The 57,671-nt window shown below is 59.8% G+C and carries 46 protein-coding genes and 3 pseudogenes (2 of these 49 only partly in view); 38 read left to right on the top strand and 11 right to left on the bottom strand.

The window, feature by feature from the left end:
• The 4 genes and pseudogenes from RQ479_RS03930 to RQ479_RS03945 form a co-directional block, all read right to left on the bottom strand.
• On the bottom strand, nt 1–2,005 hold the 5' portion of the coding sequence (locus tag RQ479_RS03930; protein WP_376704176.1) for a xanthine dehydrogenase family protein molybdopterin-binding subunit. It extends 215 nt beyond the left edge of the window; 2,005 of the gene's 2,220 nt are visible here — the first part of the coding sequence; its start codon is at nt 2,003–2,005; its stop codon lies off the left edge, out of view.
• A complete protein-coding gene (locus RQ479_RS03935) occupies nt 2,002–2,991 on the bottom strand; it encodes an FAD binding domain-containing protein (protein ID WP_376704177.1) in 990 nt (329 codons plus the stop codon). Before RQ479_RS03935 ends, RQ479_RS03930 begins: the two co-directional genes overlap by 4 nt.
• Complete coding sequence (locus tag RQ479_RS03940) at nt 2,988–3,473, bottom strand: (2Fe-2S)-binding protein (protein WP_352468744.1); 486 nt, start codon at nt 3,471–3,473, stop codon at nt 2,988–2,990. Before RQ479_RS03940 ends, RQ479_RS03935 begins: the two co-directional genes overlap by 4 nt.
• A 233-nt stretch (nt 3,474–3,706) precedes the next feature.
• Nucleotides 3,707–4,113, bottom strand: a pseudogene (locus tag RQ479_RS03945) (LysR substrate-binding domain-containing protein); the annotation flags it as partial.
• Between the two features lie 184 nt (nt 4,114–4,297).
• Here RQ479_RS03945 and RQ479_RS03950 point away from each other — a divergent pair.
• Nucleotides 4,298–4,723 (top strand): hypothetical protein, encoded by a 426-nt coding sequence (locus RQ479_RS03950; RefSeq protein ID WP_352468745.1) that lies wholly within the window; start codon nt 4,298–4,300, stop codon nt 4,721–4,723.
• Between the two features lie 653 nt (nt 4,724–5,376).
• Here RQ479_RS03950 and RQ479_RS03955 read toward each other — a convergent pair.
• Nucleotides 5,377–6,267: a LysR substrate-binding domain-containing protein gene (locus tag RQ479_RS03955; RefSeq protein WP_352468746.1), complete on the bottom strand. Its 891-nt coding sequence runs from the start codon at nt 6,265–6,267 to the stop codon at nt 5,377–5,379.
• A 104-nt stretch (nt 6,268–6,371) separates the two neighbouring features.
• On the opposite strand from RQ479_RS03955, the gene RQ479_RS03960 reads away from it, so the two are divergent.
• From RQ479_RS03960 to RQ479_RS03990, 7 genes and pseudogenes are all read left to right on the top strand, one after another.
• On the top strand, nt 6,372–7,235 hold the full coding sequence (locus tag RQ479_RS03960; protein WP_376704178.1) for an SDR family oxidoreductase: 864 nt from the start codon (nt 6,372–6,374) through the stop codon (nt 7,233–7,235).
• Nucleotides 7,236–7,273: 38 nt separating this feature from the next.
• Nucleotides 7,274–7,429, top strand: a pseudogene (locus RQ479_RS03965) (AtaL-like protein); the annotation flags it as partial.
• A gap of 434 nt (nt 7,430–7,863) precedes the next feature.
• A complete protein-coding gene (locus tag RQ479_RS03970; RefSeq protein ID WP_352468748.1) occupies nt 7,864–8,313 on the top strand; it encodes a hypothetical protein in 450 nt (149 codons plus the stop codon).
• A gap of 173 nt (nt 8,314–8,486) precedes the next feature.
• The gene (locus RQ479_RS03975; protein ID WP_352468749.1) at nt 8,487–8,663 is read left to right on the top strand and encodes a hypothetical protein; all 177 of its coding nucleotides are present in this window, start codon (nt 8,487–8,489) and stop codon (nt 8,661–8,663) included.
• Nucleotides 8,664–8,667: 4 nt separating this feature from the next.
• Nucleotides 8,668–8,910, top strand: a complete 243-nt coding sequence (locus RQ479_RS03980; protein ID WP_352468750.1) for a DUF982 domain-containing protein — start codon at nt 8,668–8,670, stop codon at nt 8,908–8,910.
• Nucleotides 8,911–9,075: 165 nt separating this feature from the next.
• A complete protein-coding gene (locus RQ479_RS03985; RefSeq protein WP_352468751.1) occupies nt 9,076–9,321 on the top strand; it encodes a DUF982 domain-containing protein in 246 nt (81 codons plus the stop codon).
• Between the two features lie 486 nt (nt 9,322–9,807).
• Nucleotides 9,808–10,353: a hypothetical protein gene (locus tag RQ479_RS03990; protein WP_376704179.1), complete on the top strand. Its 546-nt coding sequence runs from the start codon at nt 9,808–9,810 to the stop codon at nt 10,351–10,353.
• Between the two features lie 447 nt (nt 10,354–10,800).
• Here the strand turns inward: RQ479_RS03990 and RQ479_RS03995 are convergent, their stop codons facing one another.
• A complete protein-coding gene (locus RQ479_RS03995) occupies nt 10,801–11,895 on the bottom strand; it encodes an alkene reductase (RefSeq protein WP_376704180.1) in 1,095 nt (364 codons plus the stop codon).
• 60 nt (nt 11,896–11,955) lie between these two features.
• On the bottom strand, nt 11,956–12,744 hold the full coding sequence (locus RQ479_RS04000) for an SDR family oxidoreductase (RefSeq protein WP_352913370.1): 789 nt from the start codon (nt 12,742–12,744) through the stop codon (nt 11,956–11,958).
• A gap of 108 nt (nt 12,745–12,852) precedes the next feature.
• Here RQ479_RS04000 and RQ479_RS04005 point away from each other — a divergent pair, with 108 nt between their 5' ends.
• The 8 genes from RQ479_RS04005 (at nt 12,853) to RQ479_RS04040 (ending at nt 22,222) form a co-directional block, all read left to right on the top strand.
• Nucleotides 12,853–13,416, top strand: coding sequence for a TetR/AcrR family transcriptional regulator (locus tag RQ479_RS04005; RefSeq protein WP_376704181.1), 564 nt, complete (start codon nt 12,853–12,855; stop codon nt 13,414–13,416).
• Between the two features lie 982 nt (nt 13,417–14,398).
• Nucleotides 14,399–15,412 (top strand): ABC transporter substrate-binding protein, encoded by a 1,014-nt coding sequence (locus RQ479_RS04010; protein ID WP_376704182.1) that lies wholly within the window; start codon nt 14,399–14,401, stop codon nt 15,410–15,412.
• 29 nt (nt 15,413–15,441) lie between these two features.
• Nucleotides 15,442–16,452 carry an ABC transporter substrate-binding protein gene (locus tag RQ479_RS04015; protein WP_376705864.1) on the top strand — a complete coding sequence of 337 codons (1,011 nt, stop codon included), beginning with the start codon at nt 15,442–15,444 and terminating at the stop codon, nt 16,450–16,452.
• Between the two features lie 43 nt (nt 16,453–16,495).
• Nucleotides 16,496–17,503 carry an ABC transporter substrate-binding protein gene (locus tag RQ479_RS04020; protein WP_352469278.1) on the top strand — a complete coding sequence of 336 codons (1,008 nt, stop codon included), beginning with the start codon at nt 16,496–16,498 and terminating at the stop codon, nt 17,501–17,503.
• 20 nt (nt 17,504–17,523) lie between these two features.
• Nucleotides 17,524–18,072: an SCO family protein gene (locus RQ479_RS04025; protein ID WP_352469279.1), complete on the top strand. Its 549-nt coding sequence runs from the start codon at nt 17,524–17,526 to the stop codon at nt 18,070–18,072.
• A complete protein-coding gene (locus RQ479_RS04030) occupies nt 18,038–20,692 on the top strand; it encodes a GAF domain-containing protein (RefSeq protein ID WP_352517246.1) in 2,655 nt (884 codons plus the stop codon). The genes RQ479_RS04025 and RQ479_RS04030 overlap by 35 nt, the downstream gene beginning before the upstream one ends.
• Complete coding sequence (locus tag RQ479_RS04035; protein ID WP_352469281.1) at nt 20,689–21,054, top strand: response regulator; 366 nt, start codon at nt 20,689–20,691, stop codon at nt 21,052–21,054. Before RQ479_RS04030 ends, RQ479_RS04035 begins: the two co-directional genes overlap by 4 nt.
• A 13-nt stretch (nt 21,055–21,067) precedes the next feature.
• A complete protein-coding gene (locus RQ479_RS04040) occupies nt 21,068–22,222 on the top strand; it encodes an adenylate/guanylate cyclase domain-containing protein (protein ID WP_376704183.1) in 1,155 nt (384 codons plus the stop codon).
• A gap of 261 nt (nt 22,223–22,483) precedes the next feature.
• Here RQ479_RS04040 and RQ479_RS04045 read toward each other — a convergent pair.
• Nucleotides 22,484–22,635, bottom strand: a pseudogene (locus tag RQ479_RS04045) (integrase); the annotation flags it as partial.
• A gap of 157 nt (nt 22,636–22,792) precedes the next feature.
• Between RQ479_RS04045 and RQ479_RS04050 the strand changes: the two are divergent.
• The 3 genes from RQ479_RS04050 to RQ479_RS04060 are packed head-to-tail and all read left to right on the top strand — an operon-like array spanning nt 22,793 to nt 24,971.
• Nucleotides 22,793–24,148, top strand: coding sequence for a selenium-binding family protein (locus tag RQ479_RS04050; RefSeq protein ID WP_376704184.1), 1,356 nt, complete (start codon nt 22,793–22,795; stop codon nt 24,146–24,148).
• Entirely contained in the window at nt 24,145–24,516 is a 372-nt protein-coding gene (locus tag RQ479_RS04055; protein ID WP_352469284.1) for a 2Fe-2S iron-sulfur cluster-binding protein, read from the top strand. The genes RQ479_RS04050 and RQ479_RS04055 overlap by 4 nt, the downstream gene beginning before the upstream one ends.
• Before the next feature lie 5 nt (nt 24,517–24,521).
• Complete coding sequence (locus RQ479_RS04060) at nt 24,522–24,971, top strand: CoA-binding protein (RefSeq protein ID WP_376705865.1); 450 nt, start codon at nt 24,522–24,524, stop codon at nt 24,969–24,971.
• Nucleotides 24,972–25,025: 54 nt separating this feature from the next.
• Here RQ479_RS04060 and RQ479_RS04065 read toward each other — a convergent pair whose 3' ends face one another.
• The 3 genes from RQ479_RS04065 to RQ479_RS04075 all read right to left on the bottom strand — a co-directional run bounded on the left by RQ479_RS04065 (nt 25,026) and on the right by RQ479_RS04075 (nt 27,701).
• Nucleotides 25,026–26,225 carry an NAD(P)-binding domain-containing protein gene (locus RQ479_RS04065; RefSeq protein WP_376704185.1) on the bottom strand — a complete coding sequence of 400 codons (1,200 nt, stop codon included), beginning with the start codon at nt 26,223–26,225 and terminating at the stop codon, nt 25,026–25,028.
• A gap of 92 nt (nt 26,226–26,317) precedes the next feature.
• Nucleotides 26,318–26,875 (bottom strand): OsmC family protein, encoded by a 558-nt coding sequence (locus RQ479_RS04070; protein ID WP_292664767.1) that lies wholly within the window; start codon nt 26,873–26,875, stop codon nt 26,318–26,320.
• A 373-nt stretch (nt 26,876–27,248) separates the two neighbouring features.
• Complete coding sequence (locus RQ479_RS04075; RefSeq protein WP_292664768.1) at nt 27,249–27,701, bottom strand: copper resistance protein; 453 nt, start codon at nt 27,699–27,701, stop codon at nt 27,249–27,251.
• A 521-nt stretch (nt 27,702–28,222) separates the two neighbouring features.
• Between RQ479_RS04075 and RQ479_RS04080 the strand changes: the two genes are divergently transcribed.
• The 19 genes from RQ479_RS04080 to RQ479_RS04170 all read left to right on the top strand — a co-directional run.
• Nucleotides 28,223–28,765, top strand: a complete 543-nt coding sequence (locus RQ479_RS04080; RefSeq protein WP_352517248.1) for a recombinase family protein — start codon at nt 28,223–28,225, stop codon at nt 28,763–28,765.
• Nucleotides 28,762–29,913, top strand: a complete 1,152-nt coding sequence (locus RQ479_RS04085; RefSeq protein ID WP_376704186.1) for a recombinase family protein — start codon at nt 28,762–28,764, stop codon at nt 29,911–29,913. The genes RQ479_RS04080 and RQ479_RS04085 overlap by 4 nt, the downstream gene beginning before the upstream one ends.
• A 183-nt stretch (nt 29,914–30,096) precedes the next feature.
• Nucleotides 30,097–31,410: a tyrosine-type recombinase/integrase gene (locus tag RQ479_RS04090; protein WP_376704187.1), complete on the top strand. Its 1,314-nt coding sequence runs from the start codon at nt 30,097–30,099 to the stop codon at nt 31,408–31,410.
• A gap of 152 nt (nt 31,411–31,562) precedes the next feature.
• On the top strand, nt 31,563–31,802 hold the full coding sequence (locus RQ479_RS04095; protein WP_376704188.1) for a helix-turn-helix transcriptional regulator: 240 nt from the start codon (nt 31,563–31,565) through the stop codon (nt 31,800–31,802).
• 175 nt (nt 31,803–31,977) lie between these two features.
• Entirely contained in the window at nt 31,978–32,799 is an 822-nt protein-coding gene (locus RQ479_RS04100; protein WP_376704189.1) for a hypothetical protein, read from the top strand.
• Nucleotides 32,796–33,110, top strand: a complete 315-nt coding sequence (locus RQ479_RS04105) for a DUF6074 family protein (protein WP_376704190.1) — start codon at nt 32,796–32,798, stop codon at nt 33,108–33,110. Before RQ479_RS04100 ends, RQ479_RS04105 begins: the two co-directional genes overlap by 4 nt.
• 209 nt (nt 33,111–33,319) lie before the next feature.
• The gene (locus RQ479_RS04110; protein ID WP_376704191.1) at nt 33,320–33,472 is read left to right on the top strand and encodes a hypothetical protein; all 153 of its coding nucleotides are present in this window, start codon (nt 33,320–33,322) and stop codon (nt 33,470–33,472) included.
• Nucleotides 33,473–34,002: 530 nt separating this feature from the next.
• Nucleotides 34,003–34,371: a recombinase family protein gene (locus tag RQ479_RS04115; protein WP_376704192.1), complete on the top strand. Its 369-nt coding sequence runs from the start codon at nt 34,003–34,005 to the stop codon at nt 34,369–34,371.
• Nucleotides 34,372–34,700: 329 nt separating this feature from the next.
• Complete coding sequence (locus tag RQ479_RS04120; protein WP_376704193.1) at nt 34,701–34,973, top strand: hypothetical protein; 273 nt, start codon at nt 34,701–34,703, stop codon at nt 34,971–34,973.
• A 245-nt stretch (nt 34,974–35,218) separates the two neighbouring features.
• The gene (locus tag RQ479_RS04125) at nt 35,219–36,043 is read left to right on the top strand and encodes a 23S rRNA (adenine(2030)-N(6))-methyltransferase RlmJ (RefSeq protein ID WP_376704194.1); all 825 of its coding nucleotides are present in this window, start codon (nt 35,219–35,221) and stop codon (nt 36,041–36,043) included.
• A gap of 542 nt (nt 36,044–36,585) precedes the next feature.
• Nucleotides 36,586–38,463, top strand: a complete 1,878-nt coding sequence (locus tag RQ479_RS04130; RefSeq protein ID WP_376704195.1) for a ribonuclease H-like domain-containing protein — start codon at nt 36,586–36,588, stop codon at nt 38,461–38,463.
• On the top strand, nt 38,445–39,488 hold the full coding sequence (locus RQ479_RS04135) for an adenylosuccinate synthetase (protein ID WP_376704196.1): 1,044 nt from the start codon (nt 38,445–38,447) through the stop codon (nt 39,486–39,488). The genes RQ479_RS04130 and RQ479_RS04135 overlap by 19 nt, the downstream gene beginning before the upstream one ends.
• Nucleotides 39,485–40,612 (top strand): hypothetical protein, encoded by a 1,128-nt coding sequence (locus RQ479_RS04140; RefSeq protein ID WP_376704197.1) that lies wholly within the window; start codon nt 39,485–39,487, stop codon nt 40,610–40,612. Before RQ479_RS04135 ends, RQ479_RS04140 begins: the two co-directional genes overlap by 4 nt.
• The gene (locus RQ479_RS04145; protein ID WP_376704198.1) at nt 40,560–41,315 is read left to right on the top strand and encodes a hypothetical protein; all 756 of its coding nucleotides are present in this window, start codon (nt 40,560–40,562) and stop codon (nt 41,313–41,315) included. The genes RQ479_RS04140 and RQ479_RS04145 overlap by 53 nt, the downstream gene beginning before the upstream one ends.
• A gap of 676 nt (nt 41,316–41,991) precedes the next feature.
• Entirely contained in the window at nt 41,992–44,850 is a 2,859-nt protein-coding gene (locus RQ479_RS04150) for an AAA family ATPase (RefSeq protein ID WP_376704199.1), read from the top strand.
• A complete protein-coding gene (locus tag RQ479_RS04155; protein ID WP_376704200.1) occupies nt 44,847–46,133 on the top strand; it encodes an McrC family protein in 1,287 nt (428 codons plus the stop codon). The genes RQ479_RS04150 and RQ479_RS04155 overlap by 4 nt, the downstream gene beginning before the upstream one ends.
• Nucleotides 46,134–46,335: 202 nt before the next feature.
• Nucleotides 46,336–51,483 (top strand): DEAD/DEAH box helicase, encoded by a 5,148-nt coding sequence (locus RQ479_RS04160; RefSeq protein ID WP_376704201.1) that lies wholly within the window; start codon nt 46,336–46,338, stop codon nt 51,481–51,483.
• Complete coding sequence (locus tag RQ479_RS04165) at nt 51,483–54,263, top strand: DEAD/DEAH box helicase (RefSeq protein WP_376704202.1); 2,781 nt, start codon at nt 51,483–51,485, stop codon at nt 54,261–54,263. Before RQ479_RS04160 ends, RQ479_RS04165 begins: the two co-directional genes overlap by 1 nt.
• Nucleotides 54,263–57,671 carry the 5' portion of an Eco57I restriction-modification methylase domain-containing protein gene (locus tag RQ479_RS04170; RefSeq protein WP_376704203.1) on the top strand. The gene runs 1,073 nt beyond the window's last position, so only the first 3,409 of its 4,482 coding nucleotides appear in the window; the start codon lies at nt 54,263–54,265; its stop codon lies off the right edge, out of view. Before RQ479_RS04165 ends, RQ479_RS04170 begins: the two co-directional genes overlap by 1 nt.

A 57,671-nucleotide genomic window follows, 5' to 3' on the forward strand; every position in this document is an offset into this window, starting at 1 on the left:
GGTTCTTCGACAGGAACCGCCCAAGCACCGGTTCGTGCCTGCTCTGCTCCATCGCCGCCATGCCCCAGCCCCAGATGATGCCGCCCGTCATCTGGCTGCGTGCGGTGCGGGGATTGACAATGCGGCCGGCGCTGTAGCTGCCGACGGCGCGACGAAGCCTGAGCAGGCCGAGCCCCGGATCGACACCGACCTCCATGAAGATCGCGCCGAAAGTGCGCATGGCGAGGCCTTTGCCATGCTGCGCCGGATCGAACGAGCCGGAGCCGATGATCTCGCCGATGTCGGTATGACTCATCACATCGGCGATCGTCTGACCGCCGGCAGCGCCTTTGCGGCGAATCTTGCCGTCTTGCATCTCGACCTCGTCCGGCAGCAGATTGGCAAGACGGGCAAGCTGCGAACGTGCATCTTCGGCGGCTGCGAGCACCGCCGCGCCCACCCCCATGGTCGATGATGAGCCATAGGTCGGACCCGCCTCCGGCAGCTGTGTATCGCCCATTTCCAACTCGATCTTCTCCATCGGCAGGCCCAGCACGTCGGCTGCGATCTGCGGAAAGATGGTGAGTGTTCCGGTTCCTATGTCCTGGGTGCCGGTGCGGATGAGCACCGTGCCGTCCCTGTGCAGCCTGACCTCGGCTGCAGGCGTCGGGTGGCGGAAACAGCCCATGCTGCAGGTCGCCATGCCGTAGCCGATCAGCCAATCGCCGTCGCGTTGCGGCTTGCGCGGGCGCTCGCGCCAGCCGAACAGGCGGGCGCCTTCCTCATAAGCCTCGCGCAGCTTCTTCGATGACCAGGGCAGGCCGGTGGCCGGATCCGTGTCCGCATGGTTGATCAGACGCAGGTCGAGCGGATCGACGCCCAGGCGGTGGGCGAGTTCGTCCATCGCGCTTTCGAGGGCCCAGGTACCCGGACCCTCGACCGGCGCGCGCAGCGCCGTCGGCATGGCGACGTTTGCGCGCTCGACGCGCTGGCTGAGACGCATGGCCGGCGTGGCGTAGAGACCCTTCGAGGCCTCGGTGGCGAACTCGACGAAATCGTCGGTCACGGTTGTCAGGTTGACCACGTCCTGTTGCACGGCGGTCAGCTTGCCCGACCTGTCCGCCGCCAGCACGATCTTCTGTGCCATGCGCGGCTGGTAGCCGAGGCAGGAATAGGCATTGGCCCGGCTGAGCGCCAGCCGGACCGGGCGCTGCATGATGCGCGCCGCGGCGGCGGCCAGCACCTGATGCGGCCAGATCCAACCCTTGCCGCCGAAGCCGCCGCCGGTATGGCGGGAAATCACGCGGACCTTCTCGGCCGGGATCAAACGGGCGGCAAGCACCTGGCGGACACCATAGACGTGCTGCGTGGCGTCGTGCAGCGTCAGCTCTCCGTCGTTCCACTCAGCGAGCGTCGCCGAGGGCTCCATGGCGTTGTGATGGCGCGACGGCTGCAGGTAGACGGCTTCGACCATGGCGGCTGCGTTGCTAAGCCCGCGGTCGACCTCGCCCTTCGTAAATGTTGGCTCCAGGAACAGAAAGCCGCTCTCCCTCGGCACGACCGCAGCCTTGTCGATGGCGGTCCACTCCGGCGGTGCCGGCAATGCCGGCTCGGCGAACTCGTAGCGCAATGCGACGCGGCGGGCGCCGGCTTCCGCCGCCTCCAGCGTCTCGCCCAGCACAATGGCAAGCGGCTGGCCCTCGTGACGTATCTCGTTGCCCTGCATGGGCATGAAGCTCTGCGCCGCCGGCGGGCCTTCGGCCTGCTGCATCTGCGTATCGGGCTCGGCCCTCGGCGATGCGAACCGGCCGAATTTGGGCATGTCCTCATGCGTGAGCACACGCACGACGCCTTCCTCGGCGAGCGCATCGTCGACGACGATCGACGTCACGCGGCCGGCGGGAACGGGCGCGGTCACCAGCACTGCATGGAGCAGATCGGGAGCAAAATAGTCGGCCGCATAGCGGGCGCGGCCGGTAACCTTGACGCGGCCGTCAGGGCGGGCAACAGGCTGGCTGATCATCATGACGGCGTCCTCGCTGCTCTTTCGATCGCCCGCAAAGCGGCGGTCTTGGCCAGTTCGATCTTGTAGGCGTTCTGCGACAAGGGACGCGCTTCGGCGAAGGATTGCTCGATAGCGGTGCTCAACGCCCCGCGATCGCCGATTTCGGCACCGGCGAGCTGCTCCTCGGCGGCGCTCAGCCGCCACGGCCGCAGCGCGACGGACCCCAGCGCCAGGGCCGCCCGACGGATGGTTTGGCCGTCCATCTCCAGCACAGCAGCGGCGGAGACGATGGCATATTCGTAGGATTCGCGCTCGCGCACCTTGAGGTAAGCCGATCGCGGCGCCGGTGCCGGCAGCTCGATTGCAGTGATCAGTTCACCTTGCTGCAACACATTGTCTGCCTCGGGCCGCGTGTCGGGAAGCAGGTGGAATTCGGCTGCCGGAATGCGCCGGCCGCCACTGCGGTGCGCGGTGACGATGACCGCATCGAGTGCTGCCAGCGCCACCGCCGGGTCGGATGGCTGGGTGGCGACGCAATCCTTGGTCCAGCCGAATATTGCGTGATTGTCGTTGATGCCATGCAATGCCGAGCAGCCGGAGCCGAGCTGACGCTTGTTGCATGGCAACTGCTCTTCGGCACGGAAATAGGCACAGCGCGTCTTCTGCAGCAGATTGCCGCCTATCGTTGCGAGATTTCTCAGTTGCGGCGACGCCGCGTTGAGGATCGCCTGGCTCAACACCGGATAGTCGCGCATGACCAGCGCATGCTGCGCGACGTCGTTGAGATGAGTCAGCGCGCCGATCGTCAAGCCGCCGCCGGGCAGTGCCTCGATCTGATCCAGCCCGTCGAGGCGGGAGATATCGATGATCCGCGTCGGCTCGGCAACTCCAAGGCGCAGCCAGTTGAGCAATTCGGTGCCGCCGGCGAGAAAGGCGCTATCCGGCGCGGCACCTGCCGCGATCGTGTCGCCCAGGCTGTCGGCGCGCGCATAGACGAATGGGGTCATTGGCTCACCCTCCCGGCCGCCGCGCGCACCGCCTCGACGATTTGCGGATAGGCCGAGCAGCGGCACAGATTGCCGCTCATCCATTCGCGGATCTCGGCATCGGAGCCGGTATGTCCCTCCTCGATCAGCGCCGCCGCCGACATCACCTGGCCGGGCGTGCAGAATCCGCACTGGAAACCATCATGATCGATGAACGCCTGCTGCACGGGATGAAGCGCATCGCCGTTTGCCAGACCTTCGATCGTCGTGACCTCGCGTCCCTCGGCGGACACGGCAAGTATCATGCAGGCATTCACACGCCGCCCGTCGAGATGCACCGTGCAGGCGCCGCACTCGCCGAAATTGCAGCCCTTTTTCGTTCCGGTCAGATGAAGCCGCTCGCGCAGCAGGTCGAGCAGCGTGACGCGGGGATCGAGATCGGAAAGGCTGTGATCCTCTCCGTTCACCCGCAACCTCAATAGGTGCCGATCGTGGAAGTTCATGTGGGGTACCTCGAAGCACATGCCGTACTCGCCGCAAGGACTCGTCCAGCAAGCAGCCGCCCACCTGTCGAGACGAAATAGGGCGGGCGATTCCGGGGGAAAGACGCTGTCATGCCCCGAAAGCAAAAAACGCGCGTTTGAGATTTGCGGCGGAAAGGCTTGCACGACCTACGACCGCTCGATCCCCCAACTCTGGAGTAAGATCTCAGCTGGGTTAACCAGCTTCCTGGGCGTCATTTGCCGATATAGGCGGCCAGCTCGTCAGGCGTTCCCATGGGAAAGGCCTGTTTCAGATGGTCGAGGAATGCGGAGACGCGGGCGCTCTGCAGCCGCCGAGAGGGATACAGCGTCCACAGGGCGATGTCGGGCCGATCGAGATCCCCCCAATGTACCAGCGTTCCGTCCGCCAGATCATGGCTCACCAGCGACACCGGCAGGCGCCGCGCCGACGCCCGCTCGCACCGCATCCCGGACCATGATGAGTGACGACAGCGCAAGGACCGGCTCGATCGCGATTGTTGACCGGCCAGCGGGCGTCTTCACGTCCCAAGCCCTTCGATCGGCTGTCGAACGCATGACGGCCGAGGTCGCCAGACCCTCAGCCGGCCGGGCGAGATGAGGGACTCGCCACGACCACGAGGCACACTGGAATGATTGCGCCTTGGCTCGCGTTCATCGTTTCCGCTGGTGTCGCGCTTGCGCTGGCGTGGTGACCATACTGAGCATGGGCCTGCTCAATTGTGTTTTGACTATTTGGCTGCACGGGCGCGTAAAATATCAGGTTCGCCCAGTTGTGGGCGGACTAACTCAGGGAGGATAATGTTATGAAGATGACTCGACGTAATGCTCTCGCCCTTGGTGCCACCTCCTTGTCGACCCCGCTATTGGTTGCATTGCCGACTCCGGCAGCGGCCAAGACCTACGGTCCGACTGATGGCAAAGAGATTTTTCCCGGCGTTCGGCTCGTCGAACTGGGAACACGAGACTCCCATATCAAGGGGTACAAGAAAATCGCGATGGAAGACGTCGTGTATCAGCCAAAGGGATCTAGCCCGCTGGGGGATGTCATGGCCGACGACATGGTCTGCACGGTCACTGAAGGCGAGCTGCAGGTCACGGCCGGGGATATGCAGTTCACAGCCAAGGAAGGCGATGTATGGAGCTGCGGCAAGGGTAGCACGAAGGAGGCTGCTACGAACAACGGGACAGTGGTCGCCGTGATGCGGGTGATTAACCTCAAGGCTGAATAAAGCCAAGTTGGCGATCGTGGGCGCAATCCGCGCACGGGTGGAATCTTGCGGGTTAGCGATCTAACCGGCCAGCGCCATTCCAGTGCCAACGCCGATCTTGTAGGAGGGGATTGAGACGCTGATACGGTCGTCGGCGACCCGCCTACCTACCGTGGCCGTGATCGCAACCACGTCACCGATGCCAATGCCCCGCGCCATACACTTGAGTGTGGAGCGGACGGTGCCCCTAGTCAAGATGTTGCTAATATACACGCGGCCTGCAAGCTTCGCCCTTGGCGAGGCGACCCAGCGGCTTGGTTGCGGGGGAGACTGGCAGCTAGAGGCCGCTGGGCCTTGACGGCCAGCGAGCTTAAGAGGAGGCCCTGTGCTGGCTGACCAAAACCTTGCGCTTATGGCAACGGAAAAGCATCATTCGAACGAACACTTTTCGTCCACGAGGAGGGAAGGGAATGCGGTCGGTGGCGCTCTCAATACCTACACATAGCCGGCCGTCAGCAGTGGTGACGATGGCACCGTTCGCGGAGCCGGTTGCCGTTAAAAAATGTCGCGTTCGCGGAAGATATTTCGAATAACGCACCCACCAAGAAAGCACGGCAACTGCTTTCCTTGTGCCTCGTATAAGGCCTCAGCTAGGTTAACCAGCTTCCTGGGCGTCATTTGCCGATATAGGCGGCCAGCTCGTCAGGTGTTCCCATCGGAAAGGCCTGCTTCAGATGGTCGATGAATGCGGAGACGCGGGCGCTCAGCAGCCGCCGAGAGGGATACAGCGTCCACAGGGCGATGTCGGGTCGATCGAGATCCCCCCAATGTACCAGCGTTCCGTCCGCCAGATCATGGCTCACCAGCGACACCGGCAGGCGTGCCGCGCCGACGCCCGCTCGCACCGCATCCCGGACCATGATGAGTGACGACAGCGCAAGGACCGGCTCGATCGCGATTGTTGACCGGCCAGTGGGCGTCTTCACGTCCCAAGCCCTTCGATCGGCTGTCGAACGCATGACGGCCGGGGTCGCCAGACCCTCAGCCGGCCGGGCGAGGTGAGGACTTGCCACGACCACCAGTCGATCACGCAGAAAGGCTCGCCCAACGAGGCTCTCATCCGGATCCGGATTGACCCGGATCACCAGGTCAAATCCCTCTTCGATCATGTCGACGGCGCGGTCTTCCGTCGTGACCTCGAGCCTTACCTCCGGGTATTTTAGGGCGAAGCCGGCAGCGATCTTCCCCATCGCGGTCTGTGAGAACAGCACTGGGGCGCTGATCCGCAACCTGCCTCGCGGCCTTTCGCCGCCTGAGGCGATCGCCGCCGCCGTCTCTTCGAGCTCGGACAGCAACCGGCCGGCGCGCTCGAAAAGCGCACGTCCTTCTTCCGTCAGCTTCAGCGCGCGCGCGCCACGCTCGAACAGCCGTAGATCAAGACTCGCCTCCAGCTCCGCCACGCGTCGGGACAAGGTGGCCTTCGGGCGCCCGGCAGCGCGCGCGGCCTTACCGAAGCCCCCGTGGCGGGCGACTAGATTGAAATCAGCAAGAGCAAGTAGATCCATGTGTTCCACCAATGAGACGGAGTGTCCAGATATAACGCCTACCGACACAAATGTGGATCACTAATTTTCTGGGATGCCATCCGGCTCAACTCAGGAGTAACCCCATGACCATTCTCGTTACCGGCGCGACCGGCAATGTCGGCCGCAACGTAGTCGAACAACTCGTGAAACGTGGCGCCAATGTGCGCGCTTTGGTTCGCGATCCCTCGAAAGCCAATTTCCCCGCTGACGTAGATGTCGTGCAGGGCGACCTGCTCGATGTCGATTCCCTGCGCAAGGCCTTCTCGGGCGTCTCCACCCTTTTCCTGCTGAACGCGGTGGTGGCCGACGAATTTACCCAGGCGCTGGTAGCGCTGGCCGCTGCCCGCGAGGCCGGCATCGAGCGGATCGTCTACCTGTCGGTGATCCACAGCGACCTCTACGTCAACGTGCCGCATTTTGCGGGCAAGTTCGGCGTCGAGCGGATGATCGAGCAGATGGGGCTCAACGCCACCATCCTGCGGCCCGCCTACTTCATGAACAACGACATCACGATCAAGGACGTGGTGACCGGCTACGGCATCTATCCGATGCCGATCGGAGCCAAGGGCGTCGCCATGATCGACGCGCGCGACATCGGCGAGATCGCCGCGATCGAACTCATCCGCCGCGAGCAGGCCGCCGCGCCGCTCCCGTTCGACCGCATCAACCTGGTCGGCCCCGACACGCTGACCGGCGCGGATGTCGCGGCCATCTGGACGGACGTCCTCGGACGCCAGATCGCGTATCCGGGCGACGACACCGCCGGCTTCGAGCAGAACCTGCGGCAGTTCATGCCGAGCTGGATGGCGCTCGACATGCGCCTGATGGCGGAGCGCTTCCTCACGCACGGCATGGTCCCCGATGCCGGCGATGTCGATCGGCTGACCGCGCTGCTGGGCCGGCCGCTGCGCTCCTATCGCGACTATGCGGCCGCAATTGCCGGCTGAGCCCCATCACCGATGACCTTTTGTCCAGGAGACACATCGTGATTTACACGACCGCTACCGTTCCGGTGAATTCCGGAGGCGAGACCAAGCTGACCCGTGCGCAGATATGGCAGGGCCTCGAACTCAAGGCGCGCGATGCCCGCCTGTTCCTGCCCGCAGGCCTCTGCACCCGTTGCGACCCGATTTCCGCTTCGCGCGGACCGGTCGCCTGGAAGAAGGTGACCTTGCTTTCCGGCTCAAGCGTGACGATCTCGCGCAGATCAGCACCGGCGATCGTAGCTTCGCGCACGAAGTGCGCTGCGCTCTCCTCCACGACGCCTTCATAGCTAGTGGTCGGGTTATTCACATCAGAAAGTTGCGCCAACGGCAATTGCAACCAGCTGGTGAGCGAGCTGCTTCATAGGCACGGACGACAACGCAAAGCCAGTCCGTCAACCAATCAGCCCGATACCCTCTCCAGCACCCTCGAAACCTGCTTCGCTGTCCATCGGCCGCCGCGTGTGCTGAATAGCGGCGAACCCAAAGGCTCCCCAACGCAACGTACCCCGACTACGCGCGTTCTAGTGAATGGGAGGGCGCCATAGCCGATCTGACGGGGGTGGCCTGATGACAAATCGGAGCAACAGGGATGGCAAAGTTTAAAGAAGCCCTTGAGCGCGGGAAAGAAGCTCGCCGTCAGCAGGAGGAGCCCGTCGGCGGCGCGGAGATGGGGAAGCGAGATGCCCCCATGTTGGACTTCAGCGAGCAAGCAAAGGCCTGGCTAAACGACGTCGTGATTGCATCGCTGGAGGCAGCCAAGGCTGACGTGGCAGGCGAGGTGGCTGTCGACATAGACACCGCGCCACGCCGGCGGGTCAAAGCTTTAGCCCCGTCGATTCGTTTCCAGATCTACAGGAAGCGAGAATTGGAGAAGGCGCCTAGAAGAACCTTTACGGTCAACGTTAAGGTGAGCGGGGCGGTGTCCGTATCTTCGCCGGGGATGGTGACGAAAGATGTGGGAAACATAGGGGATAGGTCCGACCTACGGGTCCGCACCTTAATAGCCGAACTGATCGAGGACGCTGCCAAGGGTACATAGCAAGGCTGTGTCCACCGGCGCCGTAGGGGAAACGGAGGGGGGTACGGGGGGTCCTCGCGCGAGCCAGTTGTCCGATCACCCCCTCGGGTTTTTGTACCAAACATTCCCCGCCCTCTAAGGAACAAATCCGCTCGCGAGGGGGGTTCGGCCCTATTAAGCATGTAGGCCTGAACGTGGTCGAAATCGATAAAGCCAAACAGGAAGTTGTTGCCGAAGTTGTGCGGCGGTGGATCACTTCAGAGGTAATCCGCAATTACCTTCGCGCCATGCTAAATCTGCCTGTAGAACAGGAGCTGCCGGCTGAGCAAAAGCATTTGCTGCAGGAACTTGATCGGGCCGGCAAAGAGTGACTGCATGGCGCTCCATTGGTTCTCCCCGCCGGTCCCTGTAAGGACCGAGGGTAGCGGTTCGACGCGCAAGGTCAGCAACGCTGAAGCAGCCGCTGAGGAACTCCTGAAGTGGACCAACCATGGCCTTCAGTGGGACCTCGCGGTGCGCGTTTGCATCGCCGTGATTTCCGACCAGATGGAACCCGAGGAGGCCCGCAAGGCATTCCTGGCTGCCGCTAAGGAGCAGGGGACGTTAGTCCCTCCATAAGGTGGAGGCCCGCCGCTCGTGAGAAAGGCGACGGACCCAGCAGGCGGCTGCATCCACGAAGAATCGACCGCTGCGATTTCTAAACTACAGAGCGCCTGCGTTGTTCCATTATTGCGGACTACAACTGGGTTGGTCGGCAGGCTCGTCCCGCTCTAGATTCCCCTCATGGCAACCCATTGGTTCGTCCCTCCTGTGTTCGTAAGGACTGCGTCCGGTGATAGGCATGGCTGCAACAATGCGAGGGCAGCCCTTGAGCAGCTAAAGACGTGGACCCGGAGAGGACCTTGCTGGCACAAGGCGGTGACCCTCTGCCTGTCGGCTGTGGAGGGCGATCCGATTGACCCTCACGTGATACGAAAGGCATTTGAGGCTGCCGCTAAGGAGGCCAAAATGTATCTCTCTCCTGAGTAGTAGTGTCATGGCGACCCATTGGTTCTCCCCTCCGGTCAACGTCAAGACCGTAAGCATCCGGTAGGGACCGCGGCGTGCCGGATTTGACGGGACAACTAGCTGTCGCCTGGTCTCGAATGATTTCGCGAAGGGCCTCGATGCCGAAGTCGCTAAAGACAGGGGTTGCGATTCCATCGATATCGTAGACCCACAGCTTACCATCCTCAGGCTCGAGCTGGTCCGACAGGTCCCACAGCAGGTCTTCATCCTGGCCCAGGATTTGGGCGAGGCGCCGGATCATGAAGACGTGGGCGATCACTGCCATGGTTCAGGCGGCTGCCGCTTGCTGATCGGTCTTTCTCCATTCCCAATTGAAGCGCGTAGAGGACACGAACTATCATCACCCGGTGTTGCAACCGGTACGAGTTTGCGACAGACTCAGTCCCAACAAGCCGGCCATCTGATGGACATCGCTCGAGCTCTACGGCACCAAGCAAGGGGAATGCGATGCGTGCATATTGGTTGATGCGCATTGCCGCGCTTGCTCTCAATGCCGCGCCGGCGGCAGGGGAACCTTCGGTCGAGCGAGGACTCTACATCTCCATCATCGGCGGCTGCCACGATTGCCACACCGAAGGATATAGCGAAAGTGGCGGCAAGATCGATCCGGCCAAGGCTCTCAAGGGAAATGCACTCGGCTTTCAGGGTCCGTGGGGAACCAGCTATGCGGCAAACCTACGACTGACGGCCGTCGACCTCACAGCCGACGGCTTCGTTTCATATCTTCGAGGCCTTGGGACTTATCCACCGATGCCAGCGTATAATGTACGGGCGATGAGCGATGAGGACAAGAAGTCGCTCTATCTCTATATCCGCACGCTCGGTGACGCAGGCGAGCGAGCGCCGGCTTTCGTGCCGCCTGGCGACAAGGTCCATACGCCTTATATTGTCCTCGCCCCGCCCTTGTCGCCGCCCGCCTGCACACGCGATTTCGATTGCGGTGTAGGAGAAGTCTGCGATCCCGGCGGCTCCGGGCAGTGCATGAAGAGATAACGCTCAGACCAGCTGGCCGCCATCGCGCACTGGCATTCGCTGGCGACCAGCTCTACTTCGCCGGTGCCATTCAGAATTGTCCAAATGTGTTGAAGGTCCGCCTTGGCATGGTAAGAGATGCGGGCGGTTATGGCGGTGACCTCGTCCAAGGTGAAAGGACGGCGCTTGTCCTTGTCGGGCTCGGCCTTATCCTTCGACGCGGCCTCCAAATTCATGAAGGGATTGGTGACGCCAGATAGGTCAAAGTCTCTTATGGCGTGGTTGATGACCGCGCGAACTACGTTCAAGTAGCGATCTACCGAAGACGCTTTGCGACCGTCAAGCATGTGATCCATGTGATCGCGGAATTCCATGGCATCCGCGCGCTTAATGCTTGCCAGCTTGCGATCCACTATCGCAGACAGCGCAGAAGGGTCGGGGCCGCACCAAAATGCGGCGCCGAAGGGATCAGTGGCTGCTTGCGGCTGCGATGGCGGGATAATCCGTATAGCCCGCGGCGCCCCCGCCATAGATCGTAGCCGGGTCGACGGCCGCCAGCGGTGCGCGGGTCTCAAGCCTCTCCACAAGGTCGGGATTGGCGATGAAGGGGCGGCCGAAGGCGAACAGGTCGGCCTTGTCCTCGGCCAGCCGCGACGTCGCGAGGTCGAGATCATAGCCGTTGTTGGCGATATAGGTGTTGTTGAAGCGCCGGCGGAGCGATCCGAAGTCGAACGGTACGACATCGCGCGGCCCGGCCGTGGCGCCCTCGACGACATGAATGTAGACGATGCCCAAGGCATCGATTTGATCGACGATATAGTCGAACTGTGCCTGAGCATCACTGCTCGAAACGCCATTGGCGGGCGATACGGGCGAGATCCGGATTCCGGTGCGCGCGGCGCCGATCTCCTCGGCCACCGCAGCCGCAACCTCCAGCATCAGACGGGCGCGGTTCTCGACCGAGCCGCCATAAGCATCGGTGCGGACATTGGCGCTGTCTTTGGCGAACTGGTCCAGCAGATAGCCGTTGGCACCGTGAATCTCGACGCCATCGAAACCGGCCTCAATGGCGTTAGCTGCCGCTTGCCGGAAGTCGTTCACGATCCCAGAAACCTCTTCGAACTCCAGCGCGCGGGGCTCCGAGACGTCGACGAAGCCATTGTTGACGAACGTCTTGGTCTGGGCCCGGATCGCCGACGGCGCAACCGGCGCCGCCCCGTTCTCCTGTAGGTCGACGTGCGAGACGCGGCCGACATGCCAGAGCTGCAGGAAAATCCGCCCGCCCTTGGCGTGCACGGCGGTCGTGACCTTGCGCCAGCCGTCGATCTGAGCCTGGGAGTAGATGCCTGGCGTGTCCTGGTAACCTTGTCCCTGCCGCGAGATCTGCGTGGCCTCGGAAATCAGCAAGCCGGCCGACGCGCGCTGGCCGTAATACTCCGCGGCGAGATCGCCTGGAACGAAGCCCGGTCCAGCGCGATTGCGCGTCAGGGGCGCCATCACAATACGATTGGAGAGGGTTAGCGAGCCGAGAGTATAGGGCTCAAACAGCGTTTTGCTCGTCATAGGTCACCTTTGTTTGTCCCCGCTGCGGCGGGGTCGTTATCGAAATGGCTTCGTTGGTGCTCAGGCGACCTTGCGGTACCGCTCGGCGGGATGTTCGTTCCGATAGTTTGGAAGCATGGCCTGGCGCGCGGCCTGAAGCGCGTCCCACTGCCCGGCATCGGGAAGCGGCGGGATGGTCACCGGTTCGCGGCGGTCGAATCCGACCAGCGCCGCATCAACCAGATCGTCCACCTCCATCACGTTGGAAAGCGTGTTGACGTCGGCGCCGACGTGTTCCCAGATCTCCGTTCGCGTCGTGGCGGGAAGCACGGCCTGGACGTAGACACCCTTCGGCGCGAGCTCGAGGCTGAGTCCCTGCGACAGAAACAGCACGAAGGCTTTGGTTGCGCCGTAAACCGTCATGCCGAACTCCGGCGCCAGGCCGACCACGGAGCCGATGTTGACGATCGCGCCTTCGCCCGCCGCCGCAAGGCGCGGGGCGATGGCACTGGCAAGCCGCAGAAGGGCGGTCGTGTTGAGCGCTACGAGCCGTGTAACGTCATCCGTGCTCTGCTCGATGAAGCTTCCGCCGATGGCCGTTCCGGCATTGTTGACGAGGATCCCGATGCGGGCGTCGTCGCGCAGCCTCGTCTCCACCGTTGCAAGATCGGTGGGCTGCGTGAGATCAGCCTGGACGATGTCGATCGCCACGCCGGTCTCCTGACGCAGGCGCGCCGACAGCGCCTCCATTCGTGCCGTGTCGCGGGCAACCAGCACGAGGTCGTGGCCGCGGCGCGCAAAGCGATCGGCATAGGAAGCTCCGATGCCGGTGGAGGCGCCGGTGATGAGGACTGACGGAATGGCGGTCATGGGATTGCTCTTTTCTGCAGGGACTTATATTCATGACGGTTATCATGATTGCCGATAAATATGATGACCATCATGTAAATGTCAACGGAGCCGGCGGAGAATTTTGAAATGAAGGTCAGTCGAGAGCAGATGGCGGAGAACCGTCGCCGGATTCTGGAGGTTGCCAGCCGGCTGTTTCGCGACAAGGGGTTCGATGCGGTCAGCGTGGCGGAGGTGATGAAGGCCGCCGGGCTGACCCATGGCGGTTTCTATGGTCACTTCAACTCGAAAGACGACCTGATTGCGCAGACCCTTGCCCATGTCCTCGCCGCGGACACAGGCGGAGGGCGCGGTCTTCGCGCTTATTTGGATGACTATCTTTCACCCCGGCATCGCGACAACTGCGCCGGTGGTTGCCCGACGGCGGGCCTTGCCGCGGCCATCCGCCATCAAACCCCGGCAGCGCGCTCGGCCATGACCGAAGGTCTTCGATCGCAGATCGACCGTATTGGCAAGGCGTTGCCGGAGCTGGATGCGGCAGACAGGCGCCGCGCGGCGATCGGAAGCTTTGCGGCGATGGTGGGGGCAGTGATCCTCGCCCGGGCGATTGACGACCCAGCGTTTTCCGATGAGGTGCTGGAACAGACACGTTCCTGGGTTGATGCCGGGATCAACCAAGTGTCAGCTAGTTAGCCCCGGCCGACCTGTTGTGCTGATTTATGAGACGGGACTTGTTCCCGACGATGTCGCTCGTTCCCCGGCCAGCATTGCAGTCTGGGCGCGCCGCGGCTGGTTCTAGCGCGCCTTAGCGTACAATGAGCGCTGGCTCCCCGGGACCGACGAAGCAGCGAAATACGAGTTCGCCATAGCGCTCCGCCGAGACGCGCCACAGCCGCATCAAATGCGAAAACGTGATCGTGACCGCGCAAAAGCACTAGGCCTGGCAGGTGGGCGGCCACCATCGCTTCGGGATCGCGCCGTTGCTCTGGCGCAAGAGCGCGGCGAGGTGCGAACCCGCGATCTCAACATCGGCATCCCACGATGCTATCTCTCCCAGATGTGCGAGGAAGGGCTGCTCGTGAAGGTCGGCTATGGGCGGTATCGAGCGGCTGCATTGAAGGTGGCCTGACCTTCAGGCGGGGCCGAATGCGCCATAGGATCGCGCCGCTTCGATGACCTCGCCAATCCGGCCTTCGCAGATGGCGTCGATCGGACGTAACCGCCGCGGCGAGGGGACTGCGTGCCGCCCTTCAGAAGACCGCTTGCCCCGTCGCGTTTTGGGCCGGAAGCGGAATGGCGGGCTTTTGGCATAGCGGACGTTCAGCCGGTGGGACCAAGCTCTGAAGCTGACCCTGTGCAGGCCTTTGCGTCGATGACTCGGCCCGGCGTGGCATTCGCAACCGCGCAAACGGTCTCCTGGCAGCGAGGCGTTGGCAGGACGTTTGGCGGAGTAAGTTTTGCGCTCGCAACCAACGCTAATGGGGCGTATCGTGGCATATCGTCGATTGCTAATACATGAGCCGGCGACTGAGAGCGCAAGACTCCCGCATCGGACTGGGCGCGCTAGAATCCACTACTCGTCGCGCTCACGAGACCACCTGCCTCTGCCGAAACCTCTTTTGCTCGGTTCCGGCCAGAATTGCCTTTTTGCAGTTCGGAAGAGCGGAGCGTTCCGATGCAGATCATGCAAACCCGCCGCCGATTCCTGGCCGGCGCTGCAATGACTGGCGCTGCCGGTATCGTCGGTTTTCCCGAGTCACTCCACGCGGAACCGCCGCTGGAAACGACCACGGTTCGTCTGCCGCGGTGGGTTGGTGGTTCCTACTGCTGGGCAGGCGCGTACATCGCCGGAGAACTGATGCGCGCAGATGGCTTCACCGACGTTCGCTACGTAGAAGCCGACAGAAGCGTCGACCAATCGGAATGGATCGCACGCGGTGAGACCGATTTCTCTGTGAACTTTCCACCGAATCAGATCGCGTCGATCGATGCCGGCGTGCCGATCAAGGTGCTGACCGGGTTGCACTCGGGATGCCTCGAACTGATCGCCAAGGAGAGCATCCGCAGCGTCGCGGATCTGCGTGGCAAGAGGGTGGGCGTGGATGGTTTCAATAACTCGCGACATGTGTGGCTGACTCTCATGTCCGCTTATGTCGGGCTCGATCCCGTGAACGATATCCAATGGGTCCTGACTGAAGACGCCACCCCGACGGAGCTCTTCGTCCAAGGAAAGATCGATGCATTCCTCGGCACGCCGCCCCAGCCGCAGGAGCTGCGCGCCAAGAAGATCGGCCATACGATCCTCAACAATGCCGTCGACCGCCCATGGTCACAGTATTTCTGCTGCATGATCTCCGCGACGACGGACTACGTGACCAGGCACCCGGTAGCGACCAAACGGGTCTTGCGATCCATCCTTAAGGCTGCCGACCTCTGCGCGTCGGATCCGCAGTGGGTGGCCCGGCAGATGGTCCATCGCGATTTCGTCCCGTCGTATGATTACGCGCAGCAAACGCTAAGGGATATCCGGTACGACCGCTGGCGAGACTTCGATCCTGAAGACTCCCTGCGGTTCTACACACTGCGCATGCAAGAGACGGGCATGATCAAATCGGGCCCGCAACAGATCATCGCCGACGGAACGGACTGGCGCTTCCTCGACGAGTTGAAGCGTGAGCTGAAAACCTGATCCCATTTGTCTCAAGGGGAGACGTGGACATGCAAATCGCCCCGAACCGCCGCCGTTTCCTAGCCGGCGCCGCGTCAGCCGGCGCCGCGGGTCTTATCGGCACCTCGACACAAGCCTGGGCTGAGCCGTTGCCGGAGACCACCTCGGTCCGCCTGCCGCGGTACATCGGCGGCGCCTATTGCTGGGCGGGCCTGTACCTCGCCGGAGAGATGCTGCGCGCCGAGGGGTTCACCGATGTCCGCTACGTGCAAGGTGACAAGAAGGTTGATCATTCGGCATGGATCGCAAACGGCGAGACGGATTTCAGTGTGAACTATGTGCCGGTTCATCTGGCGTCGATCGATGCAGGAGTGCCGATCAGGGTACTAAGCGGACTGCACTCCGGGTGCCTCGAACTGATCGCCAACGACAGCGTCAAAGGCATCTCGGACCTGCGGGGAAAGCGGGTTGGGGTCTTTACGCTTGATTCGCCGCAATACGTGTTGGTTTCTCTGATGGCCGCCTATGTTGGGCTCGATCCCGTCAACGACATCGAATGGGTCATCGAAGAGCACAATTTTGCGGAAGGCTTCGTCGAGGGAAAGTACGATGCAGTGCTCGGCCAACCGCCCCGCACGCAGGAACTTCGCTCCAGGAAAGTAGGCCACACGATCCTCAACTCGACCAGCGACCCGCCGTGGTCGCAGCACTTCTGCTGCATGATTTCCGCGACTGCGGATTATGTAGACAGATATCCGGCGGCGACAAAGCGCGTCCTGCGGTCCATCCTCAAGGGCGCCGACCTCTGTGTCTCAGATCCGTCATGGACTGCAGGGCAGCTGGTCGATCGAGGTTTCGTCCCCAGCTACGAACTCGCGCTGCAAACGCTTGGCGACATCCGGTACGACAGATGGCGGGATTTCGATGCCGAAGCCTCGATGCGCTTCTACGCGCTGCGCATGCACGAAACGGGCATGATCACGTCGAGCCCGCAAGAGATAATCGCCACCGGAACGGATTGGCGCTTTCTAGATCAACTAAAGCGCGAGCTGAAGACGTAGACCTATCGCCGACACGCGGTGCCTTTTTTGAAGGGAGAGACTCGTGCAGATTGTCCAGAACCGTCGCCGTTTCCTCACAGGCCTGTCCGCGCTCGCAGGTGCGGGTCTTGCAAGGGGCCGCAACGCGGCCGCCGCCGAAGCGGCACCTGAAACCACGGTCGCCCGCTTTGCGGCGGCGCCGGGTATCTGCATCGCTCCGCAGTACGTCGCCGAGGATCTGATCCGCGCAGAGGGGTTTTCGGATTTTGGCTTCGTGGCCGCCGACGCCGGTATCGCCCAGACCGAGATGCTGGCGCGCGGCGACATCGACTTCGGCATTGACTTTGCCACAGCCCTAATCATTCCGGTCGACACTGGCGCCCCGATCAAGGTGATCTCCGGAGTGCATGTCGGTTGTTACGAATTGTTCGGACACGGGGACATCAAAAGCATCGCGGATCTCAAGGGCCGTAAAGTCGGTGTCGGCGGCAATCTGTCATCGGATCCGCATATCTTTGTCAGTGCCATGGCGACCTATGTCGGCCTCGATCCGCAACGCGACATTGAATGGATCGTTGGCGAGGCAAAGCCGGCGGAGCTTTTCGCCGAGGGCAAGGTCGACGCCTTCCTGGCTTTTCCGCCTGAGGCTCAAGATCTCCGCGCCCGCAAAGTCGGCCACGTCATCCTCGACAGCTCCAAGGACCGGCCATGGTCGCAATATTACTGCTGCATGCTGGCAGTCAACGCCGCCTATGCTGAGAAAAATCCAGCTGCCACCAAGCGCGTCATCCGGGCCATCATCAAATCGGCCGACATCTGCGCGGCCGAACCGGAATGGGTGGCACGCCTCCTGGTGGACGGCGGACACACCGAACAATACGACTACGCCGTGCAGTCGCTCCGCGAGCTCCCATACTCTAATTGGCGCGACTTCGATCCCGAGGACACGATCAGGTTCTTCTCGTTGCGGTTGCATGAAGCCGGGATTGTCAAGTCGAACCCAAACGAGATCATCGCGAACGGCACCGATTGGCAGTTCTTCAACGAGGTCAAGCGTGAGTTGAAAACGTGAGCGAGTGGCCGGCGCGCATCTTGCTGCTGGCGCTGATGGCCGGGCCGGCACATGCGCACGACGAGCGCCTGCCGACGATCGGACAGGCGCCGGACTTTACCTTGGTATCGCAGGACGGTGTGCGAGTGTCGCTGCACGACTTTCGCGGCAAGGTGGTCGCCGTCTCATTTATCTATACGTACTGTACTGACGTCTGCCCCATGCTGACTGCCCATATGGCCAGCGTGCAGGAAAAGTTGGGTAGTGCGTTCGGACCCAAAATCGCCTTCGTTTCGATCACCGTCGACCCAGAGCGCGATACGCCCGATGTCTTGAAGGAATATGCGCAGAGTTTTGGCGCCGACCTGAAGGGCTGGTCGTTTCTTACCGGTGATCCGGCCGTCGTCCATGAGGTGGGACGGAAATACGGGGTCATCGCGAAGAAGGCGGCGAACGGAGATGTCGACCATACCCTATTGACGTCGCTCGTGGACCCCGGTGGCATCTTGCGAGTACAGTATCTTGGTGTCCGGTTCGACCTGGAGGAGTTCCGGGATGACCTTCTCAGCCTCTTGGACGAATCCAAATAGCATAACGAACCGGCTCGTTGGCTGGGTTGCCCGGCTGCCGGCGCGCGTCCAGACCAAGCTCTTGATCGCGTTCCTGTCGATCGTCGGCCTGCTGATCGTGCTCGGGGCCGTCGGGTTGCAGGTGCTGAGTGGGGTGAACGATCAAACCAACGAGCTGATCAAGCTGCAGCGCAGGATCGCGGCCTACCGCCAGGTCCAGCACGATACGACCACCCAGCTCTACGGCATCTCCACCGCCCTGTTGCTTCGGGACGACCGGATGCTGGATGCGGCGCTGCGCCAGCTCAACCAGTTCGGCTACGACCTCGACCGCATGGAGTTCGTCGCCGAGAGTGAGGCGGAAGTGCTCGGTCAGGTCCGGCAAGAGTACGAACGGCTTACAGATGGGGTGACGCACGTGGCAGAGCTCGTCCGCGCCGACCGCACTGAGGAGGCGCGCAAGGTTCAGCTTGATGAAATCATACCGTCGGCCGATAGCCTCGAGCGGCTGACAAACCAGCTGGTCAACATGGCCGAAGCCGACATGGTGGCGGCCATCGAAACGACCGAGGGTGCGTACGGCACGTCCAGACTGATCGTGGTCTCGTTTGCGGTGGGCAGTATCCTGCTGGCGTTGGGGCTCGGCTACATCATCTCCTGGTCGTTGATCGAACCGGTCAAGAAGATCGAGACGCGTCTCAGCCAGATAGCGGCCGGCGACTTCGCCCAACAGGTTGCCGTCGCCAATCGCGACGAACTTGGAGTACTCGCCGCTAACGTCAACCAGACCTCCGACCAGCTCGGGCGCCTGTATCAGGAGATTGAGACGCGCACCCAGCAGCTCGATGAAGCCCTTCAGCAGCAGACAGCTACTGCAGACGTTCTGAAGGTCATCAGCCGTTCGACCTTCGATCTGCAGGTCGTGCTCGATACGTTGGTGGAATCGGCTATCAGGCTCTGCCGTGCCGACAAGGGTGGTATCGTGCAGTCGCTGGATGGCGTATTCCGCTATGTGTCGGCGCATGGCTACCCGCCCAGTTTCCGTGCTTATGTGGACGCCAATCCAACTCCGGCCCTTGCCGCAGGCCGAGGCTCCGCCGTAGGGCGCGTAATCGAAGAACGGCGGATCGTCCAAATCGAAGACGTGACGGCTGATCCGGACTACCGCGTTGCCTTGATCGCCGAGGCAGGCGGCTTCCGCACCGTCCTCGCTGCCCCGCTGTTGCGGGAAGGTGATCTCGTTGGCGTATTCGTCATGACGAGGGTTGAGCCGCAACCTTTCAATCCCAAGGAGATCGCCCTCGTCGAGACATTCGCCGACCAGGCCGTGATCGCCATCGAGAATGCGCGGCTCTTCGAGGAGGTGCAGTCACGGACTCGCGAGCTTGCCGCGTCTGTTGGTGAGCTCGAGGCTCTTGGTGAGGTGAGCAAGGCGGTCAATTCGACGCTGGATCTCGACACGGTGCTGAAGACGATCGTTGCCAAGGCGGTCCAGTTGTCGGAAACGGATGCTGGCACCATCTACGTGTTCAGCAGCACGCGCCAGCAATTCCGTCCGCGCGCAAACTTCGGTATGAGCGATGAGCTTATCGCCGCAGTCTCGCACCAGACGATCGGGCTGGCCGACATGGGGATCGGCGACGCGCCCGGGCGCTGCATGCCGGTGCAGCTTCCCGATCTCAGCGAGGAGACCTCATCCTTCCTTGTAAGAAAGACGATCGTCGACGCCGGATATCGCGGTATCCTGATCGTTCCGCTGCTGAGGCCCAACAAGATCGTCGGTGCACTGGTCGTCAGGCGCCGCAAGCCAGGTGCCTTCGATGAGCAAGTTGTCCACCTGCTGGAGACCTTCGCAGCCCAATCGGTGCTCGCGATCCAGAATGCCAAGCTGTTCCGCGAGATCGAGGAGAAAGGCCGGGAGCTGGAGGCAGCCAGCCGCCACAAGTCCCAGTTCCTCGCGAATATGAGCCACGAGCTCAGGACACCGCTCAATTCGGTCTTGGGCTTCACAGAACTGCTGGTCGACGGCATCTACGGCGAACTCCCGGACAAGGCTAAGACGACCGTCGCGCGCGTGCAGGCAAACGGTCGTCACCTCCTCGGGCTCATCAACGACGTACTCGACCTGTCCAAGATCGAAGCCGGGCAGCTCACGCTGGCGATCGAGGACTACTCCGTCGCGCAGCTTGTTCGATCGACCGTTACGGCCGTAGAGCCGCTGGCACGAGCGAAGGGCCTTGAGCTTTCAACGACTGTTGCCGAGAACCTTCCAATCGGCCGTGGGGACGAACGCCGTTTGACGCAGGTCCTGCTCAATCTTGTAGGCAATGCCGTCAAGTTCACCGAAACGGGTGCGGTCGACATTCTTGCCGATGCGGTCGACGGGCACTTTGAGATGACCGTCCGAGACACCGGTCCGGGCATCGCGTCTAAGGACCAGGCTCTCATCTTCGAAGAATTCCAGCAGGTCGACAACAGCAGTACCAGGCAGAAGGGCGGTACGGGTCTTGGCCTGGCGATCTCGAAGCGCATCGTCGAAATGCATGGCGGAACCATCGACGTCGAGTCCGTGATCGGGTCAGGGTCGACATTCCGTCTGAAGGTACCAATCCGGGTAAATGAGGACGTGAGGGCCGCATGAGCAAACGAATCCTGATGGTGGAAGACACCGAGGACAACCGCCAGATCATCCGCGATCTCATTGCCACCACCGAATACGAACTGATCGAGGCGGCGGACGGCGCCGCCGGCATCGCTGCAGCCGGCGCGCACAAGCCAGATCTGATCCTTATGGACATTCAGCTCCCGGTGATTGACGGATACGAAGCGGCTCGCCGCATCAAGGCCGAGCCGGCGCTCCGGCACATTCCGATTATCGCCGTCACCTCCTACGCGTTGTCGGGCGATGAGGCGAAGGCACTTGCCGCAGGCTGCGATGGCTACATTGCCAAGCCCTTCAGTCCGCGCGAGCTGCTCGCAAAGATTCGGCAGTTCCTTTCCTGAAGGAGACAGGGTCTTGCATGATCCGCCCCGTATTCTCGCGGTCGACGATACCCCGGAAAACCTCGAGATCCTGCGCATGCGCCTCGAGGCGAATGGATACGATGTGGCGACTGCCGCTGATGGCGAAGAGGGGCTTGCGAAAGCACGCAGCCTCAGTCCGGACCTGATCCTGCTCGACATCATGATGCCGAAGCTGGACGGCATCAGTGTGGTGCGGATGCTCAAGCAGGACATCTCCCTGCAGGCGATTCCGGTCATCCTCGTCACCGCGAAAGCCGACACGCGCGATGTGGTTGAGGGACTGGACGCCGGGGGCGACGACTATCTGACAAAGCCCTTCGAGCACAGGGCGCTGTTGGCGCGGGTGCGCTCGATGCTGCGCCAGAAGGCCCTTCACGACATTGTCGCGAGCCAGGCCAAACGCCTTGAGGACCAAGCCGCGCAACTCTCCGACTGGAACCGCTCCCTCGAGCAAACCGTGGCTGGGCAGGTGACGGAGCTCGAGCGAATGGCGCGGCTCAGGCGGTTCCTTCCCGAGCAGGTCGCCGACTTGATCGTTGCGGCGGGCAATGGAGACGCGCTCTTGCAGAGCCACCGTCGCGAGGTGACCGTTGTTTTTTGCGATTTGCGCGGCTTTACTGCGTTCGCAGAGACCGCCGAGCCCGAAGAGGTCATGACAGTTCTTGCCGAGTATCATTCCTGTCTCGGTGAACAAATCGTCCGCCACGAGGGAACTCTAGAGCGGTTCGTGGGCGACGGTATCGTCGTGGTTTTCAACGATCCACTGCCATGCGCCGACCACTCCGAGAGAGCCGTCTCAATGGCTGCTGCGATGCGCGACGCAATTGACGAGCATTCAGAGCGATGGCGCAAGCGCGACTATTTGCTGGGCTTCGGGATCGGCATTGCCAGGGGCCACGCAACCATCGGGCGCATCGGTTTTGATCGGCGCTCGGACTATGCCGTCATCGGCACTGTGTCGAACCACGCCGCCCGATTGTGCGAGGAGGCCAAATCCCGCCAGATTCTCGTCAGCCAACGGGTCCTCGGCGCTGTCGAGCCGCTGGTCGAATCAGTTCTTGTTGGCGAACTGACGCTGAAGGGTTTTCGCCGCCCGATGCCTGCCTATGAAATCGTACGGTGGATCGGTCGGCCAAGCTCACGTTAGACGCACTCCGGTCTCTTTTGGACGATACGGCCCGTCGAACCGTCGGCACAAAGCATCCCAGTCATCGACCGATCTCGAAATCGCCGCAACGGGGAGAAAGCGGTCGTTCCGTGAGTAACAACCTAATGGCCACCTATGGCGCGACCATGACCTCCAGCATTGTCACCCGCGATGTCCGCTTCCGGGCGGAGGCAAAGGTTGCCTCTATGGTGGCGGTGAGACGCGTACCTGGTCCTCGTTGGTCGCAAGGAGCCGGGGTGGTCAAATTTCTGTCCCTTCCGCCAAAGTGAGTGCACCCTCGACGCCGACGCCAAAATGCCCACCGTGTTCTCGATCTTGGTGTGGCCGAGTAGGATTTGCACCGCTCGTAGGTTGCCGGCGGCTTTGTAAATGATGGACGCAGGCGGCGGACGCCGAGGCCAAGCTCACGCGCTTGTACGAGGCGATCGAAAATGGGGCGCGCGCTTGACCAGCCACCCTGGCCATAGCGCTAAAGCCAACCATGCACTAACATTCCAGCTTGACCCCCGTTGGGGCTGGCCAGTGATCTGTTCAATTTGGGAAGTACCCATGACCAATCATTGCTGTGGACCGGGCTATGCTTCTCCAGCAGAGGCGATGAGGGCACCTCGCGAAAAGCTGCTCTATACGATTGCCATCTACACCGGCACGGGCATTCAGAAGCCGGACTATTTGTGTACCATTGATGTCGACCCGGAGAGTTCGACCTACAGCCAAGTGATTTCACGTTTGCAAATGCCGGGTATTGGCGATGAGCTTCATCACATGGGCTGGAATGCCTGTTCGTCCTGCCATGGCGATGCGAGCATGGAGCGCAAATATCTGATTGTGCCGGGTGTGCGCTCGGCCAATCTGCATATTGTCGATTGCGGGACCGATCCCCGCAATCCGACACTGTTCAAGGTCATAGACGGCGCTGAAATCAAAACCAGGACCAACTTGTCGGCGCCGCACACAGTGCATTGCCTCGGCTCGGACATCATCATTTCCATGCTTGGCGACGCTCAAGGCAACGCCCCAGGCGGCTATTTGCAACTCAACAAGGAGTTCGAGATTGTCGGCCGTTGGGAAAACTCCATGGGCAGCATCAAGTTTGGTTATGATTTCTGGTACCAGCCGCGACATAACGTAATGGTCAGCTCGGAGTGGGCCGCGCCCAATACCTTCATGCCTGGTTTTGACCTGGAGGAGGTTGGCCATCTGAAATATGGCCGAGAGATCCATTTCTGGGATTTTGAGAAGAAGGAGCCAAAGCAAACATTCTATCTCGGTGAGGATGGCTTGCTCCCACTCGAAGTGCGATTCCATCACAATCCCGACAGCAGTCACGGCTTTGTTGGCGCGGCCCTTTCTGCAAACATCATCCATTGGTGGAAGGATGCGGCGGGTGACTGGCAATGGGAAAAAATTGTCGATGTTGGCAATGAGCCGCATCCCGAATGGCCGATCCCGATACCGGGCGTGATCTCGGTCATTCTGCTCAGTATGGACGATAGACACCTCTATCTGTGCAACTGGTTGCATGGCGACATCCGCCAATATGACATCTCGGACCCGCACAACGCCAAGCTCACTGGACAGGTGTGGATGGGCGGACTTCTCGGCCGTGCGCCTGAGGTCAATGGCGTGAAAGTGACTGGTGGGCCTCAGATGATACAGCTCAGCCTCGACGGCAAGCGCCTTTATGTGACGACCTCGCTCTTCTCGACCTGGGACAATCAGTTCTATCCGGAAATCCGCACCAATGGCGGATGCATGCTGATGGTCAATTGCGATACGGAAAACGGCGGCATGGAAATTGATCCGCGATTTGTCGTCGATTTTGGCAAGGAACCAAATGGACCAAGCCGCTGCCACGAAACCCGTTATCCCGGCGGTGATTGCACGAGTGACATCTGGGTATGACCAGCTTCACCATCACCCTCGCCAACCAAGGCGGTGCAGCCTTTGAGGTCGATCACCGCAAGCCCCTCTTGCAAAGCCTGCGCGAGCAGGGCGTGGACCTGCCCTACGGGTGCAAGTATGGCGGCTGCATAACCTGCGCGGCCAAGATAATCAGCGGCAAAGTCAGTCAAAAGGCCCAGCGGGCGCTGAACAATCGCCAGATCAACAATGGCTATATAATCCTCTGCGTTGCCCGCCCTATGAGCGACTGCACGCTGGAGGTCGGCGTTGAAAGCCACGACAAGCTCTATCGCAACCCCTTCCTAGATCCCTTGGCCGCACATGAATTGAAAGCCGATATTGCGACCCCGTTGGACACAAAGAAATGACCCATATGAATCATGATGAGCCCTATTCGGAGGCTTATCTGCAAGACATTCTGAAGTCAGTCAAAACCATTGCGATGGTGGGGGCCAGCCCCGACAAGACCAAGTTTTCCTATGGTGTTCTCAGGGTTCTGCACGAAACCGGCTATGACATGATCCCGGTCAATCCCACTCCAGGTCTGGATGAAATTCGAGGGCTCAAGGTGTACGCGTCACTGGCGGCCATAGACCGGCCTGTGGATATGGTTGAGGTTTTTCGCCGCTCCGAAGACCTGTTGGAAGTTGCACAGGAAGCCATCGCAATTGGTGCCAAGGTTCTGTGGAGTCAGATTGGGGTGCGCGATGACACCGCCGCCCTGTTGGTGGAGGAAGCGGGCTTGAAAGTTGTGATGAACCGCTGTCCCAAGATTGAGTTGTTCCGCCCCTTCTGGAAGCCGAAGTTGCACTTGGGAATATGATCGCAGGGTCACGGAATTCGGCGTTGTCGCGGTAGCTGACCTGTTACCTTGGCCTTAGACGTTGATTGATTTTTGCCTGAGGTAAGATGCCAGATGGCCGCTGAGATCACGCGCGTCGTCGCCGGCGCCGTCGATCAGCGCAGACTTGCGGCGGCGCAGAAACTGCATCCCCATCAGGTACATGCCCGGATGTTCCGCAACGCCGCCGTCGTGACGGACGTGGCCCTTGCGGTCGAGGACCGGCAGCTCCAGCCAGGAGTAGTCCGGCCGGTAGCCGGTGGCCCAGATGATCGTCCTGATCGCGCCTCCGGTAAGGTCGAGGCCGAGCGGCGGGTTGTCCTCGACACGGGTCGGCGGCAGGCGATCCGGCGGCCCGACCGTAGCGTCCAGGCCGTTGGCGTGCGCCCATTCGTCGATGAGGTCGAGCAGCCGGGCCATCTTGAGATCGGAAAGCGCGCACATGTTGCGCAACGACCCCGCAAACTGGGCCTTGCCGTCTTCGGTGATGCCGGCGAGACGGCCAATGAGCCTGACGCCGAGGTCGACCAGCGCATTGAGGTCGAGCGTGGTGCGGTCGGGGGTGCCGGCAAGCTGCAGCGAAGGAACCCGTCGTGCCCGTCTGATGTCGTCTACCTCGTCGTAGCGCTCGTCGAGCACGCCTGCGGCGTCCATCCACCATTCCAGGTCTTTGCCGCGATAGACACGGGGCGCCCGGATGTGCTCGCCCACCGACAGGGTCACTTGCCGCCCCGAACGCTGCAGCTCCTGTGCGATCTGGGTGCCGCTCGACGAGGCACCCACCACCATCACGCCGCCGTCGGCGACCTGAGCCGGATTGCGGTAGGACTGTGCCGTCAGCATTGCTACCGACGGCGGCACGCGGACGGCCAAATCGGGCAGGCGTGCGATGTTGCACGCGCCCGACGCCAGCACGACAGTTCGGCAGCGCCACTCGCCGCGGTCCGTGCGCACGAGATATCCCGCCCCATCGCTGCGAAGCGAGGTAACGGTCGTATGTGTTCTGACTGGAGCCGAGATCGCCCTGGCATAGTTCCCGAGGAAGTCGATCACTTCAGGCATCGTCCGGTAGCCGTCGGGGTCGTCGCCATCATAGCGGAAGCCCGGCAGCCGGCTCTGCCAGTTCGGGGTGAGCAGCCGCAACGAATCCCATCGCTCGGTGCGCCAGGTATGGGCGATCTCGCCGCGCTCCAGCAGCACATGGTCAATAGAGCGCTCCGCGAGGCAGCGGCTCATCGCGAGCCCCGCGTGCCCTGCACCGACGATCACTGTGGTGACGGAACTAATCGCGCCCTCTCATCAGGAGAGTCTACGGCTCGAAGCGCCTTTCAATTCACCACGACCGTGACGTTCGTCGGATTGGTTACAATGTCATAGACAGCCGACCGCTTCTGTGACTGAGCGACGAGAGCCTCGATGTCCTCGCGCTTGGCGTCGGCGTCGATGTTGTACTTCACCGTGATGCCGCTGAAGCCGTTGCGGACGTCGCTGTCGATGCCGAGTATGCCCGCAATATCCATGTCGCCTTCGATGGTCGCCTTCACCGACTTCAACTGGATGTTCCGGTTCTGGGCAACCGCGGCGATGCCGGCTGTCAGGCAACTCGCCAGCCCGACCAGCACGTATTCGACAGGCGTGGCGCCCTGATCCAAGGAAGCAAAGACCTCCGGATGGTCGGCATCGAATGCGAAGGTGGTCTTGCGATGCTGGTCCTGGCCGAGACCGTAGAAGCTCTCGACCGTCGAGTGGCTGTGGGTGCCATCCTTCCATTCGCAGGCCGCGCGCCACTTGAACTGCGCGGCCTCCGGGGCGTTGGTAAGCGCTTCGCGTGCGCCGAGCAGCGCCTCGACGTTAACGCCATTGTTTGCCTGTACTTCGGAAGCCATAGTTCTCCTCCCTACTTTGCACTGGCTTAAAAACCCGACCGATCCCACCGACCTCCTGATCAGATTTCACCAGGGGGTGGCATGCTATGGGTAGCGAAGCGTTTCTTCAAGTTGTTTCCGTGGAGATATAGTCGCCCTCGTGTACCGAGTTGCGCCTTTCCAGGCTAAGGGTGCCCTGTGTGTCTGTCGGGGTTGCTTCCGCAGCCCAGGTGCCGGCCCATAGAGATCGCGAGCACGCCGACTGAGGCGTGAGATCATGCCGTCGATAATCCGACCGCCGCCGTGATGGAAGGGTCCGCCGCCTGGTAGAGGTCTTACGGCCTATCCTATCCTTTCCGTGGCAGTTGTGAGCGTCAAGATATCCGGCGAGATCCTATTTTGTGACGGTGATGTGATTGACCATGCCAAGCTTGAAATGGCCCGCCTTGTTACAAAGCAGGATGTAGGAGCCCGGCTCCAGCTTCACCGTAAGCGCGCCGGACTTCCCGGGATCGAGGTCTTCGATCTCGTTTACGACCTCGAGTGCACTCTCCTCGACCTCCTTTTCCTGCTCGTTGTAAAGCAGCGTCTCGATCGGCTTGTCGGATCTGACGACGACGAACTCGTGAGCCAAGGTCTGGGATGTATTGGTCACGTTGAAGGTCACATTGCCGGCCTTGACCTGTTCGGTGCCCAGGTCCATGCGCATGGATTGCATGCCCTTGTCGGCCAAGGTGACGCCAACCGTTTCGTCGGCTCGTGCTGGGAGAGCGGCGATGATAAGCGCGGCCGCAGCGGGCAACATACCAACCCGTGCCGGCCACGCGATGAGCGTGGTGGCTTGCATAGGTGCGTTTCTCCATGTTCTCGCGGCGTCGGTCCAACTCTGCAGAGATCAGGCAAGGCACCGCGACGGTTCGAACTGTCAACGGGTGGCCGTCGCAGTTTATTCCCATCTCATTTGCCAGGAAAAGTCTTCCAGCTACTGCAAGGTCAAGCCGCGCGATAGTCCGGCCGCCGCTAGAATGGAAATGTCCTGGCCCGGGACGACACCAATTTTCGGAGACGTTTATCGGACAGGCAGCGACTGTCGCCAAAATCCCCGGCACCAGCGCCACGGTCACACCGTGTACGGCACCTAGGAAGATCGAACATGCCCTCCAACCGGATTGCGATAGCGGTGCAAAGATCGCCAGCGCTAAACCAAGCACACTAGTTATGGTTGTCCAATAGGAGGGCAAGCTGTCTCGTTGCAGCGCTTTCTACGATCAGTTCCTCTAACCCTCCGTCGTTGACGCAGAATGTGTTAACGCGACGCCTGATTACACGGAGGGCCTCAGATATCGAAACTGCGGTGGTCTTTTTCGCGTGATCATCCAGATATCGGCAGACTTCAGTCACGACCCTTGCATCATGTCCGGCCGAGCGGCACTTTATCTCCGCGTATCGACGGGCCGGCAGGCCGAGCACGATCTTTCAATCCCAGACCAGCGTCGCCAGCTGCGGGCCTATTGTCAGGCGAAGGGGATTGCTGTGGCGACGGAGTTTGTTGAGCTAGGTGCATCGGCGACGGATGACAAGCGGCCCGAATTCCAAAAAATGATGGACGCTGCATCGCAACGGCCTGCGCCATTCGACATAATCTCTGTGCATTCGTTTTCACGGTTCTTCCGCGACCAGTTCCAGCTTGAATTCTACGTCCGTCGGTTGGCGAAGAACTGTGTTCGGCTGACGTCGATCACGCAGGATCTAGGTGATGACCCCATGAGCACGATGATGCGCCAGATCATGGCGCTATTCGATGAATATCAGTCCAAGGAGAAGCCAAGCACACGCTTCGAGCTATGCGCGAAAACGCCCGGCAGGGTTATTGGAATGGTTCCCGGCCACCCTACGGCTATAGGATCGTGACCGCCGAGCAACGTGGCACCCGGACTAAAAAGAAAATCGAACCGAACCCTCTGACCGCCGACCATGTCCGCTTGATGTTCCGTTTGGCGCATGCGGGCGATAGTGATCACGGCCCGATGGGAGTGCGTCAGATCGCTAGCTATCTAAACAATCGAGGGATTCGGACACAAACCGGAGGACAGTGGGGTCTCGGCGGAGTGCATCAGGTTCTAACGCGTACAACCTACATCGGGCGACATCGTTTCAATGTCAGCGGCAAACGGAAAGGTGTTGAGAAGGCGCCGGAAGATATCATCGATGTTGCGGTGCAACCGATCATCGAGGAGGACGAATTCAACGCGGTCCAGGATCTCCTCAAGTCGCGAAGTCCGCAATTGCGGGCGCCGCGATCCGTGAACAGTCCGACGCTGTTGGGCGGCGTTGTGTTCTGTGAGGACTGTGGAGGTGCTATGACTTTGCGCACCTCGGGAAAGGGCAAACAGTATCGATACTATACCTGTTGCACGACCGCCCGACAGGGGCATAGGGGCTGCAGGGGCCGAACAATGCCGATGGAGAAACTCAACGATTTAGTCGTGAATCATGTGGATCTGCGGCTATTGGACCCGGCTAGACTTGAGGAATTGCTGTCCGGGTTGTTGCGTCGGAGGGCAGAGCAAGTCGATCGCGAGAAGGATCGGGCGGGTGATCTACGACGACAAGCCGCCGACGCTGAAGGGAAGCTCACACGACTCTACGAAGCGATCGAGAACGGTCTGGCCGATTTAGCCGATAGCAACCTCAAGGGAAGAATCGCCGAATTGAAAAGAATTCGGGATGCGGCCAACGCCGACGCCGAGCGCGCGGAGCACCGAGACAGCCAAGCGATCGAAATTGCCCAAGAGGCTGTTGCGCGGTTCGCAGAAGGGGTCAGGCAGCGACCGCGGGCTCAGGACGGAAGCTTTAGGCGTCACCATCTGCAAACGCTGGTGCAGCGGGTTGAGGTTGGAGCCGACCGGATTCTTATCAAGGGATCAAAGGCTACACTCCTGCAGACGCTTGTCGCGTCTAGAGGAAACCCCAGTGTGCATATGGCGGGGCACGACGTTCGCAGTTTTGTACTAAAATGGCTCCCCGGGCCGGATTCGAACCAGCGACCAACCGGTTAACAGAGGTTTTCCACCGAGGTTTCATGCGTCAGCTTGCGACAGGCTGAATTGGCTGTATCCCTTGCAACACAAGGCTTTGGCCGCGCCTTTGTGTCTCGCGTTGTCGCATCCTATCTCGACACTGCGCGGGGTTTTGTGTAGATCATCCTGTAGATCACACGAACCGGTTGGTCGAGGGGGCGCATGCCGCAGGTCGAATTGACAGATAAATTTTGCCAGGCCGCGAAGGCAGGTGGAGGTCGGAAGACCGACTATTTTGACACGATCGTTAAGGGCCTCGTTCTCCGCGTTTCCACCGGCGGTGCGAAATCTTGGTATGCTGTCTATGGGCCACCAGCGAAACGAAGCTGGCTGAAACTGGGCTCCTATCCCGAGATGCCGCTTGGCACCGACAAGGGAGCCCGCCAGCGGGCGAAAGACACGCGCGCCAAGGTCGGCGAGGGTGGCGACCCGATCGCCGACAAGAAGGCTCTGGCGGCTTCGCAAACTGTCACCGATCTCGTTGAGAACTACGTCAAGCGCCATGCGGCGACCAAGCGATCTGGCGATGAAATTGCCCGTCGGCTGAGAAAGAATGTCTCGGGCAAGGATAGCGAAGGTCGGAAGATAGAGGATCCGTCAGCCGGCTGCATCGGTGACGTGAAGCTTGCGGAGCTCCATCGGCGGGATATCACGAAGGCGATCGACGCGGTCAAGGACCGCGGCGCCCACGTTGAGGCCAACCGTCTGTTCGAAGACTTGCGCGCCATGGTTCGGTGGGCGCGCGCTCGCGGTGACCTCGATCAGAACTTCACGGAAGGAATGCGCAAGCCGACCGAGACGACTGAGCGCGACCGCGTTCTCGACGCGGCGGAAATCGAAATCATGTGGAAGGCTCTTGCGGATGCTGACATGCGGGAATCGACCCGCCGTGTCATCCGGCTTTGCCTTGTGACTGGCCAGCGTGTCGGCGAGGTAGCAGGCATGACGGCAGGCGAGCTGGATCTTGAGCAGCGGCTGTGGACAATCCCGACCGCGCGATCGAAGAACAAGAGGGAGCACGGCGTGCCGCTATCGGCCATGGCGGTGGGCATCATCCGCGCCCAACTGACCGACAATGCCGCGCTCGCCGAACGAAAGGGCCGCGCAGTGCCGTCTGACGTTTTTCCTGGACCTGGCGCACGAGCATCCGTGACCGGTGCAGCGATAGCGAAAGCGATCAAGCGCGAAGAAGTCACCAAGCGCGGCGTTGCAACGATCATGGGCGTGGCACCTTGGACCGCACACGATCTAAGACGTTCGGCCGCGACGCATATGGAAATGCTCGGAATATCGCCATTCGTAATCGGCCATGTCCTCAACCACATCAGCGCGACGAAGGCTACTGTCACAAGCCGCGTCTACGCTCGTTACGACTATATGAAGGAAAAAAGGGACGCTCTGGACGTCTGGGCCGAGAGGCTTGCCGGAATTGTCACGGGCGGGGCTCAAGTTATTCCGATGATAACAAAAAAGTGAACGACAGAATGTCAACTTAGGGACGGTATTTATACCTGCAAGTTGCCACCATGGCAGCTTGTCTGTTTTAGCCGGAGTTTGATCAATTTTCATTATTGCGAGATGAGCTGTTTTGCTCTTTGTAGAGTGTCGCTGAAACATGGAGCGACACTATGGACGCCATCCCACTAATCGGTCTCTGCGACGACGATCTTGTCGATGAGGCAACAGCATGCAGGTTGATCGGCGGCAGTAACACGCCAATTCATCGTTCGACGCTTTGGCGCGGCATCCATGCCGGCCGCTACCCCAAGCCGCTCAAAATAGGCCCAAGTAGCAACAGGTGGCGCGTCGGGGAGCTCAAAGCCATAATCGACCAGGCTGCCGCCGATCGTGGGGAGCGGGCGGCATGAACTCGCTGGAGCCCATTCAAGACCCTGCAGTCCTCGAAGCAATTGAATGGTACTCGGCCTACAGGGGGGATCGTTCGCAGCCGGCAGTGCCGTTGCTGAAAGAGCGCTTTGGTCTGAGTGCGAAGCAGGCCTGTGGTGTGCTCCGCGAAGTCAACGCCAGGCGCGCGAGGGCGATGTGAGCTCTTCCCGTACTGCGAGGAACCAAAAGCGCATTGGCAATTGCATCCTTGCGGAGCGTCGCCCAAGACTGCGCGGGGGTTACAGCAAGACTCTTCAGCGTCTGGCGGAGGTCGAAAGGCTCATCGCCGATCGCTATGGACAGTTCCTGCCTCTCTCTGAGGTCGACAGCTTTCTCATTGTGGCTTGGAAGAGTCTCAAAGACCCTAAGAGCTGGCTCCGCCGATACGCACCGAATATCGTTGATGTTGATGCCGTCATTGATCCAATCGCGAGATCGCTCGAATGGCGAGATTGGAATCTGAATGGCTCGGACGCAGGCACTCGGCTGCAATTGCTCGTTCAGGAACGTCAGCGGCTTCGCATCACGACAATGTGGGCTGCGGACCTGCCGATCGAAGAGCAAAAGGCCGCCGCTAAGGCGGCTCGCAAAGAGCGTGATCGGGTTCGCATCGCTGAAAAGCGAAAGCAAGAACGAAAGCCGAGAGAGGTATGGTTGGCCGAGCATTCGACTAATCGTGACCGGCCTTGGGAGGCCATGGGGATCGGCCGAAGGGCCTATTACTACCGACTGAAGAAGGCAAATTGCACTGGTGTGTCGCATCTCACCGATGCGGATTGCACACGTCTGTCGCCGTTAGAGAACACCTTTGGTGTTCTTGATCTCATTGACGACCAATCTGTGCAAAGCCCATCACTGGTTCCGACGTTTCATGACCTGATCAGTGACGCATCGGGAAGGGAGGCCGGCCCCTCAAGGCCGGCCCGACCGTACCAACTCGACATGTTTGAAACAATCAATCCAAGAGGAACGAAATGAGCCGGCAGCTTTCGCTTTTCGATGTCCCTATCCCCATCGCGCTGAACCGGTCGGCCGAAGTGGTGCTTCATCCCGCGTGGTGTCGATCACTGGTCTCCCAGGCGGCGAGAGAAATTCTCACGCGACCGGTCACCAAGCAGGGATGGCATCGACGCGACCAGATGGCGATCTTTCGCGCTCGTGTCGCGGCGCGCGGCCTTGGGGCCGCCGCCATCGAACGAGAGATGAAGACCTTCGACTCGACGCTCCAATGCGAATTGCGACGCCAGGTCATCATGTCGATCCTGCGTGACCAGGGGGACGCAGCTTGACTGCTCAGCAAAGATCGCAGATCGGCATGGGAAATTGGTCGCCTGGTTGCGCTCATCGTCGCGTCGAAGATCGAAGGGGAGGGGGGCATCAATCTTCACAGCCTCATGAGGCTTCCACCCCACGGTGTGCCACGTTCAAATATAATTTTTCCAGCCCCAGAGAATTTCAGAATTTTTCTCAAAAACCCGAAAAAAATAGGGACTGAAAGATGACCGACAAGGAAATCCAAGCTTCGCGCGATCTAGCCCGCGAGTTCATCGGAACGGTCACTGCGAAATGGGCGGAGAGCGCAATACTTCTGCTTTTGGAAGATCGAAAGGGCCTCAAACCATGGGAGCTAAATTATGAACCGCCGTTCTGACGCAGGCCAATTGGAGTTGTTCGAACGCCTGCTACGGGGTCACGTTCGAATATTTTTTCCGGCCCCAGAGAATTTCAGACTTGTTCTCAGAAACCAGAAAAATAGGAGTTGAAATGACCATTGAAGAGATCGTCGCCGCCCGCGAGACGGCAAGAGAGTTGCTCGAGATGTTGAACCTACGACCTTCCATTTTCGGTCGAAGGCTACTACGACCCGCGAAATCATGAACCCTTGCTGGACCGCGAATCCGATTTGAAGCGGCGGAAAGCTTCTGCGTGCGGCACGCGGATCATGACACCAGAGGGCAAATTCGTGAGCGCTGCCGATCTTGAACGCATCGAGCCCCTTCATTGACGGCTCTGTTAAATCGTGTGGTGCAAACCCAGTCATACGGTATAATAATACCGCTATGTCAAACGCCAAATTGAACATGAGGCAGGAGCGTTTCTGCCTTGGCTTAGCCGAAGGGCTTCCTCAATCCAGAGCCTATATCGAGGCCGGCTACCATCGAGAGCTACTACGACGCGGCGGTGAGCGGTGCCGATGCGGTCACAGCGCGCCCTGGTTTTTCCGCAATGCTTGAGCGGCTCCTGTCAAATGGTGCGCGCACCATTCTGGTCGAGACCGCCTCCCGGTTCGCCCGCGATCTGATCGTTCAGGAGACTGGCTATGAGATGCTGAAATCACGTGGGATCGAGTTGATCGCCGTCGACAGTCCAGAAAGTTTTGTGGACAACACCCCAACGGCGAACCCGATTCGCCAAGTGCTCGGCGCGGTCTCTGAGTTCGAGAAGGCGATGCTGGTGGAGAAGCTCAAAGGGTGCCCGCGAGCGCAAGCGCCGCGAGACGGGCAGGAAAGTCGGTGGGCGCCGGAACTATGCCGAGATTTGCGGACTTGAGCTGATTGCGCTCGCAAAGAAGCTGCACCGGTATCCGGTCAATGGTCGCCAGCGCACCTTGGCCGACGTTGCAAAGGCACTGGCCGGGGGGATATCTGTCGAGCGCTGGGAAGCCTTACACGCCGACTGCAATCTCACGGATGCTGGCATCAAAAGAGAGTAAGGGTGCCGCAACACTCAAGCGCGACGCCAAATCATTGTCTTCGACGCTTGTAGCAGTTGCTGCCGAGATGAAAGACGATACCGATCTCGCGGATCCCGTGATGCGGACACCGCTCGGATCTCGTTGGTAGCCGTGCGGCCGATTGTTTGATTTTTGGGAGGACCGGATGGCGCTTCAGCTCTGGGTCAACGAAAGCGGCCACTATTTCGTGGACACCACGCTTGGTGGCATCCAAGTAGGCCAAACTTGGTGCACGCCTTATGGCGACTGGGCGGTTGAGGTTAACGATGAGGAGCTTTCCGTGCCCGACCTCGAGGCTGCAAAGCGGCTGTTTGTCGACTTATATGATGCATCCCGGGTAATGGTGAGCCCATTCACTATTTCGGCCGAAGATGACGGCTTGGAGGCGGATTTCAGGATTATCGACCTCCGCCGATAATAGCGCACTGGCAAACTATCATGGCGCCCAGCGGCACCCGCCCCGCCGGGGTTCGTCGGTGACGGGTTGGGGAGGTGAATGTGGGCCCCTATCAGGCGCGCCCGGCCGATACCCTCGTTCACAGTTCGGGACCTCATCATGGCCCGCCGCCCTTTGATTCGTTCCGACCTTCTCTAAAGCCGCCCTTCGATCTAATACCCTCGGAGTAGCTGTCGGCTCATGTGAGGGAAAGGCATCGAACAGGAATGAACTATCGACACGCGTTCCACGCAGGCAACCACACCGAAGTCTTCAAGCATGCCGCTTTGACGCTCATTCTTGAACACCTTTTGCAGAAACCCGCCTCGTTCGCCGTACTTGATACACATGGTGGAATCGGTACCTACGACCTGTTCTCTGAAGAAGCTATGCGAACCAACGAGAGGGATGCGGGGGTGAACAGGGTTTTCGGCAAGACCCTTTCTTCGGCACCCATGTATTTGAAGACTCTCGAGGCGCTAAACGGGCAATCCCTAAGGGTCTATCCGGGCTCACCGGAGCTAGTCAGACACGCATTGCGGGAGAACGACCGCCTTATTGTGTGTGAGTTGCATCCAGAGGACGGATCGCTGTTGAAGGAGCGATACCGGAAGGACCGTCGAATTTCGGTCCACCAGCGAGACGGCTACGAGGCAGTTGGGGCGATGCTGCCGCCCCTGGAACGGAGGGGATTGGTCTTCATAGATCCGCCGTTTGAGCTGAAGGGCGAAACGGATCAGATCGCGACTGCGCTTCAAGCGGGATTTCGCAAATGGGCGACTGGAATTTACGCTGTGTGGTACCCAATCAAGGATGCAGTCTTGGGTGACCGTATCGCCGCTGCTGCCATAGGAGCGGGATTTAACAACGTTCTACGCGCAGAATTCTGTCCGTATCAGCGTGACGGTGTCACTTTGGCGGGTAGCGGTTTGGTTATCTGTAATCCTCCTTGGAGGATCGATGAAAGGTTTCAGCGCCTTTGTCAGGAACTCACCGCGGTGCTCGGTGGTAAGCGCAGTTCTTGGTCGGTGGAACCTGCACCGCGCCCATAGCTCAGCCTCAGTGAATCCTGTCGGTCGGCTGCGGCTCATCAGACTCGATCGCGTGTATCACGCCCATAAGATCTCGCCATTTGTGGCACATTGCGAGATCACCGCGGGCTAGCGACCGGTCGGCTCTTGCATCCATGAGTTCCAGTGCTCGATCGGAACCGAGACGCCGCATCAAGTTCGCACCCCGGTACCAGGTGGATCGGCTAAAGCCATAGTCATGAAGGCGCGACGCATCATCGACAATCGACTCGATTTTTACGTCGTACTTCCCCACCACGTATTCTGATTTCTTCCGCTTCAAGTGGTCACCGTGCATCTCACGACCCTATGGAATATCTTTGTATAACGAATCGCCAATTATCGCCAAAAGGACCTGATAGAGGTAACCTAGCGCGGGGCAGCAAGCGGAGCATAAGGGTGCCAGCAATCCGGCCAAGAGAGGGCGTAGTGGCACAGGTGAAATCTGTCCGGGCGAGCCTGCTCAGGCCGACTGCCACCCAGCGAGCGCCGGAGGTCCTGCGAACTTTCAGAGATTCTATCTGATGCTGGCCCGTACACCAAGGACCGCAACGAGCGAGCGCAGACCTGTGTTGCCGTTGCGGCTGAAACAGCAGCTTGCTCTCTGTGGCCAGTATCCGGAACGCGTGTTGTTTCTCGATATTGAGACAACTGGTCTGAGCCATCACTACGACGAGATTACCGTCATTGGTTGGTCCATCGGTGGCCGCGCTTCCACGATGATTAAGGGCGAGAGCCATCAGCGGCTGCTGGAGGATGCCCATGAAGCGCTCGCCCTGGTGACATTCAACGGCATCCGGTTTGACCAGCGCTTCATCCGGCAGGAGTTCCCGGATGTTACGCTGCCCCCTCATCACCTTGACCTGATGTATCTATGCCGCCGGGTGGGTCTCACGGGGGGCCAAAAGGCGATTGAAAGAGAGCTTGGGCTTTCGCTGAGAGGTGAGATTGCGGATGTCGATGGCTTTGCCGCAGTCCTGTTGTGGCATCGATATCTCCGCGGCGACGTCGCCGCTTTGGAGACCCTTGTTCGATACAACCGCGCCGATATTGCGGCCATGGGTGCCATCTTCGATCACGTGATCGACAGGCTTTGGATAGAGCCGGACCTGTTCCTAAAGCGCGCTGCCTTTAAGGACTGGGCAGCTCCAGCTGGGTGGATCGACATTCCGCAATTCGGCACCGCTAGAGCCGAACTTTCGTCGGCCCCCGACTTCGATCAGCTGCTCGGAGGTAGCCCGGCAGAAGGCGCCCGCGTGGTCGGAATTGACCTGACGGGCTCAGAGGCTCGGGGATCCGGCTGGTGTTTGCTGGATGGCAAGAAGGCGGCTTTCGAGACCGTTTTTACCGATGAGGAAATCCTCCAGCAAACGCTGAGCAGCAATCCTGCCCTCGTTTCCATAGACTCACCGCTCTGCCTTCCGGCGGGGCGAACAAGCGTAGACGATACCGACCCCGGCCGAGAGCGCTTTGGAATTATGCGGGAGTGTGAGCGGGAGCTGAAGAGGCGTGGCGTCAACGTCTATCCGTGCCTGTTGCCCAGTATGCAGAAACTGACCGCGCGAGGGATCCGACTTGCCACGGCGCTTAGGAACCTTGGAGTTCCGGTCATTGAAAGCTACCCTGGCGCAGCGCAGGACATAATGCGGATCCCCAGAAAGGGCGCGGGTGTCGAATGGTTGAAAATGGGTCTCACGGATTTTGGTGTGATCGGCGATTTGAGCGTCGCGTCGCACGATGAGCTCGACGCCATCACTTCGGCGCTGGTTGGCTCGTTCCATTGGGCAGGTCTCGTTGAAGCTATGGGAACCTCCGAAGAGCCGCCGTTGATCATCCCGAAGCTCGATGGCAAAGCCCATCCGATCATCATCGGTATCAGTGGACCGATCGCTGCCGGCAAGACGACCGTAGCACGAGCTCTCGAGGAAATGGGCTTCGCGTACACGCGCTTCAGTCTCGTCATTGATGATGAGCTGAACGCGCGAGGCCAACCTCTGGACAGGAATCATCGACAAGCATTGGGCAACGAAATAAACCGCGCAGGCAAACAGAGATGGCTGGCCGAGCGGACTCTCTCACGTGTCGGCGACGCTGCAGCCATCGTCGTGGACGGGCTCCGGTTCCCCGAAGATCACGCATTCCTTGCCGAGCGCGCTGGCGGAAGCTACGTCCATGTCTTCGTAGACGCCGACGAGCGCAAGCGCCGAACGAGATATCTGGCGCGTGCTGCCGATGGTGATTTCGATGCCGTGTCCAGCTCGGAAGTTGAAAGCCAAGTGGAATCAATGCGTGCTTTGGCGCATCATCTGTTCCAGAACGAGGGACACAAAGAGGAAATTGAACTTTGGGCAGATCAACTGGCCGCACGGGTTAGGGGCAAGATATGCCAGTCTCCATCGTAGTCGGTGGCCAATTTGGCTCCGAAGGTAAGGGAAAGGTCGCGCTTGAAATTGTTAGGCGCAGTCGGGGTCCTGTAACCGTCATCCGGGTGGGCGGGCCGAACTCTGGCCACACGGCCTATGATCATAGCGGGAAAAAATGGGCACTCAGGCAGATGCCTGCCGCTTGCGTGGATCGCAATGTCGACGTCGTGTTTCCAGCAGGTTCATATCTGGACACAGAAATATTACTCAGAGAGATCGCTGAACTCGACTATCCGCTAGATCGCATTTACATCAGCAAATATGCCAATCTCATCACCCCGGAGCAAATAGCTTGGGAGGAAGCTTCTGGCCTTATCGGGTCTATCGGTTCCACGGGTTCCGGAGTTGGCGCTGCCTTATTGGCATCTACGGCACGCGGCGCGAAGAATTTCCCACTGGAGGCGTTCCATGCTGGCAATGATGCGCGGCTTGAGAATTTCCGGCGAGACACAACAGCCCTCCTCCATCGGAAGTTACTCGGCAAGGAGCGAGTCGTCATTGAGGGGACCCAAGGTTTCGGCTTGTCCCTGCTCGACGGGGGACACTGGCCAAAGGCTACTGCGCGATGCACCACCGCTGCGGCGGCACTGGCGGAAGCAGGGTTAAGCCCGCTTTTAGTCGATGACGTTACAATGGTGCTTCGCGCCTTTCCAATTCGTGTAGCGGGAGATTCTGGGCCGCTACTAGGGGAAACCTCATGGGCTCGCATTGCCCAGCGTTCGGGCCTTGAGAGAGATATTCGCGAGTACACGACGGTTACAAGAAAAGAACGGAGAGTCGGCGAATTCGACGCAACTTCCGTTAGGCGAGCCATACGCGCAAATACGCCCAATAGAATAGTACTGAATCACCTTGATTATGTTGGCGTTGCAGCCTCAGTGTCTGATCCAAACAGCGCTGTTTCCCAATTCATCAGGATAGTCAGCTCTCAAATAAAGCAGCGGGTCGATTGGTATGGATTTTCAGAACTTGGGATTTTAGAAGCCAACCGGGTGCCGGTTTGAGCGAACAGGGAGCTGATGTCGAGAGGTGTGCGCTCTCCGTTGTAGACGCAGACAAGGTCGCGCGAGCTTGCCTAGATTCACGCGATCCCTTCTCGTTTGACCAGGTTCCGCCCTCGCTGCTCTCTGCAGAGCATATTGAAAAGTATGTGCTCGCGACTGGCCTTATTGCCCCATTCTTCCTCGGAGGCGGCCGCAAATCGCGATTGAAGAAGGCGTCTTATGAAGGTCGAATCGGATCGAAGGCTTATGTCTTTGACGAAAAAAACGAACTCAAGCCCGTACTTATTCCAGATAAACCTCTACTTATTCCAGCGAACTCGATCGTCTTCGTAGAGTCCGATCTCGATTTTCGCTTGCCAAAGTATATAGCGCTTCGTTTTAATCTTCAGATTAGGCACGTTCATCGTGGTCTATTACTAGGAACAGGCCCGCTTGTCGATCCTGGATTCTGGGGAAAACTCTGCATACCGCTGCATAATCTTACCAATGAAGACTATGAAATCCCGCTGAGTGAGGGGCTAATATGGGTTGAGTTCACAAAGACCACTTCTGATTCCCGCGAAGGCCGAATCACTCTCGCTGAGGGCGAAAAGCACTCGGAACATTGGGAAATAGAGGAATTTCTTCGGAAGGCGGCAACTCCACTTGTAAAAGATAAGCCAAATATTGGCATAAGAAGCTCAATTCCCACCATGGTCGCCCGTGCGACAGGGGTAGCAGAAGAGGCGCGTGACGTTTCCCAAAAAGCACTGGAGGCGAGTGAGTCCGCAAGAAATAATGCGTCTAATGCGCAACAGGAGGCGAATAAAACACGAGATTTGTTTAATAGAATTGGGTGGCTTGGAGCTCTAGTTGGCGGGATTGCAGTCTTGACACTTTGGGCCACTTTTGTAGTCGGTATCGTAGCGTTCTATCTAGGGGTAGACAGCAGGGTGGATTCTCTTGGTGACCGAGTGAAGGAACTCGCATCCACAACTAACGAAAGCTCTCAGGAACAGCTGAAGGCACTCGAACGCCGGGTCGACGAGCTTCAGGCTATCATTGATAATCTGCGCCCTACTGACACTGACAATGCTAAACCTCAAGCTCCAAACGCCCCGCCAACGCCGCCACATGCAAGATAGATACGCGGGAGATGTTGGGGACTATATCAAACTTGCGTTAATCCGGACGCTGAGTGCCTTCGGGAAGGTTGGCGTATCCTGGTATTTATATCCGGATGAACGCCACAATGCGGACGGCAGGCACACCGCTTATCTGTACGAACGGGAGAACTGGCGTTATCTAGATCCAGAGCTTTTTGACCTTCTCCAGGAAACAGTTCTTGGCAGCAGGTCGGTGCAAGCACTTCATAGCGCCTTCGACAAAGATTCATACTTTGCCGCTGAACCTGTTCCGATAGGATTGCCAGCCTCAGAACGCAGCACTGCGCGAAAGAATTGGTTTGACAGAAGTCTTGATCAATTAACTCACTGCGACCTCGTCTTCGCCGATCCGGACAACGGACTAGTGGGCGATGAGGATTGGCGCCGGAAGGCCACAAGCTTCGGCAAGCAAATACCTCTGTCAGAGGCGCGTGCTTTGAGCGCGGGGCGATGCGCTGTGATCTATCACCACAATAGCAGGTTCAAAGGCGGGCACGACGCTGAGGTAGATAGCTGGTTGCGTGCTCTTGGGATGCCGGCGATTGCAGTCAGGGCGACTGCCTACAGCTGTCGCAGTTTTTTTGTGGTCAATCCGGATACGGAAATCGTCGAGCGTACTCGCGCGTTCTGCGACAGGTGGAAAAATCACAAGGTTCGGCTTCATGCTTCCACAAGCCTGTAGTGCACAACGCTCTGTACAGTCATTTCGCGCAGTTTCTCAAGCATTGGTCAAGGTCGGCGGCTGGCCGCAGAGCGGCCAGCTAGACGGCGGATGATGCGAAAGATGGCACTCGAGCCCCCCAGAGATCCGGCCAATTGAGACTCCCGCAAAGGAATATGGCTGCAGGTTATGGCAGCGGGCGACTTTCGGTAAAGCGGTGAGCTAGCACGTATGACCGGTTAGGCTCAGGGCCTGCCGTAGAGGTTCTCCGAACGAAGGGCAGAGAAGGGTCGACACGCGACTGCCGTGACGGCGATCCGTTGGTCCGTTCCTGGCGCAACCTGCTCGTCTTAACAGATGAGCCGACGGGCAACTTCCTACGCATCTCGGCCATTGGCAGAGGCCAGCTGACAGAGATTTGGCCCTAGAACGCCAGCGTGTGAGATCGTAGCTGCCGGGCTGATCGGGTGCCGATCGGCATCCCCTTCCGGGTTTAGCGGCAGGGCAGGGGACTTTGGAGCCCCACCAACCGGTGCGCAGCTAGGCTGCCCTTTGTGACATGGGAGAACCGGTAGGCGGTTGTGCTCTCGCTCACTACCGCGCGGAGAAATGCAGGCGGTTTAGTCTCTGTTTGTCGACTCGCGCGCAGTAGCCCCTTATGGGTGTGCTTAGGGTTACAAGGGTGGGGGGTGGGAGCGTGCGGGAAGCTGAGTACCGAAAGTGGCTTGAGGCAGGAAACTACTCAGCCAACACAGTCAATACACAGATTACGCAGGCGCGGCGGCTGGACCAGGCGTATGGCGACTTGGACGCTGTATTCGTCCGTGACGGTTTCGCCGAATTGCGGCGCACACTTGCATATTCGCGGCAAGACAAGCGCGATGAAAGGCCGAACCCGGCAAGCTTCCCGATTGCTGGCGATCTTTACGCCAATCTGGCGAGCTACCGAGCATCGCTGAGCTATTATGGCCGCTTTGCCGGAGGCGGAGAGACGCTGCCGAGTCCCGACCGCCATGCGCTTGATGCGCTCAAGCAACGCTTCCTCTCCGCCTTTCCGGACTTCGAGGCTGGTGGTGGTTTCACAGGCTCGACCAGCTATCACCGCGAGGAGGACGACTATAAGCGCACACTTGTCGCGCGGGCCAACGAACTTCTGCACGTGGACCCCCCGCCCGGCGACGCAGAGCTTGGCGGAGCGGTCCTCGACGCGTTGAGCAAAGACAGCAACCTACTTGGCTACTACAGGTCCAATGCGAGATTAAGCGCCATCCGCTCTGCGCATCCCGGAGCACTGGAAACCGCGGCAGGCGCTCTTTTCAGAGCAAGCGATCCGCCGCCTGTTGCCGCCGACTCCTTCCTTGCCACGGCATGGCCGCTGTTGCGCGAGGGATCGGAAGAAAGCCTCCCCTATGGCGATACCCGGATACTGGCTACCGTAATCCAAGCGCTGGCACGGCCCGAAATCGCGATCTCCGTTATCTATCAGCGATTTCACAATTTCGGCATGGCCATGCTCGACCGGCCGCTATTCGGCAATAACGTACTAACCGCATCCGAGTACGAAACAGTGCTCCAACTGGCAGCGTTCGTATTCACTGTGATGGATGTCGAATGGGCTTGGCACCCGAGAGATCTCTGGGATGTGCAAGGCTTTGTCTGGGTGACTTGCAAGGAAAAGTTGGGGGATGAGCAGATGGGGCCAGCGATCGATCGCGGAACCGTTGAAATGGTGATGAACGAGTGCGACGCGCTCGGTGAAGCTAGTTTCGTTGCCAAATATAATCGCAGCTTGCGAGGCGTACGCTATCGGGTTGTCCGAGGCAATTCGCGCTATCCGTCAAAGGCAATTGCCAACGCCGCTTATGAGACAATGCACGGCGAGCCCGGCCCATATGGCGGAAGCGAGGCGCGCAGGGTGCTCGCGGCGCTCGGCTACGAGATTGTGGCCGGCGAAGACGGGGCTGGCGTGGAGGACGAACGTTCGCCGGCAGAGGCAAGGGCTGTAGCCGTCGAACCTACCAATCTTATCCTCTATGGCCCCCCCGGCACGGGCAAGACCTATGAGACCGCGGTGCATGCAGTGCGGCTTTGCCTGAACCTTATGCCGTACGATCCGATGCTTGCCGCAACCGCGCGCGCACAATTGATGGTCGAGTACAAGCGCCTCGTTGCGGCGCGGCGGATCCAATTTGTCACCTTTCACCAGAGCTACTCTTACGAGGAGTTCGTCGAGGGGCTTCGCCCGGAAACAGGGGCGGGCGATGGGGAGGATGGCATGTCGGCAGGTTTCCGGCTCGTGGCCAAACGTGGCGTCTTTCGTGAGATCTCCGCACTCGCCGAGCAGGCTCGCAAGTCGGCCGGACAAACCGGCGGCTTCGACGTGAGCGGTCGGCAGGTTTTCAAAATGTCGCTTGGGCGCGCAGGGCTCGAAGACCATATTTTCGAAGCCGCAGTCGAGGGCAACTATGTAGCGCTGGGTTGGGGAGGGAAAGAGGATTGGTCGGACGCGCGTTATGAAGGCGACCGCGGCTACCAGGCGATCTTCGATCGATGGAACGAGATCGAGCCGGGCACTACAGGCAACAGCGGCCACATTTCTCAGCTCTGGCGCTTTCGCACGTCCATGCGCGAGGGAGATCTGGTCGTCATATCGAATGGCAATTCAGAGTTTCGCGCGATTGGCGAGGTGACTGGGGCGTACCACTACGAAGCGAGCGACGACAATAACCAGTATCATCACCGCCGCGCTGTCCGCTGGCTCCTGCTCCCCGACGAACCCCTTCCCGCGGACACGATCTATGACAAGCCGTTTACAATGCGCTCCTGCTACTTGCTACAGGAACAGTTCCTGAAACGCGATGCACTCGCCGGTCTGCTCCCGGGCGGGGAGGGGGGCGACCAACCGGCCGACGCTTATGTGTTAGTGATCGACGAGATCAATCGCGCGAATATATCAAAGGTGTTCGGCGAGCTTATCACGCTGATCGAACCGGATAAGCGGATCGACGCGGCTGGAGAGATTAAGGTCCGGTTGCCTTATTCGCGTGAAATGTTTGGCATTCCGCCGAACCTCCATCTCGTTGGCACGATGAATACCGCCGATCGCTCGATCGCGCTGCTCGACACAGCACTTCGACGGCGCTTCGATTTTGTTGAACTTATGCCTGACGCGGACCGGTTGGAAAGTGAGGTGAACGGGGTGCCTCTGCGCCGGCTGCTCGAGACCATCAACGCGCGGATCGAATACCTATTCGATCGCGAGCACCAGATCGGGCACGGTTTCTTCATGCAGTGTCGAAATCGTTCTGACATCGACCGGGTGATGCGGCGCAAGATTCTGCCGCTGCTCCAGGAATATTTCTTTGAAGATTGGGAGAAGGTTGCGCACGTGCTCGGCGATGCCGATGCAAAGGCGGGCGAGGGCGCATTTTTGACTTGGCAACCATTGAAAGCCCCTGAGGGTTTTGATGGCGGCGCAGGTGGCGGGCTTGAGCGTCGACGATGGTCGGTGCGGGCCGACTTTCCCCTTAATGCGTATACCCGGATCGTCGGGTGACATCGCTCCGTGAATGGGAACGACGCCCAATCGGTGCGGATGGGCTGAGCCGCGCTCAGGCAGACCGGCTGCTCGCAGTGGCCCGCGCCTCGCCTCTTGGCGGGGAGGACGGCACGCGGATCCTCGTTGATGGAGGCCGCTATTTGCGCGCACAGAATGTGGTGGGCGTAATCTCGGCCGAGGACTGCACGCTCGAGATCCTGCCCAAGATCGACGGAATACATAGTGACATAGGCGTTCGCCGCCGACTGGTCCATATGCTGGCCGTCGCACACGACCTTGACATTGCTGCGGATCGCGTCGCGGCGCTCGGCATCCAGCACGAGACGCTACTCGAGATCCTGATCCGGCTCTTTACCGACCAATTAATCGACGCTGTCCGCAGCGGTCTACCACGCCGCTATGTCGAACAGCGGGACGACCTGCCCGCTCTCCGCGGCCGCCTCGATGTGGCCCGACAATTCACCACATTTGCGGCTGATGCGACGCGGCTCGCCTGCCGATACGATGAGCTATCCCCAGACATCGCGCTCAACCGTATCCTAAAGGCTGCGGTGACTAGGCTTCAGCGGCTTGCACGGCGGGCTGAGACACAGCGCCGGCTTGCAGAGCTCGCCTTTGCCTACGCGGACGTGGAACAAGTCCCACGGCGTGATTTGCCTTGGGAGCGGCTTTCGCTCGATCGCACGGATAGCCGATGGCGGCCGCTTGTCGATTTTGCCCGGCTCCTGCTTGGGGACCGTTTTCAGACAACGAGCGCGGGCGAAACTCAAGGTACCGCGCTCCTGTTCGACATGGGCATGTTGTTCGAAACCTATATCGCGCGCAGCCTGCACCGAGCACTGCGAGACACCAAGCTGCGCGTCGTGGCGCAAGGCGGGTTGCGCTACTGCCTCGCGGAGTTGGACGAGAACGATCGTCGCGGGCCGGAACGCTTCCAAACGCGGCCTGACATCCTGGTTAAGGATGGAGCCTGCGTGGTCATGGTGATCGACACCAAGTGGAAGCGTCTCGCCCGAAACACGGAGGACCGCAAGCGCGGCGTGGTGCAGGCAGATATCTATCAAATGATGGCCTATGCGCGCCTGTACGCAAGTAGTCGCCTGACGCTCCTATATCCACATCATGATGAGTTGGGCGAGAACGAGGGTATGCTGCGCCAATACACGGTTGCTGCTGGCGTCGAACGGCTCGCGATCGCGACGATTGATCTCTCCGATCCGACATCCGTCGAAATGCGGCTGCGCAGCCTCGTCGGAAGCGAGGTCCTACCGTCGCCGTGATTGTGAGCGTGACATATCATCGAGTCCAACGCGCAACCTTCTCCTTCTTGCCGATCAGGATGAAGAGGAGGTTTATTAAGAGGAGCCCTACGACTATGCGTAGCGGGAGACGTTATTGCGAGACATAAGCAATCAATAAGGCGAAATTGTCCCAATACAGCGGCTAAAAGTAAAATAAGACGAGTGGATAAAGGGGGGATCAGTGGATATCTTCACTCTCGATAAAGCATTGATCGAGCGATATGAATCGTTCGCTCGTTCGTTTTCGGAGATTCGCGCGCCAGAAATTCGCGTGCAAGTCGATGCTGCTTACGCCGATCAGCGCTTCTGGCCTGAGCCCCTAATTACGATTAATCCACGCTTTGAGGCAGGAGCATCGGTTGACGAGCTGGTCGCCAAAGATGTGCTCGATCCGGCCCTTAGCAAAATCTTCGCGGCCGGACCGGATCGAAAATCGATCAAACTTCACCGTCACCAAGAGCGCGCCGTTGCCAAAGCCCACAATGGCGAAAGCTTCATTGTCACCACGGGAACCGGATCCGGAAAATCACTGTGTTTTTTCTTGCCCATCGTTGATGCCATCGTTCGCGCGCGACGAGCCGGCGAGGCAGCACGAACACGCGCGATTATCATCTATCCAATGAACGCTTTGGCCAACAGTCAGCTTGAGGAGCTAGAAAGGTATATCGGAGAGTCAGGGCTCGACGAGGGACTGCGCCCGACCTACAGACGATACACGGGCCAAGAGAACGAAACCCAACGCCAAGCCATTGCTGCGTCCAAGCCTGACATTCTCCTGACGAATTTCATGATGCTTGAATTGCTCATGACGCGTCAGGACGGTCTTGATCGCGCCGTCATCGCCAATGCCGCGGGTTTGGATTTCCTGGTGCTCGACGAGTTACACACTTATCGCGGTCGGCAGGGCGCAGATGTCGCGATGCTCGTCCGCCGCGTGAAGGATCGATTAGTCAGGGACCAGAAGCTAATATGCATCGGCACGTCGGCAACGATGTCCAGCGCACACGATGAGATAGAACGAGCGGCAGCTGTTGCCCATGTTGGCAAGCTCATTTTCGGCGAGGAATTGAGCGCTGCCTCGATTATCGATGAAAATCTTGCTCGAGCGACAGATCCTCGGATCAATAGTGCCAACCTAGGGGACACTCTCAAAGACGCAGTCCAGGCACCTACGCCGGAAAAACTCAAGGACAAGGAGCTGTTCTCTCACCCGCTTGCATGTTGGATCGAGACAGAGATCGGGCTGCTCGAAGGTGAGAAACTGCGGCGTCGGCCGCCCATGACGCTGAGCGAGGCGAGTTCGGGGCTCTCGGTTCGAACGGGTATCCCTGAAGCGAAATGCAACGCATCCCTTGCTAGCATGCTGTCGTTGATAGGGCGCCGCGAAGATCTTCGTGGAGGTATTAGCGATCGCGCCTTTCTAGCGTTCAAGCTTCACCGGTTCATCTCGGGAGCCGGGCACGCATATGCGACGCTGGAGCCTGCAGCGAGCCGGCGCATCGTGTTGGAGGGACAAGTCTTTCATCCCTCTGATCCCAACGCGCGCTTGTATCCGGTCTTCTTTTGTCGGGAGTGCGGGCAGGAGCACCACAGCGTTCGGATCGAGAATTCACTCGACGGCCTAAAAGTTCTGGCGCGGCCCATTGACGAGCCGGCGAGTGAGGAAGTGGAAGCAGACGGCTCGCGAGCGGGCTTTTTAGTGCCGGTGATCAACGCGGATTTCCTGTTCGGAGGAGCTGTTGCTGACTTTCCCGATGATTGGCAAGAGACGACACCGGCGGGGCAAGATCGGTTGAAAAGCGGGCATCGGGGCAAGCACGAAGGGCAGCTTCTATCGGTGAGACCCGATGGATCGCTCGGCGATGACGGTGTGCCAGCGTGGTTCTTTGGCGGCAAGTTCCGCTTTTGCCCGCATTGCCGTCATCAACCACCGCAACAGGCACGTGACATCAACAAACTTGCCGGTCTATCGGCCGAGGGCCGCAGCTCCGCAACGACCCTGATCGTTTCGACCATCTTGGCATGGATGGAAGCGGAGGGGACGCTGGAGGAAAGCACTCGAAAACTCCTGGGATTCACCGACAACCGGCAAGATGCGGCTCTCCAGGCGGGCCACTTCAACGACTTCATTTTCGTCAGCCTGCTTCGCGGCGCCATCTTACGCGCAGTGCGCAATGCCGGCGACAAGGGCCTGGCGGACGTTCGATTCGGCGAGGCGATACGCAAAGCGCTCGGCTTTGATCTTGATGAGCCTGGTCGGCTCAGTGACTGGATGTTCGATCCTCGGGTAAAGGGCTTCCATAACCGCCAGGGGGCTGAGGAGGTACTCACCTCCGTTCTCGCTCACCGGCTCTGGACTGACTTGCGCAAAGGCTGGCGTTTTACGAATCCCAATCTCGAAGAAGCCGGCCTGATAGAGGTTCGGTTCCCCGGACTGGAGGAGCTGGCAAATGACGACGAAGAGTTCGTTAGTAACCCTCGATTAGCGGCCGCCACGCCGCAAATGCGTGCCAGGCTCTTCAATCTTCTCTTTGACTATATGCGGCGCGGTCTGGCGATCGCCACGGAAGCACTAGACCGGCAACGGATACTGCAAGTCGCCGAGGCGTCCCGAAATCACCTTCGTGATCCATGGCTCATCGACCAGAACGAAGAGCACGAGTTGCGGCAGGCTGGATTCCTGATGATTGATCCCCCGAGCAAGGCAGATATCAGCGCCACGGAAGACGGATTGATTGTGCGTGGCGGGTGGCGCACCGCGCTCGGTAAGGCTTTGCGCAGCAAAGATATCTGGCCTGAACCCTTGCCAGTGAAGGAGTATGGAGACGTTATCGCGACGCTCCTGCGGGCGGCCGAAGGCCATCAAGTAGTCCGCCGAGTGGCCACAGGCGGCGATGCGCCAGCTTGGCGTCTCGCATCGACGGCTCTGCGGCTTTTTCCCGCGACCAAAAGGGCAGACGGCAAGCGAGAGAACCCCTTCTTCCAAACTCTCTACGAAGAAGTCGCCGAGATGCTCGCGAAAGAGGGTGACCTACCTTTGGCCTTCGAGGCGCGAGAGCATACGGCGCAAGTCGATCAGAGAGTTCGGGCATGGCGCGAGGACCGGTTCAGGTTCGGAAAGGCGGATGTTGAACGGATTGCCGAAAATCGGGATGAGATGCGTCAAGAAGGCGAGCCCACAACCTTCCTTCCAGCCCTGTTCTGCTCACCGACGATGGAGCTGGGTGTCGATATCAGCGCATTGAACACGGTCTTTCTCCGGAATGCACCGCCGACCCCAGCAAATTATGTGCAACGGGCAGGTCGCGCTGGTCGAAGCGGCCAGGCAGCGCTCGTTATAACCTATTGCGCCGCACAATCCCCTCACGACCAATATTATTTCAACAATAGGCAAGGCTTGGTCGCAGGGGTAGTGAAGCCGCCCGCCTTGGATCTTGCCAATCGAGATCTCCTGAAAAGTCACCTTCATGCGGAATGGCTTGCTGCCGCGGTCATACCGCTGAAGCCTTCAATTCCGGAAAATCTAGATATGGCCAATCTGGAAATGCCGGTTTCGGTCGAAATCGCGACGGCCTTTTCACAACTCGCCGCTAGCGGCGCTGCAAGACCCACAATGCGGCGCCTCCTTGAGCAAACTGCCAGCGCCATCGATCTGGCTGATGCTCCTTGGTTGTCGGATCTGAATGCATTCGTGGAAGAGACTGATCGAGAGGCGGCTCAGAATTTTGCACGCAGTTTCGGCCGGTGGCGTGAGCTGTATCGAAGTGCGCGCCGTGAGCAGGAAGAGGCGCATCAAATTCAGCAGAAAACCTCCTTCAAACCGGGCGAGCGCAAGGAGGCGGCCCGTCGTCACTTCCGCGCGACGGAAGAGCTCGACATGCTTGAACGTGGTCAGGCTTCGAACGGATCTGATTTCTACACGTACCGCTACTTGGCCACGGAGGGTTTTCTGCCGGGTTACAATTTCCCGCGTCTGCCGCTCTATGCATTTATTCCCGCAACGAAACGGGCTGCGGTTCTTCAGAGACCGCGGTTTCTCGCCATTTCCGAGTTTGGTCCCAACAGCCTGATCTATCATGAGGGTCGCGCTTATCGAGTTGTGCGGGCGAAGTTGCCAGCGCACGGTCGTCTCGACGACGGCAAGCTGGCGACGACCAGCCTCATTTTGTGCGCCGAGTGCGGTGCCGCTCATTCCGATGACAAGCTGGAACGCTGCCACGCCTGCAATGCCTCGCTCGCGGGTGTGGACCGTCTCGATAACGTTTATCGGATCGACAACGTGGAAACTGCGCCGTCGGCGCGGATCACGGCAAACGACGAAGATCGTCAGAGGCGCGGGTTCGAAATTCAAACAGTTTTTCAATGGCAATTCGACAAAGGGGTTCTGGATACCCGCACGCTCACTCTGCGCGCTGGGACAGAGCCGCTTCTCCTCCTCGACTACGGCGCACGCGCAAAGCTATCGCGCATCAACAATGGCCTCCGCCGTCGCAAGTCCAAGTCGATCAAAGGCTTCTGTATTGATCCGACATCGGGGCGCTGGGTCAAGGACACGCTGAACGGTGGCGATGACGACGATATCGATGTCACGACGCCGAAGTCGCAACGGATTGTCCCGATAGTTGAGGACCATAAGAACGCCCTTCTGTTGCGGCCGATCGCGAATTTCAATGAAGCGCAAATGGCGACGCTACAGCACGCGCTTCTAAGGGGCATTCAGATTGTCGCCGAGTTGGAGGAGGGGGAGCTATTGGGCGAGCCCTTACCGAAGCGCGATGAGCGCAAGGCAATCTTGCTTTACGAAGCGACGGAAGGTGGCGCAGGCGTGCTCAACCGTCTGGTTTCCGATCCGCTCCGTATGGCAGAGATCGCGCGCCAGGCGCTCAATCTGATGCACTATGATTTGCCCTCAAAGGGTGAAAGTATCATCGAACGGGAGGATGCCTGTGTCGCCGGCTGCTATCGTTGCCTGCTCTCCTATTTCAATCAACCCGATCATAATCTGATCGACCGCCGCGACCCAGAGGTAACGTCCTTCCTCTGCGAGCTTGCAGAGCCTGAGATCGTGGACACGCCGCCTGGTGAGGTTGATAGCCCTTGGAGGCGAGCGTTCCGGCGGTGGGGCTTGCCCGCTCCGTCGACGCGCAAGATCGGCGGCATTTTGCACGACCTGTATTGGCCGAACTTTCAGGTGCTTGCGGTCCCGGGATTGGTGCCGGAGGGATTGACGGCGACATGCGCAGATTTGGGAGTGGACCTTGTCGAGTTGCCCGATGAGCCCGGAGAGACGGCTCCGGTTGAACTGACAGAACTTCTGGGAGCGGCATAGTGGACGCAGTACGATTTTCGCCGGGTGATCTTGTCGAGGTGCGAGGACGCGAATGGGTCGTCCTGCCGTCGCCTGACGATGACATCCTCAACGTCCGGCCGCTTTCAGGGTCGGAGGCCGACGCGCAGCGGATCGCGCTCGCACTCGAAGCAATCCCGGTGAGGCCGGCTCGTTTTTCGCCGCCCCAGCTCGATCAGCGGGACACTCAGGATGGTGGCCGCCTCTTGGCGGACGCCTTGCGTCTGTCGCTTCGTCGCGGAGCCGGCCCTTTCCGCAGCGCCGCTCATCTTGGCGTCGAGCCCCGGGCTTATCAATTGGTGCCGTTGATGATGGCGCTGAAACTCCCTGTCGTGCGCCTGCTGATCGCTGACGATGTTGGTATCGGTAAAACGATTGAAGCCGGCCTCATCGTTCGTGAGATGCTTGATCGTGGCCTGATCGATCGCTTTTCGGTTCTCTGTCCGCCGCACCTCGTCGAGCAATGGGTCGGCGAACTCTCCGAGAAATTCGATATCGACGCCGTGGCCGTCACATCGGCCCGGGCTCGTAGTCTTGAGCGCGGGCTGCCAGCCGCGCAAAGCCTCTTTGAAGCTTATCCCCACACCGTCGTCAGTCTCGATTACATCAAGGCCGACAGCCGACGTGACGAGTTCGCGCGCGCCTGCCCATCGCTGGTAGTCGTCGATGAGGCCCATGCCTGTATCGGAGGCGAGCGTGGTCGGCATCAGCGGTTTGAACTCCTGGAGCGATTGGTCGCTGATGAAAAGCGCCACATACTGCTTTTGACCGCGACGCCGCATAGCGGGGACGAAGCCGCATTTGACCGCCTACTGGGACTGATCAGCCCAGATTTTGCGGGAGGAGCGCGGGGTGATGGGAATACCCGCGTCCGATATGCGCGCCGCCTTGCTCAGCATTATGTCCAGCGTCGTCGGCCGGACATCATGGAGTCCGGCTGGAACGAGAAACGGACTTTCCCGATCCATCAGGTGAAGGATGAGTCCTTCAGCCTCACTGGGGACTTTGCTGCTTTACACGATCGTGTCCTGGACTACTGCTTGGCGGTCACGCAGCGGGCTGGCGCCGACCAGCGAAGCCGCCGGCTCGCTTTTTGGGGAACGCTGGCGCTCATGCGCTGCGTTGGCTCGTCTCCTGCGGCTGCGGCCAGTGCGCTCCGCAATCGGCTCGGCGGCGTTGCGGACGAAGAGGCGATGCAGCCTGTCGTCTTTGACGAGGATGAGGGTCTTCTCGACCAAGGCGATCTCGAACCGGGAACCGCCACTATCAATGCCGAAGAATGGGCGGAACTCGGCAAGTTGATCGCGATGGCGCAGGCGCTCGATGCGCGGCGTGCCGAGGACCCCAAGGTCGCTCGGCTGTTGAAGGTCTTGAAGGAGCTGCTCCAAGACGGCGCGAGGCCTGTTATTTTCTGCCGGTTTATCGCCACGGCTGAGTCCCTAGGCGAAGAGCTCCGCAAGGCGTGGCCAAAGGCTGACGTCGCCATCGTGACCGGTCGCCTGACACCAGAAGAGCGGCGGGCCCGGGTTGACCGCCTCGAAGGTTCAGAGAGCCGAATCCTGGTCGCGACGGACTGTCTCTCCGAGGGCGTCAATTTGCAATCGTTGTTCGACGCTGTCGTTCACTATGATCTCAGTTGGAATCCGACCCGCCATCAGCAGCGTGAGGGCCGCGTCGATCGATTTGGCCAACAGTCTCCGATCGTTCGATCGGTGACGATCTTTGGCGAGAACAGCGCCATCGACGGAGCCGTGCTGCAGGTCATTTTGCGCAAGGCGGAGGCGATCCGTAAAGCGACGGGCATCGCGGTGCCCATGCCCGAGGACAGCGAAGGCGTGACTGCTGCACTCATGCAGGCACTCATGTTTCGTGGACACCGCGAGCAGCTTGCCTTCGATTTTGGTCTGTCGAGCGAACGGCTCGACAGCAAATGGCGCGATGCCGAAGAGAACGCGAAGGCGAGTCGGGCGCGATATGCCCAAGGTGCATTGAAGCCCGAGGAGGTGTTGCCGGAATGGCGACAGATGCGGGCTCTGAACGGGGGGCCGACCGAGGTCGCCCGTTTCACGGATCGAGCTCTGAAGCGTGTCGGGGCGCCGTTGGAGAAAGCCGGCCAGCTTCAGCTCGTTCATCTCGATGCGATGCCCGACGCCATCAAGGAGCGCTTGGAAGCGCGCGGCCTCCGCGGGACGCGAAGAGTTGGATTTCAGGACGATCCCGCTCCGGGCGTAACGCACCTCGGCCGGGTTCATCCGCTCGTCGCCAGCTTGGCGGAGAGTCTGGCGGAGGGGGCGCTGGATCCCGACGGTGGGGCGTTCCCCCCGCTCGGCCGTTGTGGAGCTTGGCGAACCCGGGCCGTCAATCAGATGACGACGCTGTTATTGTTGCGTCTCCGCTTCAAGCTGATCACCAGCGGTCGGACAAATCGGCTGCTGCTAGCGGAGGAAGCAACCGGGGTCGCCTTTGGAGGCATGGCCGCCGAAGCCGGGCTGACCGGTCTCTCAGCGCTTGCACTGCTGGAGCCTGAGGCGGCCGGCAATCTCGATGAACAAGCGATCGCGCGCCAGATTCAGCGTGCCCGTGAGCGGTTGGCAACTTACGAACCCGCCATAGCAACGTTCGCCGCCGAACGAGGGACGGTGCTGTCTGAAGACCATTTGAGGCTCACGGAGGCGGCGCGCGGTGGCGTGACGGTTGAAGTTGTACCGGTTCTGCCAGCCGACGTGATTGGCATCTACGTCCTCCTTCCGGAGGGGGAGTAGTGGCTCGCCATCTCAAACGTGTCGCCGACATTGGGCTCACCGCGGTCTCAATCGAGGGCGGCCTCATTTCACCAGATCAGGTGGCGGCCATCGCCGCTACCGCGCCGGATCAGAAAACGGCCGCCGACTATGGCTGCCCGAAGGGGACCAATTTGCGGGACGAGATCACTCGCTACTTCAGGATCGGCCAAGCCCATTGGCAGGCCTTTGCCAGGTTGCCGACGCCCAATGTGATTCAGACCACCACTTTCGTAAAATGTCTCCTGGAGGAAGCTTTCGGATTTGAGACTCTCCACGGTCCCAATCTTCATCACAGGGATGGGCATACCTATCGCGTCACCCTTGAGGCCAAAGGCGGCCGGGTGCCTGTCGTCGTTGCGGCCCCGATGCCGGACGGTGAGGCGTTCAACAAGGCGCTTCCGCAGCTAGGCGATGACCATGATGGGACGATCCCGCGGCGTTCGCCCGGCGTACTGCTTCAAGACTGGCTGAACGCCAATCCCGATTTCTTATGGGGTATGGTCTTCGCCGGAGATCGTGTCCGTCTCATGCGGGACAATGCCAGTTTTACCCGTCCCACTTACATCGAGGCTGATCTCGGGGCGATTTTCCGCGACGAGATGTTCGCAGACTTCACCGCAACATGGCTGCTGATCCATGCAACGCGCTTTGGGGGAGAGAACGCACCCGCTGTCGATTGTGCTCTGGAACGGTGGCGTGAGGCGGGACTGAGAGCAGGTACGGCGGCTCGCGAAAGGCTTGGTGAAAGCGTTGAAGAGGCGCTCCTCGCGCTCGGGCAGGGTTTCTTGGATGTAAATCCGGACCTTCTGGCAAAGCTGGATGAGAATCGCATCAGCGTCCAAGGATGGTTCGAGCAGCTTCTGCGGGTCGTCTACAGGCTGATCTTCCTTGCTGTGTCAGAGGACCGCGATCTTCTGCACGGACCGGATGCTTCGGCCGAATCACGCGACCTTTATGCGTCAGCTTACGGCTTCGGCCACATGCGAGGGCGGTCGGCCCGACGATCCGCGCACGACCATCATCGTGATGCCTGGGAAGGGGCGAAGATCGTTTTCCGAGGCCTGGAGGGCGGTGAGAAGCTCTTGGGGCTGCCGCCGCTCGGGAGCCTTTTCGCGCGGGGCCAGACGCCGGATCTCGACGAGGCAAAATTGCCCAACAGAGCATTTATGCGTGCGATCTTCCATCTAAGCTGGTTGATCGAGGACGGGCGCCGCGTCCGTATCAACTGGCGTGATATGGCGACGGAAGAGTTGGGTTCGGTCTATGAAGGTCTGCTCGAGCTTGTACCCACGCGTGAAGGCAATGGCCGGCGTTTCTGCTTTGCGGGCGGTGATGAGACGCGTGGTAACGTCCGTAAGAAGACCGGCAGCTATTATACTCCAGATGGCCTCGTTCAAGCGCTGCTCGATAGTACGCTAGATCCTGTACTCGAACGGGCGGAGGCCGAAGGTGGAGTCGAGGCGATCCTTGCGCTTTCGGTGATCGATCCGGCTTGCGGATCGGGACACTTTCTTCTCGGTGCCGCGCGAAGAATTGCCAGCCGCGTCGCGCTCCTTCGAGATAGTGATGATCCGGACTATTCGGCGGCGATGCGGGACGTTGCGCGTCGCTGCATCTACGGTGTTGATCGCAATCCAATGGCTATTGAGTTGGCCAAGGTCGCTTTGTGGATCGAGACGGTGGAGCCGGGCAAACCTTTGGGTTTCTTGGATCCTAACTTGCGCTGTGGCGACAGCTTGATCGGTGTCTTTGACATCAGCGTTTTGCGCGATGGCATTCCCGACGACGCGTTCAAACCGTTGGCCGGCGACGACAAGGAGGCTGCATCTCACTATCGCACGAAGAACAAGCGCGAGGTCAAGGAACGCGAGAAGGTCGAGACTGGGCTTGGGTTGGTGGCAGGGCAAAAAGAGCTGTCGCAAGCTGTTGCCGGCTTGCAGTCACGGCCTGAAGATAGCCTGGAGGATATCGAAGGAAAGCGTCGGCTCTTCAACAGCCTAATGGCGCAGGGAGGCGCGGCATGGAAGCTCAAGACCGCCTGTAATCTTTGGACTGCCGCCTGGTTCGCTCCGAAGTCCGAGATACCGACACGTGGGCGCGAGCTGGTGCCAACTAGTGGCCAGGTCTCTGAGTATCTAAGGGGAATAACACTCTATGGCCCGCTCCTCGCCGAGGCTGATCGATGCGCCCAACGACATCGATTCTTTCACTGGCCGGTCGAATTCCCGGACATCATGGGTAAGGGTGGCTTCGATATCGTAATCGGCAATCCGCCTTGGGAAAGAGTGAAGCTCCAGGAGGAAGAGTTTTTTGCAGCGCCGGCACCAGACATTGCTAATGCGAAGAATGCAGCTGCCCGGAAAAAGCTTATTGCGGCACTAGGGGAAACAAATCCCCACCTTGCCGACGAATGGAATGCGGCCGTAAGGACGGCGGCTTGCGAAAGCGCCTATTTACGACTGTCGGGTCGATACCCTCTAGGTGGCGTCGGTGACGTAAACACCTACGCCATCTTTGCAGACCATTTCCGACAGGCGATCAATCCCAACGGGCGGGCAGGATTGATTTTGCCGAACGGCCTCGTTACCGGGTACACCTATCGGGAATTTCTGCGCCATCTCCTCAGCACCAAGACTCTCGCTTCCTTCTTTGGGTTCGAGAATGAGGACAAGCTCTTCAAAAGTGTGCACAACGAGACGAAATTCGGGCTCCTAACCGTGACGGGTGGGCGCCAGAAAATCGAGCAGCCTTGGTTCACTGCGCATATTCGGCAGCCCGAGCAGATAACTGACCCCGAACGGCGTTATGCGCTGACGATCGATGAGATCGAGGCGATCAACCCAAACACGCTCAACCTGCCGGCCTTCCGACGCGCCAGAGACGCTGAGATCACCGCAACGATCCACAAGGCTGCCCCGGTGCTGGTACGCAAGCATCCCGATGGCGGTGAGGAGAATCCATGGCAGGTCAAATTCAAGACGCTTTTCCATATGGCAGGGGCGTCCGGCGATTTCCTGGATCATCAGGACATTGCGCCGATCATCGTCGACAGGCGCGGCGCATTGGCGATCCTCACAGATGGCCGACAGGTCTATCCTTTGTACGAAGGGAAGATGTTCTGGCACTTCGATCACCGATACGGCACCTACGAAGACCAGACCGAAAAGCAAGCAAACAAGGGCGTTTTGCCCCACGTTCCGGACGCGAAGCACAACGATCCCCGGTACAGGATTGAACCGCGCTATTGGGTTGAAGCGCGGTTGACGCATGAAGCGCTAGGCGAGGTCTGCGACCATAAATGGTTTTTCGCGTGGCGCGATGTAGGACCGTCGGAGCGATCTTTCGTAGGAACTGTGATCCCAAAAAGTGGTGCCGGGGATACGGCCT

Origin of the sequence: Mesorhizobium sp. ISC25, assembly GCF_042295465.1 — a bacterium.
In the GTDB taxonomy this organism is placed as follows: domain Bacteria; phylum Pseudomonadota; class Alphaproteobacteria; order Rhizobiales; family Rhizobiaceae; genus Mesorhizobium.

What these genes read in the sequence shown, in the direction of transcription:
- RQ479_RS03935 (WP_376704177.1), bottom strand. Translation starts at nt 2,991, where the DNA reads ATGACCCCATTCGTCTATGCGCGCGCCGACAGCCTGGGCGACACGATC.
- RQ479_RS03940 (WP_352468744.1), bottom strand. Translation starts at nt 3,473, where the DNA reads ATGAACTTCCACGATCGGCACCTATTGAGGTTGCGGGTGAACGGAGAG.
- RQ479_RS03950 (WP_352468745.1), top strand. Translation starts at nt 4,298, where the DNA reads ATGAAGATGACTCGACGTAATGCTCTCGCCCTTGGTGCCACCTCCTTG.
- RQ479_RS03955 (WP_352468746.1), bottom strand. Translation starts at nt 6,267, where the DNA reads ATGGATCTACTTGCTCTTGCTGATTTCAATCTAGTCGCCCGCCACGGG.
- RQ479_RS03960 (WP_376704178.1), top strand. Translation starts at nt 6,372, where the DNA reads ATGACCATTCTCGTTACCGGCGCGACCGGCAATGTCGGCCGCAACGTA.
- RQ479_RS03970 (WP_352468748.1), top strand. Translation starts at nt 7,864, where the DNA reads ATGGCAAAGTTTAAAGAAGCCCTTGAGCGCGGGAAAGAAGCTCGCCGT.
- RQ479_RS03980 (WP_352468750.1), top strand. Translation starts at nt 8,668, where the DNA reads ATGGCGCTCCATTGGTTCTCCCCGCCGGTCCCTGTAAGGACCGAGGGT.
- RQ479_RS03985 (WP_352468751.1), top strand. Translation starts at nt 9,076, where the DNA reads ATGGCAACCCATTGGTTCGTCCCTCCTGTGTTCGTAAGGACTGCGTCC.
- RQ479_RS03990 (WP_376704179.1), top strand. Translation starts at nt 9,808, where the DNA reads ATGCGTGCATATTGGTTGATGCGCATTGCCGCGCTTGCTCTCAATGCC.
- RQ479_RS03995 (WP_376704180.1), bottom strand. Translation starts at nt 11,895, where the DNA reads ATGACGAGCAAAACGCTGTTTGAGCCCTATACTCTCGGCTCGCTAACC.
- RQ479_RS04000 (WP_352913370.1), bottom strand. Translation starts at nt 12,744, where the DNA reads ATGACCGCCATTCCGTCAGTCCTCATCACCGGCGCCTCCACCGGCATC.
- RQ479_RS04005 (WP_376704181.1), top strand. Translation starts at nt 12,853, where the DNA reads ATGAAGGTCAGTCGAGAGCAGATGGCGGAGAACCGTCGCCGGATTCTG.
- RQ479_RS04010 (WP_376704182.1), top strand. Translation starts at nt 14,399, where the DNA reads ATGCAGATCATGCAAACCCGCCGCCGATTCCTGGCCGGCGCTGCAATG.
- RQ479_RS04015 (WP_376705864.1), top strand. Translation starts at nt 15,442, where the DNA reads ATGCAAATCGCCCCGAACCGCCGCCGTTTCCTAGCCGGCGCCGCGTCA.
- RQ479_RS04030 (WP_352517246.1), top strand. Translation starts at nt 18,038, where the DNA reads ATGACCTTCTCAGCCTCTTGGACGAATCCAAATAGCATAACGAACCGG.
- RQ479_RS04035 (WP_352469281.1), top strand. Translation starts at nt 20,689, where the DNA reads ATGAGCAAACGAATCCTGATGGTGGAAGACACCGAGGACAACCGCCAG.
- RQ479_RS04050 (WP_376704184.1), top strand. Translation starts at nt 22,793, where the DNA reads ATGACCAATCATTGCTGTGGACCGGGCTATGCTTCTCCAGCAGAGGCG.
- RQ479_RS04055 (WP_352469284.1), top strand. Translation starts at nt 24,145, where the DNA reads ATGACCAGCTTCACCATCACCCTCGCCAACCAAGGCGGTGCAGCCTTT.
- RQ479_RS04060 (WP_376705865.1), top strand. Translation starts at nt 24,522, where the DNA reads ATGAATCATGATGAGCCCTATTCGGAGGCTTATCTGCAAGACATTCTG.
- RQ479_RS04065 (WP_376704185.1), bottom strand. Translation starts at nt 26,225, where the DNA reads ATGAGCCGCTGCCTCGCGGAGCGCTCTATTGACCATGTGCTGCTGGAG.
- RQ479_RS04070 (WP_292664767.1), bottom strand. Translation starts at nt 26,875, where the DNA reads ATGGCTTCCGAAGTACAGGCAAACAATGGCGTTAACGTCGAGGCGCTG.
- RQ479_RS04075 (WP_292664768.1), bottom strand. Translation starts at nt 27,701, where the DNA reads ATGCAAGCCACCACGCTCATCGCGTGGCCGGCACGGGTTGGTATGTTG.
- RQ479_RS04090 (WP_376704187.1), top strand. Translation starts at nt 30,097, where the DNA reads ATGCCGCAGGTCGAATTGACAGATAAATTTTGCCAGGCCGCGAAGGCA.
- RQ479_RS04095 (WP_376704188.1), top strand. Translation starts at nt 31,563, where the DNA reads ATGGACGCCATCCCACTAATCGGTCTCTGCGACGACGATCTTGTCGAT.
- RQ479_RS04105 (WP_376704190.1), top strand. Translation starts at nt 32,796, where the DNA reads ATGAGCCGGCAGCTTTCGCTTTTCGATGTCCCTATCCCCATCGCGCTG.
- RQ479_RS04110 (WP_376704191.1), top strand. Translation starts at nt 33,320, where the DNA reads ATGACCGACAAGGAAATCCAAGCTTCGCGCGATCTAGCCCGCGAGTTC.
- RQ479_RS04120 (WP_376704193.1), top strand. Translation starts at nt 34,701, where the DNA reads ATGGCGCTTCAGCTCTGGGTCAACGAAAGCGGCCACTATTTCGTGGAC.
- RQ479_RS04125 (WP_376704194.1), top strand. Translation starts at nt 35,219, where the DNA reads ATGAACTATCGACACGCGTTCCACGCAGGCAACCACACCGAAGTCTTC.
- RQ479_RS04130 (WP_376704195.1), top strand. Translation starts at nt 36,586, where the DNA reads ATGCTGGCCCGTACACCAAGGACCGCAACGAGCGAGCGCAGACCTGTG.
- RQ479_RS04135 (WP_376704196.1), top strand. Translation starts at nt 38,445, where the DNA reads ATGCCAGTCTCCATCGTAGTCGGTGGCCAATTTGGCTCCGAAGGTAAG.
- RQ479_RS04145 (WP_376704198.1), top strand. Translation starts at nt 40,560, where the DNA reads ATGCTAAACCTCAAGCTCCAAACGCCCCGCCAACGCCGCCACATGCAA.